General features: G+C 72.9%; 40 protein-coding genes and 1 tRNA gene. 8 read left to right on the top strand and 33 right to left on the bottom strand.

Annotated features, from left to right (window positions below):
- On the bottom strand, window positions 1-110 hold a 110-nt coding region (locus VK501_RS05360), incomplete at its 3' end, for a carbon storage regulator (RefSeq protein ID WP_324335397.1).
- 274 nt (window positions 111-384) lie between these two features.
- On the opposite strand from VK501_RS05360, the gene VK501_RS05355 reads away from it, so the two are divergent.
- Together VK501_RS05355 and VK501_RS05350 are read left to right on the top strand one after the other, a co-directional pair.
- On the top strand, window positions 385-888 hold the full coding sequence (locus tag VK501_RS05355; RefSeq protein ID WP_324335395.1) for a hypothetical protein: 504 nt from the start codon (window positions 385-387) through the stop codon (window positions 886-888).
- Window positions 889-936: 48 nt separating this feature from the next.
- Complete coding sequence (locus VK501_RS05350) at window positions 937-1,728, top strand: GNAT family N-acetyltransferase (protein WP_324335393.1); 792 nt, start codon at window positions 937-939, stop codon at window positions 1,726-1,728.
- Between the two features lie 30 nt (window positions 1,729-1,758).
- Here VK501_RS05350 and VK501_RS05345 read toward each other — a convergent pair whose 3' ends face one another.
- From VK501_RS05345 to VK501_RS05285, 13 genes are all read right to left on the bottom strand, one after another.
- Window positions 1,759-2,094, bottom strand: a complete 336-nt coding sequence (locus VK501_RS05345; protein WP_324335391.1) for a hypothetical protein — start codon at window positions 2,092-2,094, stop codon at window positions 1,759-1,761.
- A gap of 38 nt (window positions 2,095-2,132) precedes the next feature.
- Entirely contained in the window at window positions 2,133-2,513 is a 381-nt protein-coding gene (locus VK501_RS05340) for a septum formation initiator family protein (protein WP_324335389.1), read from the bottom strand.
- A 175-nt stretch (window positions 2,514-2,688) separates the two neighbouring features.
- Window positions 2,689-3,963, bottom strand: a complete 1,275-nt coding sequence (gene eno, locus VK501_RS05335) for a phosphopyruvate hydratase (RefSeq protein ID WP_324335387.1) — start codon at window positions 3,961-3,963, stop codon at window positions 2,689-2,691.
- Window positions 3,964-3,972: 9 nt separating this feature from the next.
- Complete coding sequence (gene mazG, locus VK501_RS05330; RefSeq protein WP_324335386.1) at window positions 3,973-4,761, bottom strand: nucleoside triphosphate pyrophosphohydrolase; 789 nt, start codon at window positions 4,759-4,761, stop codon at window positions 3,973-3,975.
- Window positions 4,762-5,052: 291 nt separating this feature from the next.
- A complete protein-coding gene (locus VK501_RS05325) occupies window positions 5,053-6,147 on the bottom strand; it encodes a peptidyl-prolyl cis-trans isomerase (RefSeq protein ID WP_324335384.1) in 1,095 nt (364 codons plus the stop codon).
- Between the two features lie 148 nt (window positions 6,148-6,295).
- The gene (mfd, locus tag VK501_RS05320; protein ID WP_324335382.1) at window positions 6,296-9,667 is read right to left on the bottom strand and encodes a transcription-repair coupling factor; all 3,372 of its coding nucleotides are present in this window, start codon (window positions 9,665-9,667) and stop codon (window positions 6,296-6,298) included.
- A 72-nt stretch (window positions 9,668-9,739) separates the two neighbouring features.
- Window positions 9,740-11,137, bottom strand: a complete 1,398-nt coding sequence (locus VK501_RS05315) for a hypothetical protein (RefSeq protein ID WP_324335380.1) — start codon at window positions 11,135-11,137, stop codon at window positions 9,740-9,742.
- A 56-nt stretch (window positions 11,138-11,193) separates the two neighbouring features.
- Window positions 11,194-16,266, bottom strand: coding sequence for a PKD domain-containing protein (locus VK501_RS05310; RefSeq protein WP_324335378.1), 5,073 nt, complete (start codon window positions 16,264-16,266; stop codon window positions 11,194-11,196).
- 117 nt (window positions 16,267-16,383) lie between these two features.
- On the bottom strand, window positions 16,384-16,965 hold the full coding sequence (gene pth / locus VK501_RS05305) for an aminoacyl-tRNA hydrolase (protein WP_324335376.1): 582 nt from the start codon (window positions 16,963-16,965) through the stop codon (window positions 16,384-16,386).
- Between the two features lie 21 nt (window positions 16,966-16,986).
- The gene (locus VK501_RS05300; protein WP_324335374.1) at window positions 16,987-17,673 is read right to left on the bottom strand and encodes a 50S ribosomal protein L25; all 687 of its coding nucleotides are present in this window, start codon (window positions 17,671-17,673) and stop codon (window positions 16,987-16,989) included.
- Between the two features lie 49 nt (window positions 17,674-17,722).
- The gene (locus tag VK501_RS05295; protein WP_324335372.1) at window positions 17,723-19,600 is read right to left on the bottom strand and encodes a glycoside hydrolase family 2 protein; all 1,878 of its coding nucleotides are present in this window, start codon (window positions 19,598-19,600) and stop codon (window positions 17,723-17,725) included.
- A gap of 65 nt (window positions 19,601-19,665) precedes the next feature.
- A complete protein-coding gene (locus tag VK501_RS05290) occupies window positions 19,666-20,118 on the bottom strand; it encodes a hypothetical protein (protein ID WP_324335370.1) in 453 nt (150 codons plus the stop codon).
- Between the two features lie 14 nt (window positions 20,119-20,132).
- Entirely contained in the window at window positions 20,133-20,873 is a 741-nt protein-coding gene (locus VK501_RS05285; protein WP_324335369.1) for a hypothetical protein, read from the bottom strand.
- Window positions 20,874-21,012: 139 nt separating this feature from the next.
- Between VK501_RS05285 and VK501_RS05280 the strand changes: the two genes are divergently transcribed.
- Window positions 21,013-21,309, top strand: a complete 297-nt coding sequence (locus tag VK501_RS05280; protein ID WP_324335368.1) for a DUF4235 domain-containing protein — start codon at window positions 21,013-21,015, stop codon at window positions 21,307-21,309.
- Between the two features lie 93 nt (window positions 21,310-21,402).
- On the opposite strand, the gene VK501_RS05275 is transcribed toward VK501_RS05280, so the two are convergent.
- From VK501_RS05275 to glmU, 3 genes are all read right to left on the bottom strand, one after another.
- Complete coding sequence (locus VK501_RS05275; RefSeq protein ID WP_324335366.1) at window positions 21,403-21,546, bottom strand: hypothetical protein; 144 nt, start codon at window positions 21,544-21,546, stop codon at window positions 21,403-21,405.
- 229 nt (window positions 21,547-21,775) lie between these two features.
- Window positions 21,776-22,753, bottom strand: a complete 978-nt coding sequence (locus tag VK501_RS05270) for a ribose-phosphate pyrophosphokinase (protein WP_349260975.1) — start codon at window positions 22,751-22,753, stop codon at window positions 21,776-21,778.
- A 111-nt stretch (window positions 22,754-22,864) separates the two neighbouring features.
- Window positions 22,865-24,235, bottom strand: a complete 1,371-nt coding sequence (gene glmU / locus VK501_RS05265) for a bifunctional UDP-N-acetylglucosamine diphosphorylase/glucosamine-1-phosphate N-acetyltransferase GlmU (RefSeq protein ID WP_324335362.1) — start codon at window positions 24,233-24,235, stop codon at window positions 22,865-22,867.
- 74 nt (window positions 24,236-24,309) lie between these two features.
- Here glmU and VK501_RS05260 point away from each other — a divergent pair.
- Both VK501_RS05260 and VK501_RS05255 read left to right on the top strand, forming a co-directional pair.
- Window positions 24,310-24,380: transfer RNA gene (locus VK501_RS05260), tRNA-Gln, on the top strand.
- 31 nt (window positions 24,381-24,411) lie between these two features.
- Complete coding sequence (locus VK501_RS05255; RefSeq protein WP_324335360.1) at window positions 24,412-25,161, top strand: HNH endonuclease; 750 nt, start codon at window positions 24,412-24,414, stop codon at window positions 25,159-25,161.
- 12 nt (window positions 25,162-25,173) lie between these two features.
- On the opposite strand, the gene VK501_RS05250 is transcribed toward VK501_RS05255, so the two are convergent.
- The 15 genes from VK501_RS05250 to VK501_RS05180 all read right to left on the bottom strand — a co-directional run bounded on the left by VK501_RS05250 (window position 25,174) and on the right by VK501_RS05180 (window position 39,444).
- On the bottom strand, window positions 25,174-26,070 hold the full coding sequence (locus VK501_RS05250) for a calcium-binding protein (RefSeq protein ID WP_324335358.1): 897 nt from the start codon (window positions 26,068-26,070) through the stop codon (window positions 25,174-25,176).
- The gene (locus VK501_RS05245; protein ID WP_324335356.1) at window positions 25,983-26,645 is read right to left on the bottom strand and encodes a hypothetical protein; all 663 of its coding nucleotides are present in this window, start codon (window positions 26,643-26,645) and stop codon (window positions 25,983-25,985) included. Before VK501_RS05245 ends, VK501_RS05250 begins: the two co-directional genes overlap by 88 nt.
- Window positions 26,646-26,847: 202 nt before the next feature.
- Window positions 26,848-27,378 carry a hypothetical protein gene (locus tag VK501_RS05240; protein ID WP_324335354.1) on the bottom strand — a complete coding sequence of 177 codons (531 nt, stop codon included), beginning with the start codon at window positions 27,376-27,378 and terminating at the stop codon, window positions 26,848-26,850.
- A gap of 28 nt (window positions 27,379-27,406) precedes the next feature.
- Window positions 27,407-28,198, bottom strand: a complete 792-nt coding sequence (locus VK501_RS05235) for an MTAP family purine nucleoside phosphorylase (protein WP_324335351.1) — start codon at window positions 28,196-28,198, stop codon at window positions 27,407-27,409.
- A 108-nt stretch (window positions 28,199-28,306) separates the two neighbouring features.
- On the bottom strand, window positions 28,307-29,386 hold the full coding sequence (locus VK501_RS05230) for a hypothetical protein (protein WP_324335349.1): 1,080 nt from the start codon (window positions 29,384-29,386) through the stop codon (window positions 28,307-28,309).
- Between the two features lie 198 nt (window positions 29,387-29,584).
- On the bottom strand, window positions 29,585-30,835 hold the full coding sequence (locus VK501_RS05225) for a PucR family transcriptional regulator (RefSeq protein WP_324335347.1): 1,251 nt from the start codon (window positions 30,833-30,835) through the stop codon (window positions 29,585-29,587).
- Between the two features lie 83 nt (window positions 30,836-30,918).
- Window positions 30,919-31,143: a hypothetical protein gene (locus tag VK501_RS05220; RefSeq protein ID WP_324335346.1), complete on the bottom strand. Its 225-nt coding sequence runs from the start codon at window positions 31,141-31,143 to the stop codon at window positions 30,919-30,921.
- The gene (locus tag VK501_RS05215) at window positions 31,140-32,678 is read right to left on the bottom strand and encodes a bifunctional DedA family/phosphatase PAP2 family protein (protein WP_324335344.1); all 1,539 of its coding nucleotides are present in this window, start codon (window positions 32,676-32,678) and stop codon (window positions 31,140-31,142) included. Before VK501_RS05215 ends, VK501_RS05220 begins: the two co-directional genes overlap by 4 nt.
- Window positions 32,675-33,532 carry a hypothetical protein gene (locus tag VK501_RS05210; protein ID WP_324335342.1) on the bottom strand — a complete coding sequence of 286 codons (858 nt, stop codon included), beginning with the start codon at window positions 33,530-33,532 and terminating at the stop codon, window positions 32,675-32,677. Before VK501_RS05210 ends, VK501_RS05215 begins: the two co-directional genes overlap by 4 nt.
- Entirely contained in the window at window positions 33,529-34,425 is an 897-nt protein-coding gene (gene rsmA, locus VK501_RS05205) for a 16S rRNA (adenine(1518)-N(6)/adenine(1519)-N(6))-dimethyltransferase RsmA (protein WP_324335340.1), read from the bottom strand. The genes VK501_RS05210 and rsmA overlap by 4 nt, the downstream gene beginning before the upstream one ends.
- A complete protein-coding gene (locus VK501_RS05200) occupies window positions 34,422-35,171 on the bottom strand; it encodes a TatD family hydrolase (protein WP_324335337.1) in 750 nt (249 codons plus the stop codon). Before VK501_RS05200 ends, rsmA begins: the two co-directional genes overlap by 4 nt.
- Window positions 35,168-36,682: a methionine--tRNA ligase gene (gene metG, locus VK501_RS05195; protein ID WP_324335335.1), complete on the bottom strand. Its 1,515-nt coding sequence runs from the start codon at window positions 36,680-36,682 to the stop codon at window positions 35,168-35,170. The genes VK501_RS05200 and metG overlap by 4 nt, the downstream gene beginning before the upstream one ends.
- A gap of 6 nt (window positions 36,683-36,688) precedes the next feature.
- A complete protein-coding gene (locus VK501_RS05190; RefSeq protein WP_324335333.1) occupies window positions 36,689-37,399 on the bottom strand; it encodes a M23 family metallopeptidase in 711 nt (236 codons plus the stop codon).
- A gap of 270 nt (window positions 37,400-37,669) precedes the next feature.
- The gene (gene rsmI, locus VK501_RS05185) at window positions 37,670-38,479 is read right to left on the bottom strand and encodes a 16S rRNA (cytidine(1402)-2'-O)-methyltransferase (protein ID WP_324335331.1); all 810 of its coding nucleotides are present in this window, start codon (window positions 38,477-38,479) and stop codon (window positions 37,670-37,672) included.
- A complete protein-coding gene (locus VK501_RS05180) occupies window positions 38,476-39,444 on the bottom strand; it encodes an ROK family protein (RefSeq protein ID WP_324335329.1) in 969 nt (322 codons plus the stop codon). The genes rsmI and VK501_RS05180 overlap by 4 nt, the downstream gene beginning before the upstream one ends.
- Before the next feature lie 21 nt (window positions 39,445-39,465).
- Between VK501_RS05180 and VK501_RS05175 the strand changes: the two genes are divergently transcribed.
- A complete protein-coding gene (locus VK501_RS05175) occupies window positions 39,466-40,662 on the top strand; it encodes an LCP family protein (protein WP_324335327.1) in 1,197 nt (398 codons plus the stop codon).
- A gap of 88 nt (window positions 40,663-40,750) precedes the next feature.
- Here VK501_RS05175 and VK501_RS05170 read toward each other — a convergent pair whose 3' ends face one another.
- Window positions 40,751-41,116 carry an FmdB family zinc ribbon protein gene (locus tag VK501_RS05170; RefSeq protein WP_324335325.1) on the bottom strand — a complete coding sequence of 122 codons (366 nt, stop codon included), beginning with the start codon at window positions 41,114-41,116 and terminating at the stop codon, window positions 40,751-40,753.
- Window positions 41,117-41,213: 97 nt separating this feature from the next.
- Here VK501_RS05170 and VK501_RS05165 point away from each other — a divergent pair, with 97 nt between their 5' ends.
- Together VK501_RS05165 and VK501_RS05160 are read left to right on the top strand one after the other, a co-directional pair.
- Window positions 41,214-42,581, top strand: a complete 1,368-nt coding sequence (locus tag VK501_RS05165) for a glycine--tRNA ligase (protein ID WP_349260974.1) — start codon at window positions 41,214-41,216, stop codon at window positions 42,579-42,581.
- Window positions 42,582-42,658: 77 nt separating this feature from the next.
- Window positions 42,659-42,955 (top strand): hypothetical protein, encoded by a 297-nt coding sequence (locus tag VK501_RS05160; RefSeq protein ID WP_324335321.1) that lies wholly within the window; start codon window positions 42,659-42,661, stop codon window positions 42,953-42,955.
- The last annotated feature ends 145 nt before the right edge of the window (window positions 42,956-43,100 follow it).

Below are 43,100 nucleotides of genomic sequence, written 5' to 3'. Positions count from 1 at the left end.
GGGGCCTGGATCCCGATGCGCACCTTCTCGCCCATGATGGACAGCACCGACACCTCGATGTCGTCACCGATCATGATGCTCTGGTTGGACTTTCGTGTCAGTACGAGCATGGTGTGACGCCTCCCAACGTCCCTGCCACCGGGGGATCGAGTCTCGCAGGGCCCCTGCCCACATGCAAGCGCCTCGAAACCATCAAAATGCGGGAACGTAGTAGAAGGGCGAACCTTGCCCCAAAAGCCTGTGCGAAGTGGTATCCCGCCGGTCGTCCATCGGACGGCAGCTTGACGCACCGGCCCGACGTACCGCCGGGGGTCTGACTAGGATGGCCCCCTTCGTATGGCTAGACGATCGCTTCGCCCTCACCTGAACCAGATCCGGACCTGGGTGCGCCAGGGGCGCACTGACGCTTGGATCGCGCACCAGCTGGAGGTCACCGTCCAGCAGATCGAGGCCTTCAAGAAGGAGAACGAGCTGCTCCCCGACGGCGAGGCCGTCGAGACGCCGGGCACCGACTTCGACGACGAGATCGACCTGCGCGCCGAAGACGACGCGCTCATCGCCGCCGAGCTGGAGGCCGAGGCCGCCCGCCGGGCCGAGGCCGGCGAGGACGAGGACGAGCCGGCCGACGAGGACGACGACGCGCCCAAGCGGCGCCGTGGTCGCCGCGGTGGCCGGGGCCGCACCCGCCGGAAGGATCCCGCGTCCTACGAGGGCACGTTCGACCACGGCGACGAGGGCTACGGGCTGTGGCTCGATCCCGCGGTCGCCGACGACGGCACCTACGCCGAGCATTGGGCCGGCCACCGTCCGGTCGAGGTGACGATCGAGGCCGATCAGATCGTCATCCGGCGCGTCGGCGATGCCGCCGACACCGACGACGAGGACTGATCCGCGGCGGCACCGCGCGCTCGCCTTCGAGCGCGCGGCGCGTTCGCGATGACCGCTGACCTGCAGCGGGCGTTCGCGTTCGAGCGGGTTATGCACTCCGCCGTCGGGCGGACCGTGACCGCGGCGTGGGGCCAGGCGTTCCTGGACCCCACGCTCCCGCGCTGCCACGAGCGCAACTTCGTGTGGGCGGGCGGCGACGCCGGCGCAACGGTCCTGGACGCGGCGGCCGAGCGCCTGCTCGGCGGCGCCGCGCTCCTGCACCGGAGGATCACCGTCGAGGAGCCGCATGACGCCCAGCTGCGCGCTGGCCTGCGCGCCCTCGGCTACGACGGGTCGCACCATGTCTTCCTCGCGTTCGCCCCGGACGCGCCGCCGCCCGCGCCCGTCGCGGGCGTCGAGGTGGTGGAGGTCGGCGCCGACGCGGTCGTGCCGGCCAACGACCACTACCTGCGCACCGACCCCGACACCGACTACGGGCGCGACGACGTCACCCGCTCCGAGCTGCTCGAGCACCACCGCGCCTACGCGGCGGCCGGGCCCGCGGACGAGCGGATCTTCGCGGTGGTCGTCGCCGGCGCGGTCGTCGCATGGGCGCGCCTGTGGAGCGCCGGCGGCGTCGCGCAGGTCGAGGACGTCGTGTGCCTCGCCGAGCACCGCGGGCGCGGCTACGGGCGCGCGGTGGTCGCCGCCGCGACGCGGGCGGCGCTCGCGGGCCGGCCGGAGCTGACGTTCATCGTCGCGGACGCCGACGACTGGCCCAAGGAGCTCTACGGCCGGCTCGGCTACGCGCCGATCGGCCACCTCGGGGTGTACCTGCGGCTCGTGGCGCCGCGCGGCTGAGCCGGCCGCGGGGGCGCCGCGCCCCGCGCGTCAGTCCGCCGGCCGCGGGTCCAGGCGCCGGCCGCCCGCGTAGTCGCTGGCCTCGCGCATGTAGCGCGCGAAGGCCGCGTCGGCGGTCGTGCGGGCGTCCCACGCCCACGGCGCGCCCGGCGCGACCGTGTAGGCGATGTCGGTGCACCACGCGGTGCCCTGGCCGTAGAGGTCGAGCAGCTCGTCCAGCGTGAACGGGCCGCCGAGGCGCCGGCGCAGCTCCTGCACGATCTTGTCGGTCACCCGATCCATCGCCATGCGCTCGTCGGGGAGCGCCTCGCGGATGCGCCGCTCGCCCTCCAGCCACTGGAACCTCGACACGTCGAAATCAGCCACGAACGCCAGCGTAGCGCCGGCGCTCGGGCGGTCTCGGGTCACCGGTCGCCGGGCAGGCCCTTCACGATGAACGGCCGCTCGCCGGGCTTGACGAGCCCGAGGCGCCGCGCCTCGCGCTCCAGCGTCCGCGAATCCTTCAGCGCCGTCCGGCGCGCCCGCAGCCGGTCGTTCTCCTGCTGCAGCGCCCGTACCTCGCTCCGGCGCGTCTGCGCCTCGCGGTAGGTGTGGAAGAAGCTGATCGACGGCCCGACGTAGAGCGCGACGACCCCGAAGAGGACGACGAGCAGCGCCAGGCGCCCGACGCGATCCCACCGGATCGCCCGCCCGCCGCCGGCGACCACCTTCGGCCGCTGCGGAGCACGGGGCGCCGAGTCGGGACGGGTGCGCGAACGCGCCGCGGACTGCCGGGCAGAGGCCATCTGTATCGCGGTTCGCTGGCCACCGGCGGGTTCCTTCCCGCACCAGCGGATGTACGAGAACGCCCACGCGCCGGGCCCGTTCCGGGGGTCGTTCCGGGCGTCGTTCCGGGCGTCGAGGGACGATTGAATCTCGTTGTACGAGATTCGATCGTCCCTCGACGCGCCGCGCCCCTCCCTAGCTGCGGAACACGCTCCGGCCCGGGTAGGTCGCGTCGGCCCCCAGGGCCTCCTCGATCCGCAGCAGCTGGTTGTACTTGGCGACCCGATCGGAGCGCGACGGGGCGCCGGTCTTGATCTGGCCGCAGCCGGTGGCGACGGCGAGGTCGGCGATCGTCACGTCCTCGGTCTCGCCCGAGCGGTGCGACATGACCGCGGTGTAGCCGGCGTCGCGCGCCATGGCGATGGCCTCGAGCGTCTCGGTCAGCGTCCCGATCTGGTTGACCTTGATGAGGATCGAGTTGCCGACGCCCAGGTCGATGCCGCGGCGCAGGCGCTCGGTGTTGGTGACGAACAGGTCGTCGCCGACGAGCTGGACGGTGTCGCCGAGCTTGTCGGTCAGCGCCTTCCAGCCGTCCCAGTCCTCCTCGTCCATGCCGTCCTCGATCGAGAGGATCGGATAGCGGCCGGCGAGGTCGGCCCAGTAGCCGGCCAGCTCGAGCGAGCTGAGCTTGCGACCCTCGTGCTCGAGGTCGTAGACGCCGCTCTCGAAGATCTCCGACGTGGCCGGGTCCAAGGCGATGGCGACATCGGCGCCCGGCGTGTAGCCGGCGGCCTCGATGCCGGCGACGAGCAGCTCGAGCGCCGCCTCGTTGGACTCGAGGTTCGGGGCGAAGCCGCCCTCGTCGCCGACCGTCGTGCCGAGCTTGCGGTCGTGCAGCGTCTTCTTGAGCGCGTGGAACACCTCGGCGCCCATGCGCAGGCCGTCGCGGAACGAGGACGCGCCGGCCGGGACCACCATGAACTCCTGGAAGTCGACCGAGTTGTCGGCGTGCGCGCCCCCGTTGAGCACGTTCATCATCGGCACCGGGAGCACGTGCGCGCCCTCGCCGCCGAGGTAGCGCCACAGCGGCTGGCCCTCTTCCGCGGCGGCGGCGTGGGCCGCGGCGAGCGACACGCCCAGGATCGCGTTCGCGCCGAGACGGGACTTGTTGGGCGTGCCGTCGAGCTCGGTCAGCCTGCGGTCGAGGGCGGCCTGGTCGGTGGCGTCGAGGCCGGCGATCGCCTCGGCGATCTCGCCGTTGACGTGGCCGACGGCCTTCGTCACCCCCTTGCCGAGGTACTCCGAGCCGCCGTCGCGCAGCTCGGTCGCCTCGAACTCGCCGGTGGAGGCGCCCGAGGGGACGGCCGCGCGGCCGGTCGCGCCGGAGCGCAGGGCGAGCTCGACCTCGACGGTCGGGTTGCCACGCGAGTCGAGGATCTGCCGGGCGTGGACGCGTTCGATGGCGCTCATGGAGTCGTGTCAGTCCTGTTCTTCTCGGAGTCGGGCCTGCGCGTAGTAGTTCATCTGGGAGCCGGTCGCCAGATCGCCCCAGGTCGCGCCGTCGGCCTCGGCGAGCCGCTCGGCGGCCTCGACGCGCGCGCGAAACCTATCGGCCGAGGACCGCAGCGCGAGCTCCGGGTCGACCTTCAGCTTGCGCGCGACGTTGACGGCGGCGAACAGCAGATCGCCGACGTCGGCGTACCGCGCGTCGGCATCATCCCTCGCGCCGGACTCCTCCAGCTGCTCGAGCTGGCCCAGAACCGCCCCATAGGGTGGCTCGTCGACGTCGAGGCCGGTCGCCGCGGTGCGCCGCTGGACCTTGCGCGCGTAGAGCAGCGACGGCAGGTTCTCGGGCACCTCCCCGAAGATCCCGGGCTCGCGGCCCGCCTCGGTCGACTTGATCTCGTCCCAGTTGGCGAGCACCTCGCCCGCGTTGGCCACCTCGACCTCCCCGAAGACGTGCGGGTGGCGCCGGATGAGCTTCTGGCGCACGTGCTCGGCGACGTCGGCCAGCGAGCCGGCGTCGCGCTCCTCGAGCAGCAGCGACAGGAAGTGGACCTGGAAGAGGACGTCCCCCAGCTCGTCGACCATCTTGGCGTCGTCGCGGCGGTGCGCCGCGTCGGCGAGCTCGTAGGCCTCGTCGAGCGTGTGGGGGACGATCGTGCGCTCGTCCTGCTCGCGGTCCCACGGGCACTCCACCCGCAGGCGCCGCGTCAGGGCGTCGAGCTGCTCGAGGGCGTGGGCGACTTCGGCGGGTGTCTTTGACACCGCTCGCAATCTAGCGCCGGAGCCCTAGGCGGCGGGTGTCGCGAGGGGCCGCACCGCTCGCCCGGCGAGGCCGGAGCGCTAGGCGGCGGGTGTCGCGAGGGGCCGCACCGCTCGCCCGGCGAGGCCGGAGCCCGAGGCGGCGGGTGTCGCGAGGGGCCGCACCGCTCGCCCGGCGAGGCCGGAGCCCTAGGCGGCGGGTGTCGCGAGGGGCCGCACCGCTCGCCCGGCGAGGCCGGAGCCCTAGGCGGCGGGTGTCGCGAGGGGCGACACCCGCCTCAGCCTACCCGGCGCCTACTTCGTGGTCGTCGTCTGCGCCGGGGCCGGGGCCGGGGCGTCGGAGGCGCCGGTGGCCGTCGTCGCGGCCTTCTTCGGCGCGTTCTTGCAGTCGTCGGTCACGTAGCCCTTGCGGCAGTCCGTGCGGTCCTTCCACTTCTTCTGGAAGTCCTTGACGAACGCGTCGAGCTTCTTCTGCTGCTGCTGGGAGACCAGCAGCTGCTTGATCGACGCCTTGGACTGGTCCAGCGTCTGCTGGGAGCCGGGCGTGATCTTGGCGACCTCGAAGACGTAGTAGCCGAACTGCGTCTTGACCGGGCCCTCGATCTTGCCCTTGGACGCCGTGAACGTCGCGTCGTCGAGCGCCTTCTCCTGCTGGCCCTTCGGCACGGCGGCGAGCAGGCCGCCGTTGTCGCGGGTGCCCTGGTCGATCGAGTACTTGGCCGCGACGGTCTTGAAGGACTGGCCGCCGTCGAGCGCCGACTTGGCCTTCTTGGCCTGCGCCTCGGTCTTGGTCAGCACGATGCGCAGGTCGCGCTTCTCGGGCTGCGCGAAGCGCGACTTGTTCTTGTTGTAGTAGTCGGCGATCTGCGCGTCGGTGACCTTGTCGGTCCCCTCGAGGATCTTCGTCCGCAGCTTCTGCGAGAGGTTCTGCACCTTGATCCGGTACAGGAGGTCCTCCTGGACGTAGCCGGAGCTCTTCAGGAAGGCGGCGTAGTCCTTGTCCTTCGGGAAGCTCTGCTGGCGCTGCTTGTCGAACTCCTTCTTGACGTCGGCGTCCGACAGCTTGACGCCCTTGTCGTGCGACTCGCCCTCGATCCAGGCGGAGGAGATCAGGAACTGCATGACCGAGTCGCGCAGGCTCTCGTACTCCTGCTTGCACTGCGCCTTGTAGGTGGCGTCGGTCGGCTTGGGCTGGCCCTTGGCCGGCTTGGCCGCCGTCTTCTTCTTGGTCGCGATGCACGACGTGAACTCGGGCGGCTGCGGGATCGCGGCCTTGCCGACCGCTCCCGTCTGCTGCTGCTGGGTCGTCGCGGCCACCTGGAGCCAGTGGTCGAACTCCGAGGTCTTGATCGCATCACTGCCGATCTTGACCACGGCGTTGCCGGGCACGCCTCCCTCACCGCAGGCGGAGAGGGCCAGGGGGAGCACGAAAAAGGCGCCCAGGAGCGCCAGGTACCGACGAGTCGATGTCATAGCGCCGCGCAAGCTACCAGGGTCTTCATGAAGCCCGCCTTAAACCTATGTCCAATTGGCACGGCTACGCAGCGGCCGTCGCGACGGCCAGCAGCGCGTCTGCGGCCGCGACAACAGCGGGGAAGCGGCCCTCGGCGTCGGTCGGCACGCGTACCGACAGCTGCGAGCGCCCTGGTTCGTAGGTGGACTCCGGCAGCGCCTCCTTGAGCCGCTTGGCCCGCTCGGCGTCCAGATCGATCGGCGTGACCGACAGGCGATCGCCGCGGAACGTCACCGCGCGGGCACCGGCCTGGCCGAGCTTGATGCGCGCCTGCTGCAGCGCCAGCAGGTTCAGGACCGGCGTCGGCACCTCGCCGAAGCGGTCCTCGAGCTCGTCGCGCAGCATCCCCAGCTCGGCGACCTCGCGGGCGCCCGCGATCCGCCGGTGGATGTCGATCTTCGCCTGCTCGTAGGGCACGTAGTCGGCGGGGACGTAGGCGTCGACGTTGACGTCGAGGCGCACCGGCTCGCGCTCCTCCTCGTCGTCGGGGCGCTCGCTGGCCAGCTGCACCGCCTCGTCGAGCATCTGCATGTACAGCTCGAAGCCGAGCGCCGCGACGTGGCCGGACTGCTCGTCGCCGAGCAGGTTGCCGGCGCCGCGGATCTCGAGGTCGCGCATCGCGATCTTGAAGCCCGCGCCGAGCTCGGTGTAGTCGCTCAGCGCGCTCATGCGCTTCATCGCCTCCTCGGTCAGCGAGGCGTGTGCCGGGTAGAGCAGGTAGGCATAGGCCTTCTCGCGGGAGCGCCCGACGCGCCCGCGGATCTGGTACAGCTGAGCGAGTCCGAACAGATCGGAACGCTCGACGATCAGCGTATTGGCCTGCGGGATGTCGATTCCGGACTCGATGATCGACGTCGCCACCAGGACGTCGGCGTCGCCGCGCAGGAACTCGAGCATCTTCTGCTCGAGGACCTTCTCGTCGAGCTGTCCGTGGGCGACCTCGAAGCTCACGCCCGGGCAGAGCCCGCGCAGGCGCTCGGCCGTCTCCTCGATGGACTCGACTCGGTTGTGCACGAAGAACGCCTGTCCCCCACGCTGCTTCTCGCGCATGATCGCCTGCTTGACGAGCTCCTCGTCGTACTCGCCGACGTAGGTCTTGACCGGCCGGCGCCCCTCGGGGGGCGTCTCGATGACCGAGATGTCGCGGATGCCGGCCATCGACATCTGCAGCGTGCGCGGGATCGGCGTGGCCGACATCGCGATGACGTCGACCTTGAGCTTGAGCTGGCGCAGCAGCTCCTTCTGCTTGACGCCGAAGCGCTGCTCCTCGTCGACGACGATCAACCCGATGTCCTTGCCCCGCATGTCGCGCCCGAGCAGGCGGTGCGTGCCGATCAGGATGTCGACCTTGCCCTCGTTGAAGGACTGGACGACGGCCTTCTGGTCCTTGGGCGTCCGGAACCGCGAGACGTGGTCGACGGTGAAGGGGTAGTCCTTCAGCCGCTCGGCGAAGTTGCCGAAGTGCTGCTGGGCCAGGATCGTCGTCGGGGCGAGGACGAGCACCTGCTTGCCGTCGTCGGCGGCCTTGAACGCGGCGCGCAGCGCGACCTCGGTCTTGCCGTAGCCGACGTCGCCGCAGATCAGCCGGTCCATGGGCGTGGAGCGCTCCATGTCGGACTTGACGACCTCGATCGCCTCGCGCTGGTCGGCCGTCTCGGAGTAGGGGAACTTCTCCTCGAACTCGCGCAGCCACTCCGAGTCCTCGGGGTAGGCGTGGCCGGCGCGCTTGCGGCGCTCGGCGTAGAGGTTCAGCAGCTCGCCGGCGAGCTCCTGGGCGGCGCGGCGGGCGCGCGCCTTCATCGTCTCCCAGGCCTTGCCACCGAGCTTGCTCAGCGTCGGCGAGCCGCCGCCCGCGCCGAGGTAGCGCGAGATCTTGGTCAGCTGGTCGACCGGCATGTAGACCTTGTCCGTGCCGGCGAACTCGAGCTGGAGGTAGTCGCGGGTGACGCCGCCGACCGTCTTGGTCTCGAAGCCGGCGAACCGCGCGACGCCGTGGTCCTCGTGGACCACGTGCTCGCCCGTGCGCAGGTCGCTGAACGAGCGCAGCGCCCCGCGGCGGCGCGTCTGCACGCCGTCTGCCCGCTCGGCGCGCTTGCGCCGGAAGAGGCGGTGCTCGGGGATGATCGCGATCCGCGGACCGGCCGCGATGAAGCCGTCGCGCAGGCCGGCGGTAACGAACCGCAGGTCGCCGGGCTCGGTCGTCTCCGAGGAGTCTCCGGTCAGCCAGTGGGCCTGGAGGCGGGCCAGGTTGTAGGCCGTGCGCTCGCCCTCGCCGCGGCGCGGCCAGGTGACGACCGTGCGGTAGTTGGAGCGCACGAGCTTCTCGAGCTGCGGCTCGGCCTCGCGCAGGGAACGGGCGCCGAGGTCGGCGGCCTGCGCGCGGAACTCGAACGGCTGGTCGCCCGACAGCGCGCTGAGGCGCACGTGCGCGCGCTCGTCTAGCGCCGCGGTGACGGTCTCGGGGTTGACGTAGAGGTCGTGCGCGTCGGTGGCGTGGAACGCGGCGCACACGTCCTGCCAGTGGTCGGCCAGCGCGGGCCCGATCTCGGACTCCTCGGCGAGGATCACCGCGGCGCCGGCGGGCGCCAGGTCGAGGAACGCGTGGAACTGGTCGACGGGCAGCAGCTCGGCCACGTCCGGGCGATCTTCGCTGTCGGAGACCGCGACGATCTCCGCCGCCTCGCGGTGCTCGGCCGCCAGCTCGGCGGCGGGGGCGATCTCCAGCTCGGTCAGGTCCGCCAGCGAGCGCTGGGTGAACGTGGAGAACTCGCGCAGCGACTCGATCTCGATGTCGAAGAGGTCGACGCGGACCGCGTGGTCGGAGGTGGCGGGATAGACGTCGAGGATGCCGCCGCGGATCGCGAACTGGCCGCGGTCGTCGACCTGGTCGACGCGCTCGTAGCCGGCCGCGACCAGGTCGGCGGACACCTCGTCGAGGTCCAGCAGGTCGCCGACGCGCAGCATGAACGACTTCGGCCGCAGCGACGGATCCGGCACCTTCTCGCTGAGCGCGACCGCGGAGACCACGACGACCGGCGGCTCCGTGTCGTCGGAGGGCTCTGCGAGCAGCGCGTCGAGCGCGGCGACGCGGAGGCCGACGAGGTGCGGCGGGGGCGCGAGGTGCGACTCGTACGCGACGCCGCGGCTCGGGTAGAAGCGCACGGGCCGCGGGGCGAGCCAGTGGCGCAGGTCGGCGGCGAGGTCGCGGGCCTGGCGGTCGTCGGCGGCGACGACCAGCGCGGGGCGCCCGGCCATCGGTCCGTCGAGGCCGTCGAGCAGCGCGCCGACGACGTACGGGCGGTAGGAGGCCGACACGAACGCCCGGCCGCCCTCGCGTGCGAGGCGGGGGCCGTTGGGGTCGTCGGCGAGGTGCGTGAGGAGGGGGCGTAGGGCCATCTGGGCATGCGCAGCGACCGCGCAAGAGGCGCGGCCGGGTGCTCACTTCATAGTAGTCGTGCCGACCCGGCGTCAGCCGGTGCCGAGATAGGCCAGGCCCAACAGCTCCGCGTAGACGTTCGTCCGCAGCACGCCCTCGCCCTCGTCGGCCAGGACGAACCGGCGACCCGAGGGCGAAGTCACGGCAACGAGCGCGTGCTGGGCGCCGTCGGTCCAGACGCCCACGCGGCCGGCCGGCACGGCGGCGCCCTGGCTGCTCATCGCGAGCAGGCGCGGATGCTTGGCGACGATCGCGGCGGGCGTCAGGTACGCGGTGCCACCGGGCGCGGCCAGGCTGTCGGGCAGCTGGTCCAGCACGTTGATCGCCGCGACGTCGGCCGACCACCAGTGACCGGCGGCGGTGGCGGCGAACAACGCGACGAGCGTTCCCGCGTCGCCGACCGCGCAGAGGTCGCCCGTCCCGCCCAGCGACACGGTGAGCGTGCCTCCCCGGCGAGGGACGCGCGCACGGGCGGCGTGGACGACGGGCGGCGCCAGCGTGCCGCCGAACAGGCCCGGCGCGGGGCGACGGACGCAGGAGACCTCGACACGGCGCCCCACGAGGGCGCGGAACACGGCGGCCGAGCGCCGCGTGAAGCGGATGGTCAACCGGCGCCCGGCGAACGCCGCCCGCACGCCGTCGTGGGCGCCGAGCGCCTCCTTGCCCTTGTACGGGGAGGGATGCGCCTCGGAAGCCGTGCCGGTGATCTCGCTCGCCCCCAGACCGAAGAGCAGCCCATCCAGCACGCCCGCCTGCTCGAGCACGTTCGTGCGCAGCATCCCGGCGCCGAGGTCCTCGACCACGAGGCGGCGTCCGGCGGCGCTCGTCGTCGCGGCGACGGCGTGGGCCGCCCCATCGGTCCAGTAGCCGAGCTGCCCGGACGGCACTGAGGCGGTCTGGCCCCCGAGCGCGACGACGTTGCCGCCCACCACCGAGGCGGCCGGCACGTAGGCCTTGCTCGACCGGGCGCGCCCGAGGAGGTCGGACAGTGGCAGGGCGCGCACGACCTCGTCGACCCACGACGCTCCCGCCGGATCCAGCGCCGCGCGCGCCACGATCGGCGGCCACAGCTCCTCGCCGTCGAGGCGCCACACGTCGCACTCATCGACCGGGGCCACCCGGTCGAGCTGGACACGCAGGACGCCTCCCGTGGCGACCTTCCCACTGCCGGAGGGCGTCACGTCGTCCCCGCTGCCGACGAACAGCAGGCCGGCCGGGTCCGGATGGGCTGAGCACGACACGCGAAGCACCTGGCCGGCCTTCACCCCGGCGGCGGAGGCTCCGGTGAAGCGGAGCTCCAGCGTGCGACCGGCCGTGAGCGTCGCCTGCACGCCGTCGCCCGGCCCGAACACCCGCGCGCCCCAGGCCGGCGTCGCGGGCACAGCGCTCAGCGCCAGTGCAGTGATCAGCAGGACCAAACGGCGGCGCATGGGGCTGGATCCTACGGGGCGCGGCGGCGCGAGGTGGACAGGTGGCGCGAGCGCTCTTAGCGCCTGCCGCTCAGCGTCACCGCCCGGCTCGTCCCGCCGCCGAAGCGCTCAGCGCGGACCTCGACGCGGACCGTCGCGGCGCCCTTCGGCAGGCCGGCGACCGACACGGTGCGCTTGGCCGGGTTGGCGTGCAGGAGCATCGCCTTGCGCGTGCCGACCCGCACGCGAACCGCGAACCCCTTCACGCGCTCGGGGCCGCCGCGCCAGCGAACGACGAGCGTGCGCCCGGCGCGCCGCGCGGTCAGCGCGCGCGGTCGGGCGTCGGCCGCTGAGCCGGCGCCGGAGCGGGACGCGCCCGCCGCGAGCTGCGCCTTGGCGGTCTGCCCGGCTCGGCGACCCGAGGTGAGGCCGACCACCGCGGCGGTGACCGGCGACGCTGCCGGAACGTCGAGCAGCATGTACCGGTGGCTCGTGCCCGCCACCAGCGTGCGCACCGCGCGCAGGCCGCCGGCCTCCAACGCGACGCGCCAGCCGCCCGCGGGGGCCGGGGTCGCAGCGGCCCACGCGAGCGTCACAGAGCGGCCCTTGCGCGTGAGCGTGACGCCCCGCGGGCGGGCCGGCGTGGTGGTCCGCGGCGCCGTGAACCGCGCGGCGACCGTCGGCGGGCGGCCGAGCCCGCCGGTCAGGATCGTCGCCGTCACGACGCGCCGCTCGCCGTGGCCCTCCTCGGGGACGAACGCGGTCGATCCGCTCGACTTGGTGGTGCTGACGACCTCCGAGCCCGCGCCGTCGAGGGCGGCGGCCTCGCCGAGCGTCAGCTGCTGGCCCTTCTGCAGGCGCGGTGTGACGGTCCAGCGCAGCGTGCGCTTGGCGCCCGGGCCGCTGATCGTCGCGCGCACGCGCTGCGGGCCGGCGTCCTCGGCGTGCTCGACCTTGGCGATCGCCGCCGACCCCGCCGCGGCCACGACCAGGTACTTGCCCTTGGCCGGTGCCTTGACGACGATCTGCGTCGTCGCGTTGTCGGCGTCCTGGATCACCATGGCCTTCTTGGTGAGTTGCTCGGCGGTGGCGTCGACCACCGTCTGCCCCTTGGCGTCGACCAGCCGCACCTTCGGTGGCGCCCCGCGCCCGTGCACCGCCACGTTGACCGAGCGCAGGCCCGCAGGGAGCGTGAGCGCCGGGGCTGAGACGGCTGCGGCGCGGACCTCGAAGCCGTCCGGGATCCCCTCGGGCCGCGCCTCGCTGTAGGGGCCGAGGTCGCAGCCCCGGAAGATCGTCGTCTTCCCGTTCCACAGGTAGCCGATGCCGCCGCCGACGTCGATCACCGGAATCGTGCCGCAGGCCGCGATGCCCTTCGTCGACAGCACGGCGTGAGCCTCGGCGAGCTTGATCTTGTCGCCCAGGAACTTGATGCCCACCTCGGCGTTGCCGGTGAGGTTGGCCTTGTCGAAGGTGAACCAGCCGCCGATGTCGGCGTCGAAGTAGCCCAGGCCGACCTGGCGGCTGATGCCGCCCCGCGCCTCGAAGAACCCGTTGGTCGCGAACCGGAAGACGCCCTTGGTCAGCTCGATCTCGTCGAGCATCTTGGTGTTGCCGGCGATCTGGAAGACCGCGAACGGGTACTTGGTCGACGGGAACGTCAGGCGCACGTCGCCGTCCACGGAGAAGATCTGCGTGCCCGCGATCTTCGGCCCGGCGCTGAGGCCGATGCCGCCCTGGAGGTCGAGCGGGTCGACCCCGACGCCCGCGCGGATGCGCTGCAGGTAGATGCCCTCGCCGAGGTTGATGCCTAGGCCGTCGACCGCGCCGTAGATCGACTTGAACCTGCCGTTGGCGATGACGATCTCGGCCTCGATCGAGAACTCCTTGCCCTTGATGCCGGGCAGCCCGAGCTCCGCGTGGCCGGTCCACTGCTGGTCGGCGCGGTCGTACTCCACCGAGAGGTTCGCGAGCTTCAGGTAGTCCGACAGCAGGCCGGTCTGCACCTCGATCTTGAGGTGGTCGAGGATGATCCCGTCGGTCTGGGTCGAGCGCAGCGTCACGTCGCCGCCGACGCCGGGCATCTGGGGCGGCAGGTGGACCGACATGGCGACCGTGGCCTCCCCGTCGGCGGGAAAGCGGACCTCCGCCTCGTCGGCGAGCTTGAGGCTGAACAACGCCGCGCCGCCGGAGGGGTGCAGGATGATGCCGTCCTCGTCCTTGGAGGTGGTCGCCGGGAGGGTCAGGTCGAGCGGCCCGTCGTTGAGCACCAACTTGACGCCGCTGCCCTCCGCGCCGACCGCGATCGGGCCGTTGGACTTCAGCGTGCCGTCGTAGGGATCGAAGACGATCCGCGCACCCTGGCCTGCGTCGCTGAACGCGCTCTGCGCGGCGACGCAGTCGCCGGCGCAATCGGCGAACGCCCGCCGCGGCGCGCTGCCCTTGGTGCCCTTGCGCAGTCGCAGGCCGTTGAGTCCGACGTCGCCGCGGGCGATCCACAACGGACCGGAGCTGGGCCGGTCGACCTTCGTCCAGCACGCCGACACGCGAGCCGGACCGTAGCTCACGCTGCGGAACTGCTCACGTCCGACGCAGTTGGCCGCGATCTCAGCCGAGCCGCGGACGAAGATCGTCTTGGCCACGACCGTGCGGTTGCCGAACACGTCGCTCGCGCGGACGCGGACGACGTGGTCGCCCGACGTCGTGAACGTCGCGGTCGCCTTCGGGATCGCGCCGGTGCCGGTCTCGAACACGCCGTCGCCGTCGAGGTCCCAGGCGAACGTCAGCGACGGGTCCTCGTTGCGGCCGGTCGAGCCGGTCGCGTCCAGCGCGGCGCTGACCGAGCTCTTGTTCAACGTCACCGACTCGGGCGCGTTGAGGACGACCGAGGGCGCCTGATCGGTCGCCGGCGCGACGTCGACGCCCAGCGGCGCCGAGGTCGAGCTGCCGCCGGCGCCGTCGTCGAGACGCACGCGGACCTCGCGGTGCCCGGGCCCGTCGTAGGCCGTCGTGACGGTGGCCTGGCGGCCGGTGTCGGTCTCGAACGTGCCGTCGCCATCCAGGTCCCAGGCGAAGTGCGCCGGCCCGACGCGGACGCTGGAGCGCGCCGCGGTGTACGTCACGTTGCGCTTGGCGTACACCTTGCCTTGGGTGAGCAGCGCGATCCGCGCGGCGGTCGGGCCGGTGCCGGGGCCGCCGTCGCCGGCCAGGACCTGGAAGGTCTCCGTCTTGGTCCCGGGCACGTCCTCGTCGTCGGTGACGGTCAGCTCGAGCGTCCATTCACCGGCGTCGCCGTCGGAGAAGGTGTGGGAGAACGGCTGGCAGTTGTCGGCCACCGGGCAGGTGATGACCGTCGTGCCATGGCGCAGCGTCCACGTCCGCGTCTTGATGATGTGGTGGTCGTCGGTCGAGGTGTCGGTCCAGGCGACCGTCGCCCCTGCGGGACCGAGGGTGAACGGCGCCGGGGCGTCGGCGGTGAAGGCCGCCACGGGCGGCGGGTCGGCCGGCGCGACGTCGACCACGGCGACGGAGTAGTTGCCGCCCGGCTGGCGGATGAACACGGTCGCCGGCGTCCGGGCGTTGTAGGTCTGCGTGCGCGTCGGCGACGTCTCCTGCGCCGAGCTGTCGAACAGGCCATCGCCGTCGAGATCGAACCGGTAGATGCTCCCGCCGAGGTTGGGCGAGGCGGTCAGCGTGACCGGCTCGTCGCGCTGGGGCGCGGACGGGGTGAGCGTCAGGGCGGCGTTGAACGCAGCGCCGTCCAGGAACGGGGCGTTGGCGAGTTGGAGGACCGTGCCGGGCGCGCCGGCGATCGTGCACGCCGAGAACTTGGTGCCGTAGTCCTGGCCGTTGTAGTCGGGCGCGTAGTCAGGGTCGCCCTCGCCGACGGGCAGCGTGGTGGGCGACCAGCCGAAGGTGGTGCGGTTGCCGGTGCCGTTGTTCGCGAAGACGCCCAAGACCCGGTCGAGGGCGACCTTGACGGTCGGGCGGCCCTGACCGTCCCGGGTCACGGGGAGCGAGAGCGTGACCCGGTCGCCGCCATCGCCCCAGGCGGTGGTCCCGCCCGGGAGGACCGTGCTGCCGTCGCGGGGGAAGCACTGCGGCTCGGCGGTGCTCGTGATCCCCTGCAGCCCGGTCTGCATCGTCACGGTCACGTGGTCGGCGCCGGGAGAGCCGCTGGTCTTCAGCAGGGCGAACGGTGTCGGTCCGACGCCCGAGGGGTGGAAGTACGTCGCCGAGTCCAACGCGCCGGCGGGCGCGAACGTCAGCGTGAGGTCGGCGGGGTTGAACGTCGGCTGCGTTCCCGTCGTCGTGGGTGCATCGGCCGAGAGGTCGGTGGCGTAGCGGTTGGCGATGAACTGGTCGACGTCGGCCTGCACGAGATCGGACTCTCCCGTGGCCATCTCGTGGCGGTCGGCCATCCGCTGGCTGCGCGGGACCTCGCCGTTGGGAACCTCGCGGTCGTCGCCCTTGGCGGAGTCCAGGACGAACCCCCACGCCTGGACGTTGCCGCCGACGATGCCGCGGCAGGCGTTGTCGATCGGAGCGCGGCTGCCGTCGGGCGGGCCGGCCGCGTCGGGGAGGTAGTCATAGACCGCGGACTGGCTGCCGCCGGCCGAGGCCGCCGGCGTCCAGAACGTCGTCATGATCGGCTGGTAGCGGGCGATCGTCCCGAACCAGGCGTCGAAGTCCAGCGACAGCGACACCGCGCGGCTGCTCGCACGCGGTGTGACCCCGACCAAGCCGCCGGAGGCCACCTGCGTCGCGGCGCCGGTGACGGTGTCGGGCACGAGGCACGTGTCGTGTTCGCGATCGACAGACGGCACCGTCGCGCCCGGCGTCAGCTTCAGCACGCGGTACGACACCGGGGTCGGTCCGTAGATCGCCACCATTGCGTCGGCCTTGCCGTCGCGGTCGAAGTCCAGCGTGGTGTTCGTCGCCCACGTACCCGGGGTGTCGGCCGGCGTAGTGGGCGTGACGACCGTCAGCGTCTCGTTGCCGGCGGCCGGGGCCACGTAGCGGTGCGCGATCAGGTCGGGGCCGGGGAATCGTCCCTGCACGACGACCGACGCCGCCTGCGCCGGCGTCACGACGAGCGCTCCCGCGAGCGTCGTGAACGAGAGCGCCAGGAGCGCTCGAAACCATGCCATCGATGACCTTCCCTGCCGTGCTGGACCGGACGAGCCGCGCCAGCCTACGGTCGGGGGCAGAGCGCCGTGGTGCGGCCAGCCGTACCTTGCGGCCCCGGGCGGACGAACGTTGCGCGGTCAGCCGAGCGGGTCGCGGCCGTCGACGATGCGCTCCACCGCGTCGGCCGCGCGATCCACAAGGTCGGCCACCTCGGCCGCCGGCTGGCGCCATCGGCCCAGCACGTAGGCCGCGACGACGTCGGGGTCGGTCGAGTCGGGACGGCTGACGCCGACCCGCACGCGGGCGAACTCCGGCGAGCCGAAGCCGGCCTTCAGCGACTTGAGGCCGTTGTGGCCGGCGAGCCCGCCGCCGAGGCGGGTGCGGACGTCGCCGAACTTCAGGTCGATCTCGTCGTGCACGGCGACGACGTGGTCGAGGTCGACCTTCAGCGCCCCGCGCGCCGGGCCGGCGGAGCGGCCCGACTCGTTCATGTAGGTCTGGGGCAGCAGGACGCCGACGCGGGGACCGGGGCCGGCGATCCTGCCGTCGGCGTAGAGCCCGGCGAACGTCTTCTTCGGCTTGCCCAGCCCCCAGCGCTCGATGAGCGCCTCGGCGACCTGGAAGCCCACGTTGTGCGGCGTGCGCGCGTACTGCGTGCCGGGATTGCCGAGCCCGACGACCAGCCAGTCGACGGGCGCAGCGCGGCCCGGGAGCCGCATCGGCTCAGCGAGCGCCGAGGACTACTCGGCGCTGTCGTCGGCGGGCGCCTGGGCGGCGTCCGCGTCGCCGGCCGCGGCCGCGGCCTTGGCCGTGTCGCCGACGCGCTCGGTCTCGGTCTCGACCGAGTCGTCGCTCTCGGTCGACACGCTCGGCGGCGTGATCGAGGCGAGGACGGTGGCGTCCGGATCGTCGAGGAGCGTGATGCCCGCCGGCGCGTCGATGTCCGCGAGCTGGATCGTGGCGTTCATCTCCATCTTGGAGACGTCGACCTCGATGTACTCGGGGATGTCGTTCGGGAGCGCCTCGATCGTCAGCTCGCGCGTGACGTGCTCGAGGATGCCGCCCTCGATGATGCCGGGGGCCTGCGCGTCGCCGACCAGGTGGACCGGGACGGTCGCCTCGATCGCGACGGTGAGGTCCACGCGGAGGAGATCGATGTGCATGATCTCACCGCGGACGGGGTGGCGCTGGGAGTCCTTGAGGACGGCCGGCGTGCCGGCGCCTCCGTCGATGCTCAGCTCGAGCACCGCGCCCTTGCCGGCCAGCGCGTGGCGCAGGGTGCGCTCCGCGACGGCGAACGCGACGGGCCCTTCGGCGCCACCGTAGAGGACCCCGGGGACCTGGCCGGAACGGCGCAGGCGACGGGTCTCGCGGGAGTGGGCGGCCTTGCGGGCGTGGACTTCGAGCTGGGTGGTCTGGTCGGCCATGAGCGGCGGCCGATGGTAGCGAAGCGGGCGCGGAAACCGCGCCTCCCCGCTACTGCCCGGCGCCGCCCCATTGCTTCGTGCCCTTGTAGATCCGCTGGATGTCGGAGAACGCCGGCTTCTTGACGCCCGTCATCGTGATCAGGCCCTTCTGGTGGATGGGCGAGAACGGCCAGGGGTTGCCGCCCTCCCAGTTGGGCCGCACCGCGAACTCCTCGAGCGTCCACCACAGCGCGCCCGACAGCCACGGCTTCGACGCGTACACGCCGTAGTGGTAGTTCACGAAGTCCTGCTGGAACTGGTAGGTCCCGCGTTCCTCGACCGGGCCGTCGCGGTTGGCCTCCGCGCCGGTCTCGGTGATGACGATGGCCTTCTTGGGATAGCACTGGCGGACGCTGTCGAGGTAGTCGCTCAGCAGCGAGCGATCGGCGATCTGGCCGTTGGGACCCGAGTACCACCCGAAGTACTCGTTGATGCCGAGGACGTCCAGCGGCCCGTACTCGGGCTGGCAGCCCGCCGACGGGTAGCCGGCGACCGCGAGGCCGACCGGGCGCGTCGGATCCAGGGCCTTGGCCTGCTTGACCGCGCGCTGGATGTAGTAGCCCTGCACCGGTCCCGGGCGCGCGCTCAGCTCGTTGCCGGCCGACCACACGATGATCGACGGGTGGTTGATGTTCGTCTGGACCGCGGTCGACAGCTCCTTGGCCGCCAGCTGACGGACGAGGGTCTGCTTGAGGTACTTGGTCTTGACGGAGTAGACGGGGACCTCGGTCCACGCCAGCATCCCGAGCTCGTCCAGCCGCTCGTAGTAGTACGGGTGCAGCGGGTAGTGGCTGCGCAGGAGCGTGCCGCCCGCCTCCCGCGCCCACTGGATCTGCTGCTCGCGCTGGGCGTCGTCGATCGCGAAGCCCTTGTCGAGCGAGTCCTCGTGCGTGCCGAAGCCGCGGAAGTTCAGCGGCTTGCCGTTGAGCATCAAGTGCCCGTCGACGACCTTGATCGAGCGGATGCCCGTGCGCTCGTAGTAGCTCTGCAGCGTCTTCTTGCCGTCGCTGGCGGTCAGCGACGTGTTGTAGAGGTACGGGCTCGTCGGCGACCACGTCTTGGGGTTCTTGACCGCGATCCGCTTGGTGAACGTCGCGAACTTCTTGGCGCCGACCGAGGCGGTTCCGAGCGTGATCCTGCGGGCGCCGAGGCGCGCGGTGACCTTCACCCGCTGGGCCTTGTCGCCGTAGTTGCGGACCGTCGCCTTGTAGGTCACGTGCGCGTCGCAGGTGGCGCACGGCAGGTCCGGCAGCACCGCGACCGTGTTGAAGTCGATGCGGTCGATCTTGCGCAGGTAGACCTCGCGCAGCAGGCCGCCGTAGTTCCACCAGCCGCCGGTCGGCACGCCGGTCGCCGACAGCCCCGAGGGCGGGAAGTCGGTCGGGAAGCGCCGGTCGTCGACCCGCACGGCGAGCAGGTTCGTGCCGCCGCGCTTGAGCACGCTGGCCGGCAGGCGGATCTCGAACGGCAGGTACGCGCCGGTGTTCTTGCCGACGAGCCGACCGTTGAGGTAGATCCTGGCCCGGTAGTTGACCGACTCGAAGCGCACCACCCACGACAGGCGCTTGGCGCTCGAGGGCAGGTGGAAGCTCTTGCGGTACCAGCCCACGCCGCCGGCGAACGACGCGTCGCTGTAGTCCTTGGCGTTCCAGGCGTTCGGGACGGTGACCGCCTTCCAGCTCGCCGTCGAGGCGTTGGCCGCGAACTCGCTGACCGTGCCGGTGCCGCCCGGGTCGGCCCGGTACCACCACTGACCGCCCATGAGGTAGCGGCTGGAGGCACCCGTCTTGTAGAGGGTCTTCTGGGCGAGGCCGTCGCTCTGCGCGGCGGCGACGGCGGGCAGCGCGAACGCCGCGAGGAGGGACAGGAGAAGGCAGCGTCGGAGCATCTCGGGGAGGGGGAACACGAGGGGCTGGAGCGCGATGCGGTCCGAGGCGGTGAGACGTCCTGCGATCAGCAGGATCCCTCGTTGTCGGCCAGCGGCGCGGTGAGGCGCAGGAGGCTAACGGAGCGTCCGGTCAGTGGACTTCCCCGGCGCTGCACCCGAACGCACTGGACGACCGGGATGCCGTCGACGCCGCGCACCCAGACGACCCGGCTCCACCCCTCGCTCGTCCCCAGCGAGTAGGACGTCCCGGAGTCCAGCCGCGCGATCTTGACCGTGCCCGTCCCGCTCACGCGCGGCACGAACGCGCGGACCTTCGCGGTGCACGCGGCATCGCAGGCGCGCAGGCGCGACAGGACGCCCGCGGCGTCCCCGGCGGCCTCGTGCTGCACGAGCGCGAAGATCGCGTCGCGCTCCCGGTTCTCGGTCGTCAGGAAGCGCGCGGCGACCAGCGAGATCGCCAGGAACGCGACGGCGAGCGGGACGGCGATGGTGAGCAGACGGCGACGGCGGGCGAGCACTCTCGCCGGGGAGCCTACGCCGCCCCGTGGAAGTCGTCGCCGTTGAGCTCCAGGAACCGCCGGACCGAGCGCTCCTGCGCCTCGAGGCGGTCGGCCATGTGGCGGGCGTGCTCGGCGGCGCGGACCAGGAAGTCCTGCAGGCACGCCTCGGGGTCGTCGGGCAGCGGGTAGACGTGCGCGACATCCTGCTGCGCGCAGGCGATCCCCATCGGCGGCCGCCCCTCGGCCAGCGTCCGGGCGCCGCAGACCGGCACCACCACGAGGTGGCGCTCGGGCGCGACGAGCGCGATCGGCATCAGCCGGTGGGCCGGCAGCGGCACGTCCAGGTCGACCGAGCGCACGATCCCGACCGACGACTCGGCGACGTCGCGCAGCGGTCCCTCCCAGATCGCCAGGACCGTGTCGGCCATCTGGAGCGCGTCGCGCAGCGTGCGCGCCTGCGCCGCGTAGGCCTCCTCGGCCTCGGCGCGCGTGCGGCTCTCGCCCAGGTCGAGGTCGCACGGCACCCGCAGCAGGTCGCGGACGCCGAGGCGCTCGCCCTCGCCGTGGCCGCCGTTGGCGACGTACGTCTGGATCGTCCCGAGATCGCGGCGGCCATGGAAGACCACGGTCAGCTGCTCGGCGACCGAGAGGCCGTGGACCTTCAGCGCGACCGCGGCGGCCGCCTCGGGGTTCAGCAGCGCGCGCCGCAGCAGCTCGTCGGCGAGGCCTTCGCCGGGCCGCTCGTCCTGCCGGTCGTCGTGCTGCTCGTCCATCGTGCTCCTTCTGAGGCTACGCCCCTGATGGTGACGCGAGGTGTACACGATTTCATCGGACAAGTGGGCGGGTTCTGCACTGACAATCGGGCAGGTGGGGCCCGGGCGTCCCGCCGCGGGCTTCGGGTACGTTCGGAGGATGAAGCTCGTGTACAAGCCGTTCGGCATCGTGCTCGGCCTGCTCGCCGGCCTCCTGTCCAAGAAGCTGTTCGACGCGGTCTGGGGGATCTTCGACCAGGAGGAGCCGCCCAAGCCCACGACGCGGGACGCCGACTGGAGCAAGGTCCTGGCCGCCGCGGCGGTGCAGGGCGTCACGTTCAAGGTCACGCGCGCCGCCGTCGACCGCGCCGGCGCCAAGGGCTGGGACCACCTGTTCGGCGTGTGGCCCGGTGACAAGAAGCAGGAGAAGTCGCAGGCCGCGGAGGTCGCCCGCTAGGGGTGGCGTAGGCGGCCGGCCGAGGCCCAGGCCCACGACGGCCAGCCGTCGCCGCCGGAGGTGGGTCCCCAGTCGCGATAGCGACACCGTCTCCTACGGGTGGCGCGCGGCCCGCACGACGAAGCCGCGCTCGCGCAGGTCTTCGAGGGCATGCTCGAACGCGCCGAAGTCGCGGGCGAGCAGCAGGTCGATCGGGCGCCCGTGGCGACCCGTGGAGCGGACCCAGCGGCGCAGCATCCCGTCGCCGGCGCGCTCGGCGGCCTCCGCGGTCAGCGTCAGGAGGATCGGCAGCTGCGGCTTGTGGTCGAGGTCGCCGCCGAGGACGGCGAGCGGGTCGGCGTCGAGCGCGGTCAGCAGCTCGTCGTCGGTCAGCCCGAGCCGGTCCTGCAGGAGGGCGGCGGCGGTCGAGGTCAGAAGAGCTGGTTCTCGCCGCCCGCAGCGGAGATGCCGGACCGGCTGCGAGCCATCAGAAGAGTTGGTTCTCTCCGCCGAATACCTCGGACACCGAGTCGTCGGTGAAGATGCGGCGGATCGAGTCGGTGAGCAGGTCTGCGCACGACAGGACCTGGATGTTGTCCGGGGCGCCGGGGCGCAGCGGGATCGTGTCGGTCACGACGATCTTCTCGAAGCCCGCGGCCTCGAGGTTCTCATAGGCGTTGCCCGAGAACACCGGGTGCGTCGCGGCGGCGAAGACGCGTGACGCCCCCTCGTCGCGGACGGTGTGCGCGGCCGCCTTCAGCGTGCCGGCGGTGTCGATCATGTCGTCGACGATCACCGCGGTCTTGCCCTTGACGTCGCCGATCACGTAGCCGATCTCGGCGACCTGCTGGGCCGGGCGCTCCTTGTCGAGGATCGCCAGCTCGGCGCCGATCTTGGACGCGAACTTCTTGTTCAACTTCACGCGACCGGCGTCCGGCGCCACGACGACGAGGTCGTTGAGCTGCATGTCGTCGAAGTGCTGCGTGAGCATCATCAGCGCGGTCATGTGGTCGACCGGGATGTTGAAGAAGCCCTGGACCTGGCCGGCGTGGAGGTCCATCGTCAGGACGCGGTCGGCGCCCGCCGCCTCGATCATGCGGGCGACGAGGCGCGCGCTGATCGGCTCGCGCGGCGCGGACTTCTTGTCCTGGCGGCTGTAGCCGTACCACGGCGTGACGGCGATGACGCGGTGGGCCGACGCGCCGATGGCGGCGTCGATCATCACCAGCAGCTCCATCAGCGCGTCGTTGGCGCTGATCCCCGTCTCGGGGTTGCCGCACATCGGCTGGATGAGGAAGACGTCCGCGCCGCGGATCGACTCCTCGTAGCGGCAGTAGACCTCGCCGCTCTTGAAGGTCTTCAGTGTGATCGGGCCGAGGTCGACGCCGAGCTTGGAGCCGATCTTGGCCGCCAGCTCGGGGTTCGAGCGCCCCGAGAAGAGCATCAACCGCTTGTCGTAGTCGATCGGAAGGCTGGTGGCCACCGGCATCGTCCGTGTCGTGCTCACGTCGCTGTCCATCGTAGTCGGCTGCGCCGACGCCTTGAGGGGGCTTTGGATGGTCACCTTCCGGTCCTTTTACTCGCGGTCCGCGTAGCCCTCGATGTTGTGCTGGCGCGCCCGCGCGACGGCGAGCGCGCGGTCCGGCACGTCCGACACGACGACCGACCCAGCGGCAGTGTAGGCACCGTCCCCGACCGACACCGGCGCGACCAGCGTCGTGTCCACGCTCGTGCGGACGTCGGCCCCGATGGTGGTCCGCGACTTCGTCTTGGTCTTGCCGTTGTAGTTCGCCGTGATGGTCGCGGCGCCGAGGTTGGTGTTCGGCCCGACGTCGGCGTCGCCGATGTAGGAGAGGTGCGGGACCTTGGTCCCCTCCCCCACGTCGGAGTTCTTGATCTCGACGAACGTGCCGGCCTTGGACTTCTCGCGCAGCAGCGTGCCGGGGCGCAGGTAGGCGAACGGGCCGACCGAGGCGCCTGCGCGCAATTCGGCCTCCTGGACGTAGGAGTGGCGGACCGTCGTGGCGTCGCCGAGCGTCGAGTCGATGATGGTGGTGTTGGGGCCGACGTGCGCGCCGGCGCCGACGGTCGTCGCGCCGCGCAGATACGTCGACGGCTCGATCACCGTGTCCTGGCCGATCACGATCCCGGCGTCGATGAGCGTCGAGCCGGGGTCGACGATCGTCACGCCGGCGCGCATGTGGTCCTCGAGGATGCGGCGCTGGGCGAGCGCGCGGACGTCGGCGAGGGCGACGCGGTCGTTGATGCCGTGGACCAGGCCGGGGTCGTCGACGACGTGCGCGGCGACGATCGCGCCCTGGTCGCGCAGGAGGGTGAGCACCTCGGGCAGGTAGCGCTCGCCCTGCGCGTTGTCGGTCCCGACACGCGGGAGGGCCTCGGCCAGCGCGGCGTGATCGAAGCAGAAGATCCCGGTGTTGATCTCGTGGATGAGGAGCTCCTCGGCCGTGGCGTCGCCGTCGGCCTTGGTCTCGACGACGCGCTCGACGTGGCCGACGGCGTCGCGGACGACGCGCCCGTACCCCGTCGCGTCGTCGAGGATCGTGGTCGCCATCGTGGCTGCGGCGCCCGACGTGGCGTGCGCGGCGACGAGCTCCTCGAGGGCCCCCGCGGAGACCAGCGGGACGTCGCCGCTGAGGACGACGACCGGCAGGCCCGGCGCGACGTCGGGAAGCGCGGCGAGCACCGCGCCGCCCGTGCCGTCGGGCACCGGCTGGACGGCCGTGCGCGTGCCCTCGGGCAGCGCCGGCGCCAGATCGACGTCCGGCGAGCCGACGACCACGACGCGCTCGGCGCCGGCCTCGATCGCCGCGAGCACCGGCCAGGCGACCATCGGCCGCCCACACAGCTCATGCAGCACCTTCGGCAGCGCGGACCGCATCCGCGTGCCCTGTCCGGCGGCCATGACGACAGCGCTGAAGGAGGTCACGGGGCGGAAGGCTAGAGGCGGGCGGCGAATCTGGTTTCGTGGTAGGGCAGAATGTGGTCGCGGGACCTAGACCTTGGGGAGTGGTGTAAGGGCAGCACGGGCCGCTTTGGCCGGCCAAGTCGGGGTTCAAATCCCTGCTCCCCAGTTCCGTCCGGACACGAACGTATGTTCGTCTCATGGCGCGCAGGGTGCGGTTCACCGAGGAGGAGGCATGTGCGGCGGTCGCGGCGTCGCTGTCCTACAGCGAGGCGCTGCGGCGCCTCGGTCTGCGAGCCGCGGGTGGCAACCACGCGACGTTGAAGAAGTACGTCGCGCAGTGGCAGATCTCGACGGACCACTTCGACCCGTACGCGACGCAGCGCGTCCGGCTCGCCGAGTCCACCCGCCGTCAGCCCATCGAGCAGATCCTCGTCCAGCACTCGACCTACAGCCGCGGACACCTCAAGGAGCGGCTGTACCGCGAGGGGCTGAAGACCCGGGTCTGCGAGCTGTGCGGCCAGGACGAGGAGTGGCGTGGCGGGCACATGTCGCTGATCCTGGACCACATCAATGGCATCGGCGACGACAACCGGCTCGAGAACCTCCGCATCGTCTGCCCCAACTGCGCCGCGACGTTCGACACCCATTGCGGACGGCAAAACCAGTGGGAGCGCGCGTGCGTGCGCTGCGGGGAGGCCTATCGGCCGAGGAGCACGGCGCAACGGCATTGCTCGAAGGAGTGCGGTCTGCGCGCGTCGTCAGGCCACGGCCCGCGGCCGAGCATCCGCAAGGTGGCTCGCCCGCCCCACGCGCGCCTCGTCCGCGAGGTCCACGCGATGGGGTGGTCGGCCGTGGGTCGGCGGTATGGCGTGAGCGACAACGCCGTCCGCAAATGGGTGGCGCAGTACGAGCGGGAGGCAGAGACGGAGGGCGATGCCGCCGCGTAAGCGGCAGGTACGTCAGCGGCGCCGCGGAGCCAGCAGCGTGATGGAGCGCGAGGGCGTGGAGGCCGTGCCCTTCGCTGCGACGAAGCTCAGGCGCGCCTTCAGCGATGCGCGGCGACGGAGCAGCTTCTGCCCTTGGCGCGTCAGCATCACCGTCACGGTCCGGGTTCCCTTGAGCTTGCACGTGGCGTCGCCGAGCGTCGTCTTGCCCAGCTTCAACCGCAAGCGGCCCGCACACGCCGTCGCGCCGACGCAGGTGAGCTTGAGCCGCACCGCGCCGGCGACCGAGGCTCGCACGCGCTGGGGCGTGCGGAACGTCAGCTTGGCCGCCGCGGCCGGCTTCACCGCCGCCGGCCGGACCGGTGCGGGATCGAGGTCGCGCTCGCAGGCGGTCAGATGGTCGCCCTGGTCGTGGCCGACCGTGTCGACGCCGTCCCCGCAGTCGATGATGTCGACGGCTCCCTGCTTGGCCTTCACCGTGTCGGCGCCGGCGCCCGCGCGGACGCCGTTGCCGGGCGCGCCCGGGAAGCCCGCGATGAGCGTGATTGCGTCGTCGCCCTCACCTCCATCGAGCGTCGCGCCGCGCGACGCCCCGACCATGGTGTCGTTCCCCGCGTCGCCGAAGAACGCGGCCGCGCCGCCCGCGCAATCGGACGAGCATTCGCCGAGCTCGTCGTCGCCGTCACCGCCATGGACGACCGCACCGCCGCCGGTGGCCGTCAGCCGGTCGGAACCTGGACCGCCATCGACCTGCGGCGGCCCGATGTAGGACGCGCCGTCGATCGTGTCGTTGCCGTCCCCTCCCGTGCCCTGCTGCACGAAGATCAGGCGATCGTCACCCGGGCCGCCGTCGGCGGCGAGCGACGACTGGATGCTGTCGTTGCCCGCTCCACCGCGGGCGTCGGCGCCCACTCGAGCCGGTCGTCGCCGTCGCCTCCGATCAGCGTGCCGACGTGCTGCAACTCGGTCCCTGTGACGTGGTCGGCGCCCGCGCCGCCGTCGGCCGTCCCGCCCTCGCCCACGATGAGGATGTCGCGCCCATCGCCGCCGTGCAGCACGTCCGGCTGGCCGGGCGTGCCCTGCGCGAAGACGGACACGGTCACGCCGGCCGCGACGTCGAGCGTCATCGGCCTTGGAACCTCGCCGGTCGGCGTGGCGAGCACGAACGGTGCCCAGCGCAGGGCGAGAGACGTCAGCGAGCAGTGCGCGGTCGTGGCGGTGTCCTGCGCGCACGGTGTGCCCACGACGAGCCCGACGGCCGTCGGGGCGGAGACGATCAGATCCGTCGCGCTCTGGGTCAGCGAGACGTGCGGCGCCTCCGCCGCGTCCGCGGTGTACGTCAGCAGCGTCCCGCCGGTCGGCAGCTCGTGCGAGGCCGGCGCGGTCGCCGGCTCCAACCGGCTGGCGGCCTGCGCCGACCCGGCCGCGGAGAGCGCCAGCGCGCATGCAGCGACGAGAGCGGTGAGAGACCGAGAGCGAAGAGGCACGCGCGCACCTTAGGGATCAGCCCGTCGGCGAGCAAGCTGCCCTGGCTCCACGGCATTCACCCGCCGCCCGGCCTCCGTCGACCGCGGCCCGGGCGCCGACACCGTCCTCTACGGCCGCGTCAGGCCCCGCACCCGTTACTGCGAGCGCGTGCTGAGCGCCTGCAGCCGCGCGCCAGCCGTAGGCCGGCCGCCGCCGCGGTGCCTACTCCCGACCGAGCGCGCCGAGCAGGTCGCGCAGCTCGGGCGGCGCCAGCGGGTCGGCGCGCACCGCGCGAGCATCGGCGAGGGTGGCGAGGCGACGTTCGGCCCGGAGCATGCCCAGCGAGCCGCCGAGCGCGATCGCGGCCCCCGCGACCCGGTCGAACGGTGCGCCGACGAGCGCCAGCAGCTGCGGCTCCGGCCGCGCGAGCGCCACCAGGAACGGCGTCCCGTCCCCCGATGGCGCGCTGCTGAGCAGGACCCCGGCAGCGAGGTCGTCGCAGGCCGCCACCCGGTGCTGGTCCGACAGCCCGGGCACGTCGGGCGCGACCAGCAGCACCGGTCCGTCGCGGCCCTCCAGCGCGGCCGCGAGCTGGTCGGTGCGCTCGAGCTCGAGCGCCCCCGCCGCACCACTCGCCCGCCGCGCCCAGGCGTGCGCCCGCTCGCGCAGCACCCGCTGCAGCTCGTCGTCGACGGCCGGCCCCAGCCGCTCGCGCAGCTCCGGATCGCGCGCGCCCGCCAGGGCGTCGAGCACGACCGCGACCCCCGCGCTCCCCGCCGGCTCAGTCGAACGAGAAATACGTGCCCACCGGCTCCAGGTCGGCGCGCTGGACGAGCGGCACGGCCTCGGCGAGCGCTGCGGCGAACGCCTCGGGGCTGGCGCCGACCAGGCGGATCAGCTCCTCGACAGGGGTCGCCGCGTCCTGCACGCCGTTGGCGTAGTCGGTCGCGTACCCGAGCAGCGCGAACGGGATCCCGGCCTCGCCCGCCAGCACCGTCTCGGGTCCGGCCGTCTGGCTCACCGCCGTCACGCCGCACGCCGCGAGCCCGCGGATCTCGGCCTTCGTGTTGAACCGCGGCCCGTCGACGTGCCCGTAGCAGCCGCCGTCGCGGACGGCCAGCCCGGCGGAGCGCGCGCCCGCCAGCAGCGCCTCGCGCAGCGGCGTGCTGAACGGCGACTCGTAGATCCAGTGCCCGCGCCCGGGGCGCCCCGGCTCGGTGTGCAACGTGCAGATCGAGCCGTCGGGCAGTCGGTTGGCGAGGAAGTGCAGGTCGTCGAACACGACGAGGCTGCCGAGCGGCACCGCGGGATCGACGGCGCCGCACACGGTGACGGCGAGGATCGCGTCGGCGCCACGGTCGCGCAGCGCGGCGATGTTGGCCTGGTGGGTCACCTGGTGCGACAGGCGCCGGTGGCGGGCGAGGTGGCGCGAGACGTGCAGCACGTCCGCGCCGGCGAAGCGTCCCTGGGTGACGGTCGCGGACCCGAACTCGGTCTCGACGTCCTCGCTGACGGCTCCCGCGAGGTCCGGCAGCGCGTACGTGCCCGAGCCGGTGATGATCCCGATCCGCATGGACCGGGATCCTAGATGGGCTGTTCCACGGGTTCGCTGCCGTCGCTGACCGGCCCGGCCGGCCATCGACGGGACCGCCTCGTGGAACAACCCATCCAGAAGGAGACGCTAACGGGCGCTGGAGGGGATCGCCGCGTTGGCGGCGGACGCGTCGTCGGCCGGGGCGCTCTGCGGCGCGGCGGGCTGCGGGTCGGCCGGGGCCGGGGCGGCGACGGGCGCGGGCGTGGGGGCGGCCGCGGGCGGCGGGTCGGCCGGCGGCGCCGGATCGGCCGGAGCCGTCTCGACCGGGGCGGCCGGAGCCGCCGGGGCCGGGTCGGCCGGCGGCGCGGGGTCGCTCGGGGCGGGGTCGGCCGGCGGCGCCGGCTCGGCCGGAGCGGGATCGGCGGGCGGAGCCGAATCGGCCGGCGTCGTCGCCTCCGGCGGGGTCGTCGCGGCGTCGGTCGGAGCGGGCTGCTCGGGCGTCGTGGCCGGACCCTCGGGGGTGGTGGGCGTCGTCGTGTCGGGGGGCACCGGCACGGGCGTGGGTGCCGGCGTGGGCTCGGTGACCGGCTCGTCGGCGGGCGGATCGGCGCGGAAGGCGGAGCCGGCGGCGTCGCGGCCGGAGCTGGTCGTGTTCGGCGTGACGGGCGTGTCGGTGGTGCCGGCGGCCGGCGTGCCGTGGTCGCTCTGCCACGTGTCCGGGACGCCGTCGCCGTCGGTGTCGACGGCGGTGGAGGCGACGCGGGTGCCGCCGGTCGTGCCGGGGCTGGCGGTATCGCCCATGCCGTCGACCGACGAGCTCGGCGCGGATCCCAGGGATCCGGCGTAACCGTCGAGCGTGACGCCGGCGCTGGAGGTCGTGCCGGTGGCCACGGCGTCGGCGCGGGAGGCGGTCGTGCCGGCGCCGTTGATGCTGAGGCCGACGCTCGTGATGCCGTCGCCGGTCCCGAGGCCCGGGACGACGACGGTGCCGTCGGCCTGCAGGACCGACGCGAACAGGCTGCGGCGCTCGGCGTCCTTGCGACGCTCGGTCTGCGTGAGCGGGGCGACCGGCAGCTGCACGCGGCGCGCCAGATCGCCGGCGACGTCGGGCCAGCGGTCGAACTGGAAGACCGAGCCCTTGAGGACCGTCACGCCGGTGCCGATCAGCGACAGCGCGGCCGTCACGCCGGCGGCGGCGAAGAGCTGGTCGTGGGTGCGATGCCTCATGCGGGGAAGCTGGAGAGAAGGGACCGGTCCATCCACTCCTAGGTGTCGGCGGGTGGGGGCCGCGACTCAAGTGGGGTCTGGACCCCATGTCCGCTCGGAATTCCGGGGACTTCAGCGCCCACACCGCCTCCTCATCCTCCACGACCCGAGACTTGGCGCGTAGACGCTCATCCCAACTCGCGCAAACCTCCCGAAGGCTCAGCCCCGGCGCGGCACCCGGCCCCCGCCGGCGCCCTGCTCGGAGGCCGGGCCGCCCCGCGCGGCGATGCCGAGGACGCGCATCGCCTTGAGCCCGAGGCTGAGCTTCTCGCGCCCGTCGGTGGAGCCGACGTCGAGGCCCGACAGCTCGCGCACCCGCTCGAGCCGGTAGCGGATCGTGTGGCGGTGGGTGAACAGTCGCTGCGCGGTCCCGGCGACGTTGCCGTCGGCGTCCAGGAACGCCTCGACGGTCACGACGAGATCGGTCTCGTACTGCTCGTCGTAGGCCACCAGCGGCTCGATCGTCTCGGCGTAGAAGCGCTGGAGCTCCGCCGGGTCCTCGCTCATGGCCGACAGCAGCAGCCGGTAGGCGCCGGTGTCGTCGAAGGCCAGCATCCGGTGGCCCTCCTCGCCCTCGGTGTCGCCCTCGGCGACGTTGGCCGCCAGCAGCGCCTCGTTGGCGGCGCGCGCGAGATCGACGGCGTCGGCTGCGACGCGGCTGCGGCCCAGCGCGAAGGTGTGACCGGTCAGCGACGCCTGCAGCTCGCGCAGCACCGCGTCGGCGGCGCGCTCGCCCGCGGCGGGGTCGGCGCCGGGGACGAGGACGACCACCTCGGCGCCGACGGCGTCGGGGCGGCCGGAGGAGGCGGCGATCGCGCCCGGGGTGGCCGAGCGCCCGCCGCGCTCGGCGACGGTGACGACGCGCTCGCGCCAGCCCTCCTCGGACGGCACGTGCAGTTGGGCGCGGACGACGACGACCGTCGCGCCCTGGGTCAGGTCGAGCCCGAGCTCGCCCGCGCGGGCGAGGACCGTCTCGCGGTCGCTGAGCCGCCGGCCGAGGAGGTCGTGCAGGAACCCGGCGACGGCCTGCTCGGAGGCCCGGGCGGGCGCGCGGACGCGCTGGACCTCGGACGCGATGAGCGTCGTGACCAGGCGCAGCACCACGGGCGACGCGTCGCCCGCCGCGCGGGAGCGCAGCCGCAGCTGGCCGACGGCCTCGTCGGCGACGCGCAGGTCGAGCAGCTCGACACCGTCGGCGTCGTCCAGCAGCGAGCGCTCGTCGGCCGGCGAGCGTGCGGCCACGGCGAGCACCGCGCCGGACCGATCGGTCAGCGCGAGGCTCGCGTCGAGCGCGCGGGCCGCCGCACGGACGACCTCGGGAAGGCCGGCGCCCGACTCGACGGCGTCGGTGATGCCATCCAGGGCGTCGAGGTCGATCCCGGCCGGCGTCCTCGGAGCCGGGCTGGACATGGTGCAGAGTCTACGGCGCGAAAGGTGGAAAAGGCGGCGAAACGCTGGTGTCTGCCGCTCGGGCAGCGCACCCGCGCGGCCCACTACACGCCGATGCTGTCCCAGAACCACACGATCGCGGCGCCGCCGGCGACGCCGACGGCCGCGAACGCGGCCAGCACGTAGAGGCTCAGGACCGCCGCGGCCATGCGCTGCCAGATCCGCGAGTAGGCGGTCCAGGCCGGCACGAGGATGAATGCCACGTACGCCGAGAGGGCGAAGACGCCGCAGCACGCGGCGACGAGGTAGGTGACCGACTGGTTGCTCACGATCGCCCGCCATTGTGCCGCAGGTGGGCGACGACGAGCCCGGCCATGCCGCACAGGCCGACGATCGCGGCGGCCAGGCCGATGCCCCCGACCACGTCGGAGAGGTAGTGCGCGCGGAGGTAGACGCGGGTCGCCCCGACCACCACCGTGAGCACGATGGCGGCGATGACGAGGATCGTCGTGCGGGCCAGGCCGGGGACCGTCCGGCTGAGCACGACCGCGATGGCGATCCACGCCACGGCGTACGCCGCGTGACCCGACGGGTAGCTCTGGCCGGCCGTGTCGACCAGCGGGTTCGAGGGCCGCGGGCGGTCCACGGCCACCTTGGCGATGTGCACGGCCGCCCAGGTGAGGACGAGCCCGCTCGTCAGCGCCGCGGCCTCGATCACGCGCCGGCGGGCCAGGAGCGCGATGACCGCCAGCAGGGTGGCGCCGCCCACCAACGGGAGGCTCCCGAGGTGCGTGAGCGCGCGCGCGACGTCGTCGAGCGTGTCGCTGCGCACCTTGTCGGCCCAGTCGAACGCCGTGCGATCACCGGTGATCAGGTCCTTCTGGTGCAGCGTGATCGCGTCGGCGGCGAACGCGAACGAGCCGACCGCGACGAAGGCCAGCAGCGTCGTCAGCTCGAGCCCGAGCTCGCCGGGCGTGATGCGGTTCCAGAAGAAGCGGCGCGGGCGCCGGCTCCAGCGCCACAGCGGGCGCAGCACGCGGGCCGGCGGGCGCAGCGCGGGGCGCTCGAGCTGCTCGTCGGTCCACGCCGCGGCCTTGTGCCGGTTCTCCTCGACGCGGAAGTACCGGTAGAGCCACACGAGGAGCGTGAGCACGACGATCGTCGTGCCGAGCGCGAGGGTGCCCTGCTCGGCGTAGTGCAGGACGCGGTCGAAGCTCTGCCAGAAGACGTAGCCGAGGACCAGCAGCAGCGTCGCCCACGCGCCCGCGCCGACGACGTCGTAGGGCAGGAAGCGCTTGAGCGGCATGCCCGACGAGCCCGCCAGGAACGGGTTGACCGCGCGCACGACGCCGACGAAGCGCCCGAGGAAGATCGCCTTGCCGCCGTGGCGGTCGAAGAACGCCTCGACCATGTGCAGGCGCTCCTCGTTGATGGACACCTTGGGGCCGTGCTTGACCAGGAACTTCCGCCCGAGGCGACGTCCCGCGTAGAAGCTGGCGAGGTCTCCGAGGACGGCACAGGTCCACACGATCGCGATGAGCGCGACGAGGGAGATCGTCCCCTGGCCCGCCACCACGCCGCCGAAGATGAGGAACGTCTCGCCGGGGGCGATGAGGCCGACGAAGGCGCCGGTCTCGAAGAACGCCATGACGCCCACGACGACGTAGGTCCACTGGCCCAGCGCGTTGCCTGCGTCCTCGACGAGCTTCTTGACGTCGGGGAACTTGACGAGGCCGCTGCCGTAGACGAGCAGTCCGACGACGACGATGACGCCGCCGATGAGCAGCGTCGGCTCCAGCTTGCGCCGGCGTAGGACGAGGAAGGCGGCCAGGAACGCCGCCGCGACCATCGGGCCGATCTTCACGCCGCCAGGACCTCCCCGCCGTGGGGGCCGACGGGCTTGGCCACCTTCGCCCCGGGGAAGTGCGCCTTGGCGGCCTTGCCGGCCTTGACGTCGCGAAACAGGCCGAGCACGGTCGGGCCGCTGCCGCTGACCATCGCGACGTCGGCGCCCGCCTCGCGCACCTGCGCGAGCGTCTGCTCCAGCGCCGGACGCAGCGACAGCGCGGCCGGCTCGAGCTCGTTGACGCACAGCGCGTCGGGCAGGTCGGGCAGGCCGGCGCGCACGTCGCGCAGCGCGGCGTCCAGCCCGGCGGCGTCGCGCGCCAGGCCGAGGCGGTCGGCCTCGCGGAAGACGTCGGCGGTCAGCAGCGGTCCTTCGGCCGGCACGACGAGCACCGCGTAGCGCGCGACGCCCGGCACGCGCTCGATCTGCTCGCCCGCGCCGGTGGCCAGCACGCGGCCGGGCCGGACCTGGGCGGGGACGTCGGCGCCGAGCGCGGTGGCGATCTCGTGCAGCAGCTCGCGGTCCTCGATGCCGGAGGCGCGCGCGAGCAGGCGCAGCGCGGCGCCGGCGTCGGCCGAGCCGCCCGCCATGCCCGCCGCGATCGGGATCCGCTTGTCGATGCTGATCCGCACGGCCTCCCCACTCCAGCCGGTCGCCGCGCGGAACCGCTCCATCGCCGCGGTCACGAGGTTGTCGCCGTCCACGCCGGGGCAGTCGACCTCGTCGCGGCCGTCGCCGGCCTCGAGCCGCAGGCGGTCGGCGAGCGTCACCGACTGCATGACCGAGACGAGCTCGTGGCGGCCGTCCGCGCGCGTCGGCCCGAGGTAGAGGCAGACGTTGATCTTCCCGGGCGCCCGGGTCTCGAGCCTCACGCGGGGCGCACCTGCTCCCACAGCGCGCGGAACTGCTCGGGCGTCAGCCGCTCGGCGCGCGCGTCCTGCGGCTCCCCGATGGCGGCCAGGCCGGCGCGCACGCGGTCACGCAGGGCCTCGTCGCCGGTGTGGAGTTGCAGCCCCTTGGACGCGCCGTCGCGACCACGCTGCTCCTTCGCCGCGAGCTCCAGCGACCGTGCCAGGGCCTTGCGCCGGTGCGCGAACGCGCCCTGCACGAGCGCGCGCAGGCCGGGCTCGGGCGCCGCGCGCGTGCGGTGCAGCACGACGAGCACCGAGTCGACGTTCGGGACGGGGTGGAAGACGGTGCGCGAGATCTGACGGTGGACGCGCACGTCGCAGGCCAGCTGCGCCAGCACGCTCGGCACGCCGTAGGCCGACGTGCCGGCCGACGCGGCGAAGCGCTCGCCGACCTCCTTCTGCACCATCGCGACCCAGAGCGTGACCGAGGGCAGCTCGAACACCGTGCGCAGGATGGCGGTCGCGGCGATCCCATAGGGCAGGTTGGCGACGACCTTGGTCGGCGGCGGGTCCAGCGCGGCGAGGTCGAGGTGCAGCGCGTCGGCGAGGTGCAGCGTGGTGTTCGGGTGCGGCGCGAGCGCCTCGCGCAGCGCCGGCTCGAGCGAGCGGTCCAGCTCGACGACGTGCGTGTGCGCGGTGCGCTGCGCCAGGTGCTCCGACAGCACGCCCAGGCCACCGCCGATCTCCAGCGCGACGTCCTGGTCGGTCAGCTCCGCGGCGCGCTCGATGACGCCGAGGATGTTGGAGTCGATCAGGAAGTTCTGGCCGAGGTCGCGCTTCGGGCGCACCGCGAAGGCGCGCATCCGGCGCAGGCTGGGCTGCGACGGCAGGTCGGGGGGCGGCTGCTCGGTCACCACTTCAGCAGCTGGGCCGCGTTGCGCTCCACGATCGTCTCGAACGCCGCGTAGTCCTGACCGCGCTGCTCGGCGACGAAGCGTGCCGTCTCGGTGACGTAGGCCGGTTGGTTGCGCTCCTTGCGCATCGGCTGCGGCGTCAGGTACGGCGCGTCGGTCTCGACGAGGATCCGGTCGTCGGGCACGCGCGCCGCGGCCGCGGCCAGGTCCTCGTTCTTCGGGTAGGTGACGTTGCCCGCGAACGAGATCCACCAGCCCTCGGCGAGGCACTCGTCGAGCCGGTCGGGCATCGAGAAGCAGTGCAGGACCACCTCGACGCCCTGCGCCCGCGAGCGCAGCGTGGCGATCGTGTCGTCCTCGGCCGCGCGCGTGTGGATGACCAGCGGCTTGCCGGTGTCGCGCGCAAGCTCGATCTGGGCGTGGAACGCGCGCTGCTGGTCGGCGGGCGGCGCGTAGTCGCGGAAGTAGTCCAGCCCCGTCTCGCCGATCGCGCGGCAGCGCTCGTGCGCCGCCAGCGCACGGAGCTCGGCGAGCTGCTCGTCGCCGAACCCGGTCGCCTTGTTGGGGTGGTGGCCGATGGCCGCGAAGACCTGGGGGAACGCCTCGGCCGCGGCCAGCGCGGCGCGACCCGTGTCGCCGTCCTGGCCGATCGTGAGGATGCGGTTGACGCCCGACTGCGTCGCGGCCGCGACCAGCGCGGCGTCGCTGGGCTCGCAGGAGTCCAGGTGGGTGTGGGAGTCGATCACGCGGCTTCGGAGGCCTGCTGCTTGGGAAACAGCGGGTCGAGGTCCTTGACCTGGGTCGGCAGCGCCGCGCCGAAGTGCGCGTTGGCGATCGAGCGGTCGGGCGTGCCGAGCGCGTCGAGGAGGACCTCGGCGCGCTGTGGGATGTAGGCGTGCAGCAGGACGGTGACGGTGCGCAGGCCCTCGGCCAGGGTGGCGAGCACGCGGTCCAGGTCAGCCTCGCGCCCCTCCTCCTTGGCGAGCTTCCACGGCGCGTTCTCCTCGACGTAGCGGTTCAGGCGCCGTACGCGCTGCCAGATCTCCTCCAGCGCGGGCGTCAGCTCGGCCCGCCCGACGAGTGCGCTGACGCGCTCGCACAGGCCGTCGAAGTCGGGCGCCAGCCCGGGGTCGACCGCGACCTGCGGCACCGCGCCGTCGCGGTAGCGCAGCAGCATCTTGATCGTGCGGCTGGCGAGGTTGCCGAAGTCGTTGGCCAGCTCGGCCTCGTAGCGCTTCTCGAAGTCCGCGGCCGAGACGGAGCCGTCCTGGCCGAAGCTCACGTCGCGCAGCAGGTAGAAGCGCAGCGCGTCGGACCCGTACTTGTCGATGATCTCGAACGGGTCGAGGACGTTGCCCAGCGACTTGGACATCTTGTGCCCGTCCAGCAGCAGGTACCCGTGGACGTAGAGGTGCTCGGGCAGCGGCAGGTCGGCGGCCATGAGCAGCGCCGGCCAGAAGACGGCGTGGAACTTGAGGATGTCCTTGCCGATGAGGTGGTAGCTCGGCGGCCAGAACTCCTCGGTCAGGTCCTCGCCGGGGCGGGCGTAGGTCAGCGCCGTGTAGTAGTTCAGCAGCGCGTCGAACCACACGTAGAAGACGTGGCTCTCGTCCCACGGGACCGGCACGCCCCACGTCAGCTTGCCGCGCGTGAGCGACACGTCCTGCAGACCGCCGCGGATGAACGAGAGGGCCTCGTTGTACCGCGAGCCGGGCGCGACGAAGTCGGGGTGGTCGGCGTAGTGCTGCTCGAGGCGCTCCTGCAGCGCCGACAGCCGGAAGAAGTAGTTCTCCTCCTGCTCCCAGGTCAGCTCGATCTTGTGGATCGGACAGCGGTTGCCATCCTCGATCTCGCTCTCGGACTTGAAGTCCGCGCAGCGCGGGCAGTACCAGCCCTCGTACACCCCGAGCTCGACGTAGCCGTTGTCCTTGACCCGTGTGAGGACCTCCTGCACCGCCTTGACGTGCTCGGGGTCCGACGTGCGGATGAAGAAGTCGTTCGTCACGTTCAGCAGCGGGGCGAGCGCCTTGAACCGCTCCGCGTTCTTGTCGGCCAGCGCGCGCGGCGTGACGCCCGCGGCCTCGGCGGCCAGCGCGACGGGCTCGCCGTGCTCGTCGGTGCCGGTGAGGAAGAAGACGTCGTCGCCGAGCTGGCGGTGGTGGCGTGCCATGACGTCCGCGGCGATCGTCGTGTACGCGTGGCCGAGGTGCGGCGCCGCGTTGACGTAGTAGATGGGCGTCGTGACGTAGAAGGACATTCAGGCCTAACGGTATCGGTGCGCGAGCGCCGCGCCGGTGACGGCCCGGCGACCACGCCGCCGGTGCGCCACCGTGCCGCCGCCGGCGCCCGCGGCGAGCAGGCCGAGCCCGACCCAGATCGGCCACGGCAGGCGGGCCGGCGCGGGGTCGTCGGCCTGGGCCGCGGCGGGCGCGCGGGGCGACACGGCCGGCGGCGCGGGCGGCCTGGGCACCCGTCGCGACGGCGGCGCCACCGGCACCGGCGGCGCGGGTCCCGACGGGTCGCCGTCCAGCAGCGCGAGCGGATCGACGTAGGCCTGCCGACCGCCGGCCCGCCGCGCGCCCAGGCGCAGCACGCCTCGCGATCCCAGCCGCCCGAGCACCGCGCCCGCGGCAACGCGGGCGCCGCGCCGCACGGCCGCCGGGCCCGCCAACCCCAGCTCGGTCGCCACCAGGTCGCCGCAGCGCAGCGTCACGCCCGGACCCCAGCCCGGCACGCGCCCGGCGTAGGCGACGGTCCCGGAGCACGTGGCAAGCACCCGCGCGCCCGGCCGTCCACGAAGGTCGATGCCCCGGCGCCCACCGCGCAGGTAGGGCGCGGCGGGATCGAACGAGAACGTCCGCGCCACCGCCGCGCCCGGCAGCGGCCGCTGCCAGCGATCGGGCGCCGACGCCGCCGCACGACCCGGGGCGGCGAGCGTCAGCACGGCGAGGAGCACGATCGCGATGGAGGGCACCGGCGCATCCTGCGGCCCCCGCGCACCGTCTCCCCCGCACGGCGCATATCCGGCACGAAATCGCGCGCGGCGCGTCGCACATCGCGCCCGCCCTAGCGACGCAATGGGGATTGTCCCCCCTCCGTTCGGACGCAATGCGACGCCATGCGACGCAATGGGGACTGTCCCCCCTCCGTTCGGGTGGGGGGACTGTCCCCCCGCGCCCGGGTGGGGGACTGTCCCCCCGCGCCGTCCCCCCGCGCCCGGGTGGGGACCGTCCCCCCGGCGCCCCTACCGCTCCATCAGCCCCCGGTACAGCGCGTTGGCGCTCGTGCCCGTGAGCTCGGCCACCACGCCCGCCGCCGGGCGCGCCCGCGCGCCCGCCTCCACCAGCCGCGCCAGCGCGTCCAGCGCCGGCGCCAGATCGGCCTCGCCCTCGGGCGCCGCGCCGATCACCACCACGACCTCGCCCCGCGGCTCCTCGCTCGCGTAGCGCTCCGCGAGCGCCCCCGCGCTGCCGCGCACGACCTCCTCGTGGACCTTCGTCAGCTCGCGGCAGACTGCCACCGGCCGCTCCGGATCCACGGCGGCCAGCGCCGCCATCGCGGCGCCGACGCGCCGCGGCGACTCGAAGGCCACCAGCGTCTCCGTCGTGGCGCGAAACAGCGACTCCAGCTCGCCGCGCTTGCGCGGCAGGAACCCGGCGAAGCGCCACGTCGTGGCCGGCAGCCCGCTCACCACCAGCGCCGCCAGCGCCGCGCTCGGTCCGGGCAGGACCTCGACGCCGATCCCCGCCGCCACGCAGGCCTGCACCAGCAGGAACCCCGGGTCGCTGACCAACGGCATGCCCGCGTCGCTGACCAGCGCCACGGTCTCGCCGGCCTGCATCCGCGCCACGAGCTCCGACGACCGCGCCGCCTCGTTGTGCTCGTGGTAGCTCACGGTCTTGGCCTTCACGCCGTAGCGGTCGAGCAGCACGCGCGTGCGGCGCGTGTCCTCGCAGGCGACGAGGTCGGCGTCGCGCAGCGCGCTCAGCACACGCAGCGTCACGTCCTCGAGGTTGCCGATCGGGGTCGGGCACACCACCAGCCGGCCGATCATGGCGCCTGCCGCCCGTCGGCCAGGTCCATCGCCAGCAGCGCGGCGCCGATCATGCCCGAGGCGTCCCCGAAGCGCGTCGGCACGATCCGCACCTGGTCGCGCGACGGCGCCAGTGCGCGCTCGGCCACGACGCGCCGCGCCGGCTCCAGCAGCAGCTCACCCGCCGCGATGACTCCGCCGCCCACGACGACCACCTCCGGGTTGAGGATGTTGACCACGTTGCCGATCCCGACGCCGAGGTAGTGGCCGACCGACGCGACGACATCGCGCGCGACGGGGTCGCCGTCGTGCGCCAGCTCGGTGGCGAGCATCCCGCTGATCTCGCGACCGGCGGCCAGCGCGCGCCCGAACCCCGAGTCGGGCAGCTCGTGCGCCATCCGCGCCGCTTCACGCCCCAGCGCGGTGCCGGAGACCACGGTCTCCAGGCAACCGCGGTTGCCGCAGGTGCACAGCGGCCCGTTGACGTCGACGACCATGTGCCCCCATTCGCCCGCCGCGCCGCTGGCGCCGTGGACGATCTTGTCGTCGACGATGATCCCGCCGCCGATGCCGGTGCCGAGCGTCAGCAGCGCGGCGGTGCGCGCGCCGCGCGCGGCGCCCCGGCGGTGCTCGGCGACCATCGCCCCGTTGGCGTCGTTGTCCACCGCCACCGGCAGCCCGAGCCGCTCGGCCATCACGTCGCGGAACGGGACATCGCGCAGCGGGAGGTGCACGGTCGTGTTGGCCACGCCGGTCTGCGCGTCGACCAGCGACGGGATGCCGAACCCGACCGCCCGGATCTCCTCGCCGGCCGCCTCGCGCGCCTGCTCGACGGTGGACACGAGCAGGTCGATGAGCCCTTCGGCGTCGTGCCCTTCGCGGGCCTTGCGGAAGGCCCGATGGCGAACGTTCAGCTCGGAGTCGACGACCCCGGCCAGCAGCTTCGTGCCCCCGAGGTCGACGCCGATCACGCACCCGGCGGCCATGCGCGTCACCCTACCCGGTGCATGTCGCCTCCCTCCGACCCGCCGCCCGAGTACACGAAGTACCGCTCCGCCCCGCGGTTCTGGCGCCGCGGCCCGCGCCCCGGCGAGCCGCTGCTGGACGTCCTGCCCAACGGCCGTGCCGCCCCGCCGGCGGTCCCGCCCGGCGCTCCGGGGATCCCCGGGGCGGGCGACGACGGCGACGGCCGCGGCCCCGGCGCGCGCCGCCGGCGGCTGCCCGGCCTGCCGCTGCCCGGCCGCCGCCGCGGCCCGCGCCTGCCTCGCGGCCCGCTCTCGGTGGGCCGCGTCGTCAAGTGGCTCGTGCTCGCGGTCGTCGGCTGGATCGCGCTCTCGCTCGTGCTGTTCCTCGTCAGCGCCCAGATCCAGCAGGGCGACCTCAGCGGCCAGGTCGCCCTGGGCGGCGCCGGCTTCCCGCTGACCAGCCCGAACAACGTGCTCGTGCTCGGGTCCGACACGCGGACGAAGGGCTCCAAGGAGCCGGGCGCCGCCACCAGCGGACGCGGCCGGTCGGACTCCATCATGTTGATGCGCGTCGGCGGCGGCAAGAACGCGCGCCTGTCGATCCCTCGCGACACGGTGGTCGACATCCCCGGCCATGGCAAGGACAAGATCAACGCGGCCTACGCGTACGGCGGCCCGGCGCTGGCGGTCCAGACGATCGAGCAGTACCTCGGCATCAAGGTCAACCACCTGATCGAGGTCAACTTCGACAACTTCCCGCAGCTGATCGACGCGATGGGCGGCGTCACCTACGAGGGCGGCTGCGTCGTCTCGCGCATCAACGGCGGCTTCAACAACGGCGGGTACACGCTGCGCCTGAAGAAGGGCAAGACGCACATCGATGGCAAGCAGGCCCTCGCCCTCGCGCGCACCCGCCACAACGACTGCAACAAGAGCGAGTCCGATCTGACGCGCGCCCGGCGCCAGCAGAAGCTGCTGTCGGCCATGAAGTCGCGCCTGATCTCGCCGTTCGCGTTCCCGCGCCTGCCGCTCATCGCGTGGAACACGCCGAAGGCGCTGCGCTCGGACATGAGCGGCCCCACGCTCCTCGGCCTCTTCGGCGCGCTCGCCACCAGCGGCTCACCGCCCACCCAGATCCTCAAGCCCGACGGCTTCGCGGCGGCCCCGGGCGGCGGCTCCGGCCTCCACGTCTCCGACGCCGAGAAGGCGCGCGACGTGGCGCGCTTCCTGAAGGGCTAGGGGAACGCTGGCCCAGGAAGCCAGGTTCCCTTGCGGGTGTTCGCCCAGGGGGCGAAACCCGCGGCCTGTTAGCGACCCGCGCTCCCAGCTACTTCTTGGGCTTCTTCTCGGCCGGCTTCTTCTCGGCCTTCGGCTTGGCGTCGGACTTCGCGCCGTCCGAGGCGGAGGACGAGGAGGACGACGAGTCCTTGGCCGCGTCGGCCTTCTTCTCGGCCTGCTTGGCCTCGTGCTTGTCGGCGCCGGACTCGGCCGACTCCCGCAGCTCGCGGTTGCGGCGCTTGGTGCCGTAGTCGGTGTTGTAGAAGCCCTTGCCCTTGAAGTGGACCGCGACGGGATGGAAGACGCGCTCGAGCGGCACCCCGGTCTCGGGATCCTGCGTCAGCGGATCGTCGGTCATCCTCTGCATGACCTCGAACGTGGTGCCGTCCGGGCGTCGATATTCATAGATCGGCATTGGCACTCTCAGTATACGAGTGCCATCCGGGCGCTGGTCGAACCCGGCGCGACAGGTGGCTAGAGTCCGGCGCGTGCCAACAGAAGACGTCGTGACGATGGACAAGATCGTGGCGCTGTGCAAGCGCCGCGGATTGATCTTCCCCGCCTCGGAGATCTACGGCGGCATCGCCAACACCTACGACTACGGGCATTACGGCGTGCTGCTCAAGCGCAATGTCGTCGACGCCTGGTGGGACGCGATGCTGCAGGAGCGCGACGACGTGGTCGCCCTCGACTCCGCGATCATCCAGCACCCCAAGACCTGGGAGTCGTCGGGACACCTCGCCGGCTTCACCGATCCGCTGATCGACTGCAGGACCTGCAACCGCCGGTTCCGCGCCGACCATCTCGCGGAGGCCCGCGCCGACCCGGACTCCCACCCCGACATCCGCTGCGGGCGCAAGCCGTCCAAGCTGCCGGGCGAGATCGACGAGTGCCAGCTCACCGAGCCACGCGAGTTCAACCTCATGTTCGAGACGGCGATCGGCCCGGTGCAGGGCGGCGGCCAGCGCGTCTTCCTGCGCCCCGAGACCGCGCAGGGGATCTTCCTGGACTTCAAGACCGTGCTGACGTTCGCGCGGCGCCGGCCGCCGTTCGGCATCGCCCAGGTCGGCAAGTCGTTCCGCAACGAGATCACGCCGGGCAACTTCATCTTCCGCACGCTGGAGTTCGAGCAGATGGAGATGGAGTTCTTCGTGCCGCCCGAGCAGGCGCCGCAGTGGTACGAGCACTGGAAGCAGGCCCGCTTGAACTGGTACACGGAGCTCGGCCTGCGTGCCGACCACCTGCGCCTGCGCGAGCACGACGCCGACGAGCTCAGCCACTACTCCTCGGGCACCGCCGACGTCGAGTACCGCTTCCCGATCGGCTGGTCGGAGCTCGAGGGCATCGCCAACCGCGGCGACTTCGACCTCAGGGCGCACGCCGCCGGCTCCGGCAAGGACCTGGAGGTCGTCGAGCCCGACGGCCGCCGCTACGTCCCGCACGTCATCGAGCCCGCCGCCGGCGTCGGCCGCTCGGTCCTGGCCTTCCTCGCCGACGCCTACGACGAGGAGGACCTCGACGGCGAGACGCGCACGGTGCTCAAGCTGCACCCGCGGCTGTCGCCCGTCAAGGTCGCCGTCCTGCCGCTGGTCAAGAAGGACGGCCAGCCCGAGCTGGCGGCCGAGCTGCACACCGCGCTGAAGAAGCGCATGCAGGCCGAGTACGACGAGGGCGGCTCGATCGGCAAGCGCTACCGCCGCCAGGACGAGATCGGCACGCCGTGGTGCGTGACGATCGACCACCAGTCGCTCGAGGACCGCACCGTCACGATCCGCGACCGCGACACCCTCGCCCAGGAGCGCGTGCCGATCGCCGACGTGCCCGACCTGCTGTCGGCGCGCCTCGCCGTGCCGTGGACCTCGCCGAAGCTCGACGGCTGACGGCGCTCAGGCCGCCGCCGCGGCGCCGCGGTCCGACGGGGGTTGCGCGACGGCGCCGAAGGCTTAGGGTTCGCCCAATGGCCAAGCGCTTCACCATCTCCATGCTGATGATCCACGGCGGGACGCCGCGCGACCGGCAGGCGCGCGAGGAGCTCGGCGCAGCGCTGCCCGACGGCGCCGACGTCGGCCAGCCGGACGAGCTGGGCGTCTTCGACGTCCATGTCGACGCCGAGGACCTCGAGGGCGCGCTGCACACCGTCTGGAACGCCGTGGCCGCCTCGGGCACCGACGACCACATCGTCTTCCTCGAGCATTCCGAGCTGCCCGAGCACTGGCGTCCTCGCAGCCGCCCGGCGGCCGCGGGGTCGCGCTAGATAAGTTGTTCCACGAGGCGGTCCCGTCGATGGCTGGTCCGGGCGGATGCCTGGGGTCGCACGATCTCGCAGCCGATCCTGGTCGGATCGGCAAGGGATCGGGTGGCCTCAGGCGCCGGCCGGGCCGGTCAGCGGCGGCAGCGAA

The sequence above is a fragment of the Baekduia sp. genome (genome assembly GCF_035318805.1).
GTDB lineage: Bacteria > Actinomycetota > Thermoleophilia > Solirubrobacterales > Solirubrobacteraceae > Baekduia.
The sequence above is the reverse complement of the archived record's forward strand: the minus strand, read 5'-3'. Positions and strand labels throughout refer to the sequence as shown.

Bases quoted from the DNA above. Each gene is read 5' to 3' on its own strand.
- VK501_RS05350 (WP_324335393.1), top strand. From the start codon at position 937: ATGACCGCTGACCTGCAGCGGGCGTTCGCGTTCGAGCGGGTTATGCAC.
- VK501_RS05340 (WP_324335389.1), bottom strand. From the start codon at position 2,513: ATGGCCTCTGCCCGGCAGTCCGCGGCGCGTTCGCGCACCCGTCCCGAC.
- eno (WP_324335387.1), bottom strand. From the start codon at position 3,963: ATGAGCGCCATCGAACGCGTCCACGCCCGGCAGATCCTCGACTCGCGT.
- mfd (WP_324335382.1), bottom strand. From the start codon at position 9,667: ATGGCCCTACGCCCCCTCCTCACGCACCTCGCCGACGACCCCAACGGC.
- VK501_RS05315 (WP_324335380.1), bottom strand. From the start codon at position 11,137: ATGCGCCGCCGTTTGGTCCTGCTGATCACTGCACTGGCGCTGAGCGCT.
- VK501_RS05310 (WP_324335378.1), bottom strand. From the start codon at position 16,266: ATGGCATGGTTTCGAGCGCTCCTGGCGCTCTCGTTCACGACGCTCGCG.
- pth (WP_324335376.1), bottom strand. From the start codon at position 16,965: ATGCGGCTCCCGGGCCGCGCTGCGCCCGTCGACTGGCTGGTCGTCGGG.
- VK501_RS05300 (WP_324335374.1), bottom strand. From the start codon at position 17,673: ATGGCCGACCAGACCACCCAGCTCGAAGTCCACGCCCGCAAGGCCGCC.
- VK501_RS05295 (WP_324335372.1), bottom strand. From the start codon at position 19,600: ATGCTCCGACGCTGCCTTCTCCTGTCCCTCCTCGCGGCGTTCGCGCTG.
- VK501_RS05285 (WP_324335369.1), bottom strand. From the start codon at position 20,873: ATGGACGAGCAGCACGACGACCGGCAGGACGAGCGGCCCGGCGAAGGC.
- VK501_RS05280 (WP_324335368.1), top strand. From the start codon at position 21,013: ATGAAGCTCGTGTACAAGCCGTTCGGCATCGTGCTCGGCCTGCTCGCC.
- VK501_RS05275 (WP_324335366.1), bottom strand. From the start codon at position 21,546: ATGCTGCGCCGCTGGGTCCGCTCCACGGGTCGCCACGGGCGCCCGATC.
- VK501_RS05255 (WP_324335360.1), top strand. From the start codon at position 24,412: ATGGCGCGCAGGGTGCGGTTCACCGAGGAGGAGGCATGTGCGGCGGTC.
- VK501_RS05235 (WP_324335351.1), bottom strand. From the start codon at position 28,198: ATGCGGATCGGGATCATCACCGGCTCGGGCACGTACGCGCTGCCGGAC.
- VK501_RS05230 (WP_324335349.1), bottom strand. From the start codon at position 29,386: ATGAGGCATCGCACCCACGACCAGCTCTTCGCCGCCGCCGGCGTGACG.
- VK501_RS05225 (WP_324335347.1), bottom strand. From the start codon at position 30,835: ATGTCCAGCCCGGCTCCGAGGACGCCGGCCGGGATCGACCTCGACGCC.
- metG (WP_324335335.1), bottom strand. From the start codon at position 36,682: ATGTCCTTCTACGTCACGACGCCCATCTACTACGTCAACGCGGCGCCG.
- rsmI (WP_324335331.1), bottom strand. From the start codon at position 38,479: ATGATCGGCCGGCTGGTGGTGTGCCCGACCCCGATCGGCAACCTCGAG.
- VK501_RS05180 (WP_324335329.1), bottom strand. From the start codon at position 39,444: ATGGCCGCCGGGTGCGTGATCGGCGTCGACCTCGGGGGCACGAAGCTG.
- VK501_RS05175 (WP_324335327.1), top strand. From the start codon at position 39,466: ATGTCGCCTCCCTCCGACCCGCCGCCCGAGTACACGAAGTACCGCTCC.
- VK501_RS05170 (WP_324335325.1), bottom strand. From the start codon at position 41,116: ATGCCGATCTATGAATATCGACGCCCGGACGGCACCACGTTCGAGGTC.
- VK501_RS05165 (WP_349260974.1), top strand. From the start codon at position 41,214: ATGGACAAGATCGTGGCGCTGTGCAAGCGCCGCGGATTGATCTTCCCC.
- VK501_RS05160 (WP_324335321.1), top strand. From the start codon at position 42,659: ATGGCCAAGCGCTTCACCATCTCCATGCTGATGATCCACGGCGGGACG.